The sequence below is a fragment of the Neorhizobium huautlense genome, assembly GCF_002968575.1.
GTDB classification, from domain to species: Bacteria; Pseudomonadota; Alphaproteobacteria; order Rhizobiales; family Rhizobiaceae; genus Neorhizobium; species Neorhizobium huautlense.
The window spans coordinates 57672-113563 of the sequence record NZ_PVBM01000005.1; the positions used below are offsets into that span (position 1 = coordinate 57672).

Here is a 55892-nt window from a genome sequence, read left to right on the forward strand (position 1 = left end):
AGCACCGGACGGAAAGGCAGTCTTGACTGCGCCGATGAGGGCGGCAGTGGCAGTCGTCTTGAGCATGCAGCGGCGTGTGATGCCGGTCGTCAAAATCTTGGTCATGCGCAGGTTCCCTCTGCTGGCCGGTTTTAGGCACAAAAAAACGCCGCTCGGAAATTGCGTCCACGGGATGGGAGGATCCCGGACAGCAAAGACCTTGCGACGTCGGTGTCTTGTGTAAGCGCTTATGCCGCGCCTATCCGCGCCGGTCGCCATTGACCGGTGCAGATAAAGCAATGCAAAGGGCGTGCCAGTTTGCGGGTGGGGATCTAGAGCGCTGAATTTAAAGAAATATTTTCGCTATGAAATTCGCAGCTTAAATATGAAGCTGCGTGCCGTGCTGCAATATTTTTGTGCGATTGCTAAATTGAAGGCGCGCAAACGATGTGCACCGATTGCGGCATTCTCAGATTTCGTGTCGCTCGGCATTGTCTGCCAAAGGGCTGCGGACAGCGAAATTCTCAATATAGGCGGCGATGTTGGACGGGTCGAAGACATGGCCGTCCATGAAGCGATCGCCATCGCGTTCGCCTTCGATACCGATATCGGCATTGGCCGGACCGGTGCCCAAGGCGGCACGGTAAAGGTCGGGTCGGTAGGCGCTTGCCGCCGCGCGAAGTCCCCGTTCGTTGAACTCTGCCTGACCCCAGCGGATCATCTGACTGTAGAGCCAGAGGGCGTGGCTGGGGCGGGGATAATTCGCAAAGCCGCGATGAAACGTGAAATAGTCCTCGATGATCCGGCGGTTTCCCTTGGCGTCGAGGCTGAATTGCCCCGCAAGAACGTGGCGGATGATATCCACCGGCGCGGCGATGAAGCGGGGGCTGGCCAGGGCTTCGGCGAGCGCATCGTGATTTTCAGGCCGGTCGCACCAGCGGGCTGCCTCATCGAGCGCCACGAGGAGCCGCGATACGGTCTCTGGCCGGCTTTCGGCCCAGTCCGGCCGCATGCCGATGACTTTTTCCGGTGCTGACGGCCAGATATCCTGCTTGGCAGCGACGATGCGGCCCACACCACGTTCGGAGGCCACCATATTCCATGGCGCGCCGACGCAGAACCCGTCGATCGCACCCGCTGCGAGGGCGTCCGAGGTCATCGGCGGCGGGACGACGACCAGCTTCACGTCACGATCCGGATCTATTCCTCCTGCTGCAAGCCAGTAGCGAAATTCGTAATTGTGCGAGGAAAAAGGGTAGGTCATGCCGAGCGTCGGCAAAGGCTCTCCCCGTTTTCTCATCACCTCCAGTACCTTTGCCAAAGCTTCCGCGTTTTCGAGAGCGGTGGCGTTTTCGGCAATCCCCGCAATCTCTCGCATGCGTTCGAAAAGGCGGGTGGAAAGGGTGATGGCATTGCCGCCCTGGCCAAGCGAGAACGGCGTGATGGTGGGCGATGGATTCGAGCCGAGCCCCAGCATGGAGGCGACCGGCATCGGCGACAGCATGTGGGCGATTTCGAACTGACGGAAGGCGAGGCGATCGCGCACATTCGCCCAGGATACGTCCTTCACCAGGTCAAGCGTCACGCCCTCCTTGCGCGCAAAGCCGAATTCGGCGGCGGCGATCAGCACGGAGGCGTCCACCAGCGGAATGAAGCCGGCGCGCAAAACTCTCGGACCTTCGCCATTGACGCGCGCGGGCGTGGGGAGGTCGCTTCCGGATTGGCCGATTTTCGTCATCATGTTCACTCCGGCTTTCTCCCGGAAATCTTCCTGGGCGAAAACATCACATCAAAAGTCCGGCGGCGGTCACGACGCTTTGCGCGATCTCCGACATCTTCTTTTTTTCATTCATGGCAGTCTGGCGAAGCAGCGCGAATGCTTCCTCTTCCGAAAGGCCGCGCATCTTCATCAGAATGCCCTTGGCGCGCTCAATGACCTTGCGCTCCTCCAGCGCCGATTTCGCTTCGGCCAGTTCACGCTGAAGGCGGCTGAAGGCGTTGAAACGGCTGACCGCCATGTCGAGGATCGATTTGACGCGCTCCTTCTTCAGCCCGTCAACGACATAAGCTGAGACCCCTGCTTCCATCGCCGCCTCGATAAGTGCCGTATCGGACCGGTCTACGAACATGGCGATCGGTCTGCTCACGGTGCGGGTGAGCTGGAAAAGGTGCTCCATCATGTCGCGATTGGGGTTTTCGATATCGATGACGATGACGTCCGGCTTCAAGGTTTCGATGATCCGGGCGACGCCCTGAACCTCATGGATGACCGTCACATTGCTGTGGCCAGCCTCCCGCAGCCCTTCCTCGATGATGGAAGCGCGGATGGCATTTTCGTCCATGACCAGAATGGTGAGATCGGGAGCCCGCATTCATATAATGTTGCCGCAGTGCAGCAACCTTGGCAAGCGTGATCATCAATTGCCTGAATTGCATCGTCGCGAGGCAGTCTGGAAAGAAGCGGTTAACCTTTATTTTTTACTTAATGAAAGGATGTGCCATCCTCGTATCTCGTCCGGGTCTCATGCAATTTTCACGTCTTAATTTTCCCCAGAGTTCCGACCAATCCGGTGCCGAAGGCGATGCCGCGCAGGAGCGCGCCCATCCCAAGAGTCTCGAGGATTTCAACCAGCCCGTGCTGGAGCAGGCGCCGTGGCAGGCCGCGTTTCGGCTTGCGCCGAACGTGCGCTTCACGCGGACGCCCGAAAGCGTCTTGCACCGGAGGCCGCTCGGTACCGAGCCTTCCGGCCCGTCCGCCGTCACAGAGACGGGCGGCGAGGCGGAAGCCGTTTCCTCGGAGATGTTCATCAACGCCGCCGACCATGATTCGGAAGCCGTCGCTGAACAGGCGATAGTGCCGGTCGAGGAAATAGCGGGCCTGCAGAGGCTCGCCGCGACGATGCGGCGAACCGCGGCCGAAGAGCAAACCATGATCATTTCGTACCGAGAGGCAATTCCCGTGATGGCGGCACCTACCGAAAGCCGGCGGGATATCGCAATTTCCGACTTTGCATTCTGGGATGTGATGCCGTTCGAACTGGAAGGCTCGGCGCCTGTCGAACCACTGGTTGTTCCTCTTCAACCGGAAATGCGGCCAATCGCGGCGCAGCCAGGTCAACCGGTGACCAATCTTTACCGCGAGGTGCCCCGAAAGCCGGCTGCCCGCGCCGTCGTCGTTGCACCGTCTCCGAGGCCGGAGCCGATCAAGGTTCCGGAGCCCGTGGTTCCCGTTCAGGTTGCTCCGCGGCCGGCCGCGAAGGCCCTGGCTCCCGTTCTGGCAGAGCCGCCGCAACCGGTACCTGTTATCACCGCTGCCGCGGTGCCGCAGCCCGAGCTTCCACGTGCGCGGGCTGTTCGTCCGGCCGTGGCGGAATATGAATTCCCACCGATCTCCCTGCTGCAGGAGCCGCAAGGCGAGCGCGGCCAGGCGTTTCAGCCGGATGCCCTGCAGCAGAGTGCCGGCCTGCTCGAAAGCGTTCTTGAGGACTTCGGCATTCGCGGGGAGATCATCGACGTGCGGCCGGGCCCGGTCGTTACGCTTTACGAGTTCGAGCCCGCGCCGGGTGTGAAATCTTCCCGTGTCATCGGCCTCTCGGATGATATCGCCCGGTCGATGTCGGCGCTTTCGGCGCGTGTCGCCGTTGTGCCCGGTCGTAATGTGATCGGCATCGAACTACCGAATGCGACCCGCGAGACAGTCTATTTCCGCGAGCTGATCGAATGCGAGGATTATTGGGAGACCAAGCATCGGCTGGCGCTCTGCCTCGGCAAGACCATCGGCGGCGAACCCGTCATCGCCGAGCTTGCCAAGATGCCGCATCTGCTCGTCGCCGGCACCACCGGCTCGGGCAAATCGGTTGCCATCAACACCATGATCCTGTCGCTCCTCTACCGGCTGCGCCCGGAAGAGTGCCGGCTGATCATGATCGATCCGAAGATGCTCGAGCTTTCCGTCTATGACGGAATCCCGCATCTCCTGACCCCCGTCGTTACCGATCCCAAGAAAGCCGTTCTTGCGCTGAAATGGGCGGTGCGCGAGATGGAGGACCGCTATCGCAAGATGTCGCGCCTCGGTGTCCGCAATATCGATGGCTACAATCAGCGCGCGGCGCTTGCCCGCGACAAGGGTGAGGTGATCACCGTCAGCGTGCAAACCGGGTTTGACCGCAGCACGGGCGAGATCGTCTACGAGGATCAGGAGCTCGATCTGTCGCCGATGCCCTACATCGTCGTCATCGTCGACGAAATGGCCGATCTGATGATGGTGGCCGGGAAAGATATCGAAGGCGCGATCCAGCGGTTGGCGCAGATGGCGCGTGCCGCCGGCATCCATCTCATCATGGCGACCCAGCGCCCTTCGGTCGACGTCATTACCGGCACCATCAAGGCGAACTTCCCGACCCGCATCTCCTTCCAGGTGACCTCGAAGATCGACAGCCGCACGATCCTAGGCGAGCAGGGCGCCGAGCACCTGCTCGGCCAGGGCGACATGCTGCACATGGCAGGCGGCGGTCGGATTTCCCGCGTCCACGGACCTTTCGTGTCGGATGCCGAAGTGGAATCCGTCGTGCGTCATCTCAAGACCCAGGGCCGGCCGGATTATCTCGGCACGGTCACCGAGGATGAGGACGAGGCGGAAGAAGAGGACGTTTCGCAGGAAGCCGTCTTCGATAAGAGCGCCATGGGCGGTGACGACAGCGACGAGCTTTACGAAAAAGCGGTCAAGGTGGTCATGAAGGACAAGAAGTGCTCGACCTCCTATATCCAGCGGCGCCTGTCGATCGGCTATAACCGCGCCGCCTCCCTGGTCGAACGCATGGAGCAGGAAGGTTTGGTCGGGCCTGCGAACCATGTCGGCAAGCGCGAGATCATCGCCGGCGGTCGCCCGAATGTGGCCGTGGCCGAGGATTTCGGCGATTGACGACCCATTTCCCTTCGTGGGGAGGTGGGATTGGTGCAGCTCATTTGGTGGAGAGTGCGACTTATCGGCTACGGATATAGTCGCTCAGCCGGTTCGCCGCATCCTCGATCTGCAGCGGATCGCGCAGATAGCATGCGCGCATGAAACCCTGGCCGCCCGGCCCAAAGGCGGTTCCCGGCGCCATGCCGACGCCCGTCTTGTCGACGATCCTGAACGCCTCTTCGCGGCTGTCGGTGACGCCATCGATCTTCAGGAAGGCGTAGAGAGCGCCATCCGGCTTACGGGTTTCGACGCGGTTGGTGGCGATCAGCGCGTCGCAGAGGATATCGCGGGATATGCGTGCCCGTTCGATATTGGTGCGGACGAAATCGTCCCCTTCGTCGAGTGCAGCAATCGCGCCCTTTTGCATGAACTGAGCAACGCCTGAGGTCGAATACTGGATGAGATTGGTCAGTGTCTGGCCGATCTCGGCAGGTGCTACCATCCAACCGACGCGCCAGCCGGTCATGCACCAGTTCTTCGAGAAGGAATTGGCGAAGATGATCCGGTCTTCCGGCTCGATGACGTCCATGAAGGACGGCGCGCGGGCGCCATTGAAATAATAGAGACCGTAGATTTCGTCGGCGATGATCCAGAGGCCGTGCTGGCGGGCGAGTTCGAGGACCGCCTTTAAATCCTCGCGGGTTGCCGTCCAGCCGGTCGGATTGGATGGCGAGTTGATAAAGAGCGCGCTGGTCTTCGGCGTGATTGCCGCTTTCAGCCGTTCCATGTCGAGCACCCAGCGTCCGTCCTCAAAGCCCAGTTCCACGGCAACCGGCTTCGCTTCCGAAACGCCGATCGCATTCACCACATTCGGCCATGCCGGCGAGAGGTGGATGATCTCGTCGCCGGCAGATGCAACCGTCTGGATCGCAAGCACGATCGACTGCATGCCCGAGCCGGTGACATAGATGTTGTCAAGCGCAAGGGTTACTCCGTAGTGCCGCTGGTAATAGCGGACGATCGCTTCGCGAAGCGCCGGAATGCCTTGGGTCCAGGTATAGAAGGTTTCTCCGGCGAGAAGCGCTTCGCTGGCTGCGCGGGTGATGAAATCGGGCGTTGGAAGGTCGCCTTCGCCGATCCAGAGCGGCATCAGGTTTTCGCGGCCTCGGGCGTAGGTCACGATTTCGCCGATGCCGCTGCGGGGCGCTGCCGCGGCGCGGGCGCTGATGTCCGGTCTGATGATTGTCATGATTGGCCTGTCGGAATTGCGTCTTCCCTGCCTAGGCTCAACTCCGCAGAGAGGTCAACATTTTTCCCGGCTACTGGCTGCCCGCGCTCTCAAAACGTCCGAACATGCCGCGCGAGAAACACAGCGGATCGCCTTCGCGATGGGCGGCACGCAGGACGAGGCCGATGAGCAGCGTGTGGTCTCCGGCGTCGTGCATAGAGGTGAGCCGGCATTCGAACCGGGCGAGTGTGCCGGGAATGACCGGTACACCCTCGCTGTTTTCGCTCCACTCCAGCTCGTCAAACCCAAGTCCGCCGCGCGTGAAGCGGGCGCTTAGGCGATCCTGCTCCGCACTCAGCACATGGATCGCGAAATGATCCGCAGCGGTGAAGGCCGGATGCCGGCTCGAGCTCTTGGCCGGTGACCAGAGGACGAGCGGCGGGTCGAGCGACACGGAGGTGAAGCTGTTCACCGTCATGCCGATCGGCCCTTTCGGCGTCTTTGCCGTCACCACCGTCACTCCCGTCGTGAACGTGCCGAGCGCATTGCGATAATGCCTTGCAGTCGATGCATTGGGGATGAAGAGCTGTTCTTTCAGGCTCTGGATGGTGTCGGCTGAAGGCATCATGGCACCTGCTTTCCAAGGGCTGCGGTGTAGAGTTCGAACCAGGTCTGGCGGTCGATCTTGACCTTCATGGCATCTACGCTCGCCGCGATGCGGGCGATATTGTTGGTGCCGAGAACCGGCAGGATATTGGCCGGATGCGCGAGCAGCCAGGCGAGCGCCACTGCGGTTGCATCGACATCGTGTTCGCCGGCGACCCGCTCCAGAAGCTTCATCAAAGCGGCATTTTCCGGCTTGAAGAGTGAGCCTCCCCCAAGCGGTGACCAGGCCATGGGCGCAATCATCCGCTCCTGAAGGTATGCGAGGTCGCCGTTGGTAAAGGCTTCGGCAGCGAGAAGGCTCATCTCGATCTGGTTGGTGACCAGCGTGTTTTCCATGGACGACTGAAGCAGCGAATAGTCCCACGGCCGGAAATTCGAAACGCCGACGGCGCGAACCTTTCCGGAGGCGACGAGCGCGTCGAGCGCCGGTCCCGTTTCGTCCGGATCCATGAAAGGGTCGGGACGGTGGATCAGCAGCAGGTCGATGTGTTCGGTTGCGAGGTCGCGCAGCGACGCCTCGACCGAAGCATTGATGTGTGCGGCACTGGTATCGTAATGCTTGCCGCGGACTGAGGAATGCCGGCCCGCAGGCGCAACGATGCCGCATTTGGTGACGATTTCGATCTTGTCGCGCAGGGAAGGCGAGGCCTTCAGCGCCGCGCCGAAGATCGCCTCGGCCGTATAGCCTCCGTAGATATCGGCGTGGTCCATGGTGGTGATGCCCTTAGCGAGGCAGGCCTCGATCTTCGCCTGGACATGCTTGGGTGAGGTGTCCGGATCGTCACAGATGCGCCAGGTGCCATAGACGAGGCGGCTCAGTTTCAGTTCGGGCGAAAGTTGAATGCGGTCCATCAGTGGCGTCTTCCTGTACCGAGGGACGTTGCGGGGGTCTCTGCCGGCACGCGACCATAGGCATGCGGCAGGGAGCAGGTCTTTAGCTGCGGCAGCACCTTCTGGCCGAAATGTTCCGCCTCGTCGAGATGAGGGTAACCGGAAAAGATGAAGGCGCGGATACCCATTTTCTGGTAAGCCTCAATCTCCGAAAGTACTTGGTCGACGGATCCTACAAGTGCCGCGCCGCAGCCGGAACGTGCCCGGCCGATGCCGGTCCACAGATGCGGCTCCACATAGCCGAATTTATCCGCGAGTTCGCGGGTGCGGGCCTGATGTGAAACACCGAGGGAAATGCTGTCATGAGCGCGGCTGCGGATCAGCCGGCCGTATTCGTCATCCAGCTTCGAGACCAGATGTTCGGCGTATTCCCGTGCTTCCTGTTCGGTATCGCGAACGATCATATGGACCCGCAGGCCATAATCCAGCGTGCGGCCGTGCGCCTGTGCCCGTTCATTGACAGCCTTCATGCGCTCGGCGATCTGATCCTTGGGTTCCGGCCACATCAGATAGACGTCGCACTGCGCGCCGCAAAGCTCCAGCGCATCCGGCGAATAGCCTCCGAAATAGAGAAGGGGGCCGCCATTCTGTTGGTAAGGTCGCGCGGGTTCGGTCGAAACGCCCTTGAATTGATACACCTCGCCTTCGTGATCGATTGTCTCGCGCGTCCAGGCCTGCCGGAGGATCTGCACCACCTCATGGCTGCGCCGGTAGCGGAAGGCGCTGTCAGCGATCTCGCCCGGAAAATCGGAACTGATGACGTTGAGGGTCAGCCGGCCCTTCAGCATGTGATCGAGGGTGGCCACGGTGCGGGCAAGCATGATCGGCTGCATCTCCCCGCAACGGATCGCGGCCAGAAGATTGATCTTCTCGGTGATCTGCGAACAGGCCGCGACGAAGCTCAGCGTATCCTGGCCGACCTGGTAGGAGGAGGGGCAGAGGATATTGCGGAAGCCTAGTTTTTCCGCTCGTTTGACGATATCCGAGCAATGCTCCCAGCTCGATTTCAGACTGTCCTCGGGTACGCCGAGATAGGCATAGTCGTCCGAACACAGCGCCGAAAACCAGGAGACCTCCGCCGCATCGAGCTCCGGCGATGTAATCGGCACAACACTCATAAACGCTCCTCCGTCCTTGACGATTGTCACTTGCATAACATCCGATTTGATGTAGATCAATGATGTATCAATTTTTCTCGGGGAGGAGAAAAGAGTTCATGGAGAGCCATCCCGGCAGTCTGCCTATCTATCTGCAGATCACCGAGCTGCTCGTGCGCGACATCGCTGCCGGCCGGCTAATCGACGGCGAGAAGCTTGCGCCGGAGCGGGATATGGCCACGCAGCTCGGCATTGCGGTCGGGACGCTGCGCAAGGCGCTGGCGGAGCTTCAGGCGCGGGGGCTCCTCGAGCGGGTGCAGGGATCCGGCAACTACGTCCGGGCGGTGAGCGATCCGAGAAGTGTCTATGCGATGTTCCGGCTGGAGCTCATCCAGGGCGGCGGATTGCCGACGGCGGAAGTGCTGGATGTGACTCGGCTCGACAAACCGGGGATATTGCCGAAATTCGGCTTTTCGCCGGAAGGACATCGCATTCGCCGCATTCGTCGGCTGTCCGGGCAGATGGCGGCCCTGGAAGAGATCTGGCTCGACGGGTCCTATACGCCCTCGATCACGGCCGCAGATCTCTCGGAATCCCTCTACCTCTATTATCGGACCCGGCTCGGTCTTTGGATCTCGAAGGCCGAGGACAGGATCGATCTCGACACGGTGCCCGAATGGGCTCCGCCGACATTCGGGCAAAGACCCGGCGCCCCGATTCCCCACGTATTGCGGCTCAGTCAGGCGCAGGACGGTGCGGTGGCCGAGGTCTCCCGCACCTGGTTCGATCATTCGGTGGCACGTTACGTGTCGCGACTCCGGTAGGGATCTCAATTGATTAGCAGAATGATGAAATTCCACGCGACATCTGAAGGTTTCTCCATCTCTTTGAGCGGCCGCACGGTCCTGCAGCATACGGCCTCGTCCCCGTCCGTCTTCGTCGGGCATGGCCAGGAACGGATGGATATGTATCGCGGCAATTTCGAGGTCGAGGATTATATCGTCGAACGCAGCCCGCTACGGCATGCAGAGGTGGATGGTTCAAAGATTAGCCTGTCGGAGGCTGAGGGCCTGCCGCCGCGTCTGGAGCTGACGATCGAGGGATCCACGATCTTTTTCCGATCGCTGGACGACAGCATCAATCGTTTCTGGATCCGCATCCACGCCGAACATGACGAGCATGTCTGGGGCGGCGGCGAGCAAATGTCCTATTTCGACATGCGTGGGCGCCGTTTTCCGCTCTGGACCTCCGAACCTGGCGTCGGCCGCGACAAGACGAGCGAGATCACGTTCAAATCCGATCTCAAGGACAAGGCCGGGGGAGATTACTACAACACCAACTATCCCCAGCCGACCTATCTCTCCTCTGCCCGATATGCGCTGCATGTCGAGACGACTGCCTATTCCATCTTCGATTTTCGCCGCCGGTCATTTCACGAGCTTGAGGTGTGGGCCGTGCCGGAGCGGATCGAATTTTACTGCGCTCCGACCTTTGCCGAGCTTGTGACCATGCTGTCACTGCGTTTTGGCCGGCAGCCGGAGTTGCCGGACTGGGTCTACAAGGGAGCAATCATCGGTCTCAAGGATGGCTCCAATTCCTTCGAGCGACTGGAGAAGATGCGAAAAGCCGGGGTGCAGGTTTCCGGCCTCTGGTGCGAAGATTGGGTCGGCATCCGCCAGACCTCGTTCGGCTCACGCCTTTTCTGGGACTGGCAGGCCAACGAGGAACGTTATCCCGATCTGCGGCAACGCATTGCTGCCCTGAATGACGAAGGCATCCGGTTCCTGGGTTATGTGAACCCCTATCTCGCTGTCGACGGATCTCTTTTCCCGGAGGCCGAAGCCGCCGGTTATTTCGCCAAGGACCAGCTCGGCCGTACGGCGATCGTCGATTTCGGCGAGTTCGACTGTGGCGTCGTCGACTTCACCAACCCGGAAGCCGCCGACTGGTTTGCCGAGGAAATCATCGGTCGGCGTATGCTGGACTATGGACTGTCCGGATGGATGGCCGACTTCGGCGAATATCTTCCGATCGACGTCGAGCTTGCGAACGGCATAGATGCCAAGCTGATGCATAATGCCTGGCCGACGCTGTGGGCCGAGGTCAATGCCATGGCGGTCGAAAGCCGCGGCAGGGCGGGGGACGCGCTGTTCTTCATGCGGGCCGGCTTCACGGGCGTGCAGAGGCACTGTCCGCTGCTTTGGGGCGGGGATCAGTCCGTGGATTTTTCCCGGCATGATGGACTGGTGACCGTCATTTGTGCGGCGCTGTCGTCGGGGCTGCTGGGGAACGCCTATCATCATTCCGACATAGGCGGTTACACCAGCCTCTTCGGCAATGTCCGCACACCCGAATTGATCATGCGCTGGGCGGAAATGGCCGCGTTCACGCCGGTCATGCGAACGCATGAGGGGAACCGGCCGCGCGACAATGTGCAGGTCGATCAGGACCCTGACGTCCTTGCTCACTTCGCGCGGATGACGCGGATCTATGTTCATCTCGGGAAATATCTGAAGAGCTTGTCGCGGGAGGCGTCCACCTGCGGCCTGCCTGTGCAGCGGCCTCTCTTCCTGCATTTCGAGCACGATCCGAAGACCTATGCGATTCAGGATGCCTACCTCTACGGCTCCGAACTGCTGGTGGCGCCGGTGTGGCACGCTGCGCAGGAAGAGCGCCTGGTTTATCTGCCGGAAGGGGCAGATTGGGTGCATGTGTGGAGTGGCGAGGAGTTTGCCGGTGGGGAAGAAGTGACGGTTGCTTCGCCGATCGGCCATCCACCGGTCTTCTACCGGGCGGATGCCTTGTTCAAGGAAACCTTTGCCGCCTTAAGAGGGATATAGGGGCGACTCCGTCGCCCGTACCTATATCAACGCGCAGCCCAATTCGCACCGCGGCGGAAGATGGTCTTCATCTGCGGCACGTCGAATTCCTTCGCCTGATGGCCGAGCGAGGAATAAAAGACGCGGCCCTTGCCGTATTTACGCTTCCAGACGACCGGCATGACGACGCCGTCGATCCAGTAGGCATGGTCGCCTGTGAAGGTGGTGGTCGCGAGCACCTCATTCGAAGGGTCGATGTGCATGTAATATTGCTCGGATGTGTAGGGGAAATCGGTGATCCCTTCCACCAGCGGATCGTCCGGCTTGGTGATGTTGACCGTGTAGTCGATGATGTTGCCGGGATGGGCGACCCATTGGCCGCCGATAATGAACTGATAGTCGACGGATTCGCGAAAAGCGTCGCCTGCGCCGCCGTGATAGCCGGCGATGCCGACGCCGCTTTCGACTGCGGCCGCAAGGTTCTTGACCTCTTCCTTCTCGATCTTCGACATGGTCATGATCGGGACGATCAGGCTCAGGTCATGGATCGAGGGATCGGCGAAGGCTTCGGTCGAATGTTCGAGATAGACCTTGAACCCGTCCTCTTCGAGCATGTCCTTGATGATGGCTGCGCATTCCTGCGGCTCATGTCCGCTCCATCCGCCCCAGACGATCAATGCTTCTTTCATGTCTTCCTCCTGGAATTTACTTGGCGAGCCGGCCGTCGACGAGGGAGTCGGAGAGCGGCGCCGGGCGCACCACGGCGGTGGTGATTTCGATCGTTCGGGCGGTTTCGGCGGCGGTATGGAACGCTTCCATGACCTCCAGCACATGCAGCGCCAGATCGCCGTTGGCGCGATGTGCCCGGTTGGAGCGGATCGCGTGGGCCATGTCCGCCACCCCGATCGACCGATAGTTGCCGTCCGCATAGGGCATGGTCACGGGTTGATCTTCGAACTGGCCACCCTTCTTGAGGTACTCGACCGGGCCGCCGAAACGGTTCGGGTCCGGAACGATCAACGTACCTTCCGTGCCGTAGACCTCGAGCGGCACATGCTTGTGGCCCGCAACATCGAAGCTCATGCCGATCTGCACGACCGCGCCGTTGGCAAATGCCATGACGCCGGCGACATGCGTGGGCACATGGACGGGAATGCGCTCGCCGTTGCGGGGTTCGCTGGTTACGATGCGCTCCTTGCGGGGCGTGATTGCGAAGCCTGCGACCTGCGCGACCGGGCCTAGAAGGTTGACGAGATCGGTGATGTAATAAGGCCCCATATCGAGCATAGGCCCGCCGCCCACTTCGTAATAAAAGGCAGGGTTCGGGTGCCAGCGCTCGTGGCCGGGGCACATGAAGGTGGCGGTGCCGCCGACTGCGATGCCGATAACACCTTGATCGATCAATGCGCGGGCGGTCTGGTGACCACCGCCCAGGAAGGTATCGGGAGCGGCGCCGATGCGCAGGCATTTCGCCTTCGCCACCTCCGCCAGTTTTTTCCCCTCGGCGAAATTAATCCCGAGCGGCTTTTCCGAATAGGTGTGCTTTCCCGCGTCGAGCGCCTGCAGACCGACCGCCACATGCGCTTTCGGAACAGTCAGATTGACGATGATCTCCACCGTCGGATCGCCAAGCAATTCGTCTACCGTTCTCGCCGGCAGACCGAACTCGGAGGCCTTGGCCTCGGCCAGCTCGCGGTTGAGGTCGGCCAAGCCGCGAATGTCGAGAATGGGAAAGTCAGCGGTCATCGCCTTCAGATAGGCGCCTGAAATATTGCCGCATCCGATGATGCCGATGCCGACCTTGTTCATTATTCCTCCTCCCGATAATTGCATTTTCCGCTCAGAGCGCGGGCCCGGTGGTGCTCCAGGGCGATTCATAAAGTTCGTAAAGGGCAACCGCAGCAGCTCCCTGCGCCCAGAAATCGTCAGTGGAATCGTCGAAAACGAGTTCACTGACACCCTTGAGCGAGGGTGGCACCGCAAGCGCATAGGCGTCGCGAAGGCTGTTCAGGAACGGCTCCCCCAGAGCCAGCGACGAGCCGACCAGAATGACCCGGGGCGGGGCGAACAGGGTGACGATATTGGCTATCGTAATGCCGACGGCTTCGCCGGCACGCACCGCTGCGGCGATCAGCCTGTCATCATCGGCCTGGATCAGCGCCTGGACATGGGTCATGCCTCTTCCAAGCCGCACTGCTTCGGCAAAACGCCCGTCGGCCTGCTTCTCCCCCAGGATCGCGCTTTCCCCGGCCTGGCTGGAAAGCCGGACAATTCCTTGCGCTCCCATGCCAAGCACGAGATCCCCAAGGTTGTGGCTGAGGCCGCCGGCGCCTCGGAAGAGGCGATTGCGGTGCAATACGCCAAGCCCCAGCGTCTGCTCGAGCGAGATCAGCACCATATCCTCCAACTCACGGGCCTTACCGAACCAGTGGTGGGCGAGGGTGATGGCATGCGCGTCGCTTTCGATGATCGTCGGCGTCGAAAGGCGCGCCGTCATTTCTGCGGCAAAATCGATATTGGTTTCGCGAAAGATGGGGCTCGAGCGGATATGGCCGGTGCGATGTTCTATGACGCCCGGCAGCCCGAGGCAGACGCTGTCGACATCCTCCAGCGACAGCCCCGCATCAACGACGCAGCGGCGGACGCCATCTTCGACCAGGTCGGCAATGACGGCGATCGGCTGCCGGTCGATGCGAATCGGGAGTGTCAGCGTCGAGAGCACGTCGCCCCTGAAATTGGCGACGACAAAAACCATGCGGCTCGCCGCGATCTTCGCCCCCACGACGCGGGCAGCATCCGGATTGACCTCCAGCATGACCCGCGGCCTGCCGCGCACGGCTTCATTGCGTATATCGCCTTCGTGGCGGGTGAGGATCAGCCCATCATCGAGAAGCGAGGCCGTGATTGCCGAAACGGTGGTCGTGGAAAGCTCGGTGCGCTCGCTTATTTCCACGCGGGAAATGGCGCCATGGCGGCGGATCGTATCCAGCACGCTCAGGCGATTGATGGCACGCATCAGCTCGGGATCGGCGGTCTTCATCGGCACTCTCAAGGCCTGACGAGTGAATCGCGCCGCGATTTATTTCGTGAGGCAAATTAAATCAGTCATCTTCTAGTACCGATTTTCTGGAAGACGCAACAAAAATTTGCATCTTCCTCGGAGGTTGGCGCGACAATAGGCGTTTTCCCATTCTTCCTATTGACAGTCGACAAGCCTGCGCGCTTTATTTAATCCGGGATCGGAAATAAAGCGCTACGGGAGGAGTGCAAAATGCTGACCATCGGAAAATTCGGAATTCGCTTCGCGTCTGCCACTGCCATCGGCATGCTGGCTTTGTGCACGACGGCTGCCACAGCCTCGGCTGATGCAGTCGTGAAATGGCTGCATCTGGAACTCAATCCGGAATATGTGAAGATCTGGCGCGGTATCGCCGACAAATATCAGGCCGAGCATCCCGGCGTGAAGGTCGAGATGCAGTTTCTTGAGAACGAGGCCTTCAAGGCAAAGCTACCCACGCTTCTGCAATCTGCTGACGCGCCGTCGTTTTTCTACAGCTGGGGCGGAGGCGTGCTGAAGCAGCAACAGGCGACCGGCGCGCTGAAGGACATCAGTGACAAGATGAAGGCGGATGGCGGCGCCTGGGGCAAGAGCTACAATCCTGCTGCCCTCAAGGCGGTCACCTTCGACGGCAAGGTCAGTGCCGTGCCCTACAAGATGGGAACGGTCAGCTTCTTCTATAACAAGGCGTATTTCACGAAAGCCGGGGTTGATGCCGCAAGCATCAAGACCTGGGACGACTTCCTGGGAGCGGTCAAAAAGCTGAAGGATGCCGGGATTGTGCCGATTGCGGGAGGCGGCGGGGAGAAGTGGCCGATCCACTTCTACTGGAGCTATCTCGTCATGCGCAATGCCGGACAGCAGGGCTTCGACGCGATGAAGACCGGCGCGGGCGACGGTTTTGTGGCGCCGGAAGCGGTGAAAGCCGGCGAGCAACTTGCTCAACTCGGCAAGCTCGAGCCGTTCCAGCCAGGTTATCTCGCCACGACCTGGCCGCAGGCGCTTGGGGTCTTCGGCGACGGCAAGGCTGCGATGATCCTCGGCTTCGAGACGACGGAAGCATTCCAACGCAGGAATGCCGGCGACGGCAAGGGGCTTGCGAGCGACAATATCGGCCGGTTTGCCTTCCCGGTCGTAGCCGGGGGAGCCGGCAAGGCCACCGATACGCTGGGCGGCATCAACGCATGGGCCGTGACGGCGAAGGCGCCGCCGGAAACTCTCGATTTCCTGGCCTACCTAACGAATGCTGAGAATGAGCGCATGATGGCGAAAGCCGGGATGATCCTGCCGGCGGCGGTCGGAGCCGAAGATGGCGTCACCAATCCCCTCCTTCGGGAGTCGGCCAAACAGCTGGAAACTTCCACCTGGCACCAGAACTTCTTCGATCAGGAACTCGGTCCTTCCGTCGGCCGGGTCGTGAACGACGCGTCGGTCGCCATCGTGTCGGGTCAGATGTCGCCGGAAGAGGGCGCGCAGGCGATCCAGGACGCGGTGGAGATGGACAAGATGTGATGCGAGGCACCGGCGGGGCCGACGCTCCGCCGGTGCACTCCATGCGACCATGACAGTCGGAACGAAAATGACCAATATTTCTGCAACGACCGCCATAGATCACGCGGCTGGCGCCCCGCGCGTTGCCAGGCGCAAGAGCCCTACGGCGCGCGGCCGGCTTCCGGTTCTGATCCTGTTTCTGCCGCCCGCGCTACTTCTCTTTACGATCTTCGTGATCATGCCGATGGGGGAGGCCGCCTGGTACAGCCTCTATCGGTGGGACGGCTACGGCCTGCCCGAGCAGTTCGTCGGTTTGCGGAATTTCGAGGTGCTTTTCAAGAACAGCGCCTTCCTGACTGCGCTCAAGAACAATTTCCTGATCATAGTCGTTTCACTGTTGCTGCAGATACCGCTGGCGATCTGGCTTGCCACGATGCTGGCGAACCGGATTACTGGGGTGGTCGTCTTCCGGCTGATCTTCTTCCTGCCCTATGTGCTCGCTGACGTGGCGGCGGGGCTCATATGGCGTTTTGTCTATGACGGCGACTACGGGCTTTTCGCGGCCGTTGCCGGGTTCCTCGGGGTCGAGACGCCGTACGTTCTCGCCGACAAGGACCTCGCCATCTACGCGGTTCTGGCCGTGGTGGTCTGGAAATATTTCGGCTTCCACATGATGCTCTTCATCGCCGGGCTTCAGTCGCTCGATAAGAGCGTGCTCGAAGCCGCCGAGATCGACGGGGCGACCGGCTGGCAGAAATTCCGCTTCGTCACGCTGCCGCTGCTCGGTTCGACGCTGCGCCTCTCGGTGTTCTTTGCGGTGGTCGGTTCGCTGCAGCTCTTCGACATGATCATGCCTCTGACCGGCGGCGGACCATTCAATTCCACCCAGACCATGGTGACCTTCCTCTACAATTTCGGGGTGACCCGGATGCAGGTCGGTCTTGGAAGTGCTGTCGGCGTCGTCCTGTTCGTGATCTGCGTCACGCTCGCCTTCAGCTACAAACGGATATTCATGCGCCATGACTGAGACGAGAACCGCCATCCGGATGAGCGCCGGCACGAAAATCTACCTCTACGTCTCGCTCACCATCATCGCGGCCGTGGTCGTCATCCCGCTGCTGACGACAGCTCTCGGAGGTTTCAAGACGCTTGGCGATCTGCGTGTCAATCCGTTCGGCCTGCCAGTGGAATGGCAATGGTCCAATTATACCGACATCCTGTTCGGGGAGCGGTACTGGCGGCAGATGATGAATTCGCTGATCATCGCGACGCTCACCGTGTTCCTCACCGTATCCGTCGCCGCCATGGCCGCTTTTACCTTTGCGCATGTCAAATTCTTCGGCGCGACCTTTCTGCTCAACTATTTTCTGATCGGGCTGATGTTTCCCGCCGCCACGGCGATCCTGCCGCTCTTTATCCGGATCCGCGATCTCGGCCTCCTCAATTCCTATTGGGGGGTGGTGCTGCCACAGGTCGCCTTCGGCCTCGGGATGAGTATCCTTTTGTTCCGAAATTATTTCCGCAACCTTCCGGAGGAATTGTTCCAGGCGGCCTTCGTGGATGGCTGCGGCTATATGCGTTTTTTCTGGCACGTCACCCTGCCGCTCTCCCGCCCGATCATTGCGACCGTCGCGATCGTTTCCTTCGTGGCGAGCTGGAACAGCTATATCCTGCCGCTCATCATGCTCAACTCCGAATCCATCTATCCATGGCCGCTCGGGATCATGGTCTATCGCGGAGAATTCGGGACGGAGTGGCAACTGGTGCTCGCATTCATCACGCTCACCATCCTGCCCACCATCATCGTCTTCTTCCTTGCCCAGAAGCACATCATTGCCGGACTGACCGCCGGCGCCGTCAAGTCCTGACCGGAGATAGCACCCATGGCATCCGTCACACTGTCCAACGTCAAAAAATCCTACGGCTCGCTGGAGATCATCCATGGGGTGCGCCTTTCGATAGAGGACGGCGAGTTCATCGCCCTTGTCGGTCCGTCTGGATGCGGGAAATCCACGCTTCTGAGGATGATCGCCGGCCTTGAGGAGATCACCGATGGCGATGTCCTCATCGGTGGCAAGGTCGTCAACGAATTGACGCCCCGCGAGCGGAACATCGCCATGGTCTTTCAATCCTATGCGCTTTATCCGCATATGACCGTTGCCGAGAACATGGGTTTCAACCTCCGTCTCTCGGGTGCCACGAAGCAGGTGATCGCGGAACGGGTGGGCGAGGCGGCCCGTATGCTTGACCTCGTGCCGCTTCTCGACCGCAAGCCGGCGCAGCTTTCGGGTGGTCAGCGGCAGCGTGTCGCCATGGGGCGGGCGGTCGTCCGCAACCCTGCCGTCTTCCTGTTCGACGAACCGCTCTCCAACCTCGATGCCAAATTACGCGTGCAGATGCGCTCCGAGATCAAGACGCTCCACCAGAAGGTGGGCACGACGTCGATCTACGTCACGCATGACCAGATCGAGGCAATGACCCTGGCTGATCGGATCGTTGTCCTCAATCAGGGGCGGGTCGAGCAGGAGGGCACGCCGCTGGAGCTCTACAAGACACCTGCCAACCTCTTCGTCGCGGCCTTCATCGGCTCGCCCGCGATGAATATCCTCGACGGCACGGTGGAGGGGGAGGGCGGTGAGCCTGCCGCGCGCCTTGGAGACGGGACAGCGATCCGCATCGCGCCGGACCGCAAGGTAAAACGCGGCCAGGCGATCAAGGTGGGCCTTCGACCCGAGCATCTGAGCCCCGGAACCGGCGGAACAGCGCTGGCGGGCCAGACGCTTCTGGTCGAGCCGACCGGCGCCCAGACCCATGTGGTCTTCGATCTCGCGGGCCAACCGGTGACGGCGATTGTCGACGGCGAATATCCGGCCCGCTACGGCGCCCGGTTCGAGGCGAATATCAGCGCCGACCAGGTGCATGTCTTCGATCGCGAAAGCGGCATTGCGCTGTGATTGGAGCTTAGAAGGTGTCCAGCTGGATATCGGCAGGCCGTGAATGCTGCAGGATGTAGCGGCCGTTCGGCAGGTCGTTGCCGTCCAGCTTCCAGTCGATCGCGGCCTCGTCGAGCCCGTAATGGACCCACCGCTGCCTCAAGCGCTCGCGCAGAACATTTTCGCTCGGGCCGACGAAGACGGTAAGGTCGAACAGGTCCGCAAGCCTCGACCAGGGCGCTTCGTCGATCAGCAGATAATTGCCTTCCGCAAGCACGATATGGGTCTGAGGATCGATCGGCCGCGCCGAGGGGATGGCAAGCTCGCGGGATCGGTCGAAGACCGGCACAAGCACCTCCTCTTCGGCGCTGCGGACGGCCCGCAGGACGTCCGAAAAGCCACGCACGTCGAAGGTTTCCGGTGCACCTTTACGGAGCAGCAAGCCGCGCGCCTCCAAAATGGCGTTGTCCATGTGAAAGCCATCCATCGGCAGGATCTCCACGGTTTCGCCTTTGGCCAGCAAGGCTTCGTGCAAGCGCTCGGCAAGCGTCGATTTTCCCGAACCCGGCGGGCCGGCAATCGCCACGATAAAGCGCCTGCTGCCCTTGGCGCGGTCGATCACGGTGCTTGAGATATCGTCCAGTGTCATGGTTCCAGAACCCTGCGGTTAGATCACACCCCGCGGCTTCTATCCTGTTTGCCCGTTCCTGGCACCAGCAGATTCAACGCCTGCCGAATTCCCAGGACCGGTGCCGAACCTGCTGGAGGTCCTCGCTCTACTTTGTCACATCGATGACCACGCGCCCGCGGATCTTGCCGGCGACGATATCTTCTGCGAGCTGAGGAAGGTTGGACATGGGTTCGACGGCCGTCATGCTGTCGAGCTTGCCCTTGTCCAGGTCACGCGCCAGCCGGGCCCAGGCTGCCAGCCGCTGCTCGCGGCTCGCGAAAACGGAGTCCACTCCGATCAACGTTACCGCCCGCAGAATATGCGGCAGCACCGTGCCCGGCAGATCCGCGCCGCCTGCAAGGCCGCAGGCGGCAATTGCACAGCCGCGCACCGTCTGGGAAAGCGCGTTGGCGAGCGTAGTCGAGCCGACAGCGTCGACGCCGCCGGTCCAGCGTTCCTTCTGCAGCGGCCCGCCTTTTTCCTGAAGCACGGCCCGGTCGATGAACTCCGTGGCACCGAGGGAGGCAAGGTAGCCGTGCGTTTCCCGTCGACCTGTGGAGGCCGTGACGCTGTAGCCTCGCGCCGCTAGGAGCGCGATTGCCACCGAACCGACGCCGCCGGCAGCTCCGGTGACCAACACCTCGCCTTCACCAGGTTTGATGGAACCCCATTTTTCAAGCGCGTCGACGCAGAGCGCAGCCGTGTAACCTGCGGTGCCGATTGCCATCGCCTGTTCCATCGAAAAAGCGTCGGGCAGGCGGATCAGCCATTCCGGCCTGACCCGCTGATAGCGGCCGAAGGCGCCCCATTCTGTTTCGGAAAGCCCCCAGCCGTTCAGAACCACCTTATCGCCGGGTTTCCATTCCGGCGACCGAGACTCCACGACGGTTCCGGAGAGATCGATGCCGCCAATCATGGGCATCCGACGGGCGATGCGGCCCTTGCCGGTGATGGCCAGCCCGTCCTTATAGTTCAGCGTCGAATAGGCAATCTCGACCAACACGTCGTGGTCGGGAAGATCGGCAATCGAGATTTGCCTGAAACTGCCTTTTGGCTTGCCGTCCACGGCATCGATCACCATGGCGGTAAAGGTCTCGGTCATGGCGTCTCTCCACTTTTTTTGGGCAATTGATCAGGCGGATGCCTCGGCGGTGTCACGTTTTGCCCGCGCATCGAGGACGGCGGCATAGCTTTCGCGCACATAAGCCAGCAGCCGGGCCAGCGCATCGGTCGCCTTATCATCCTGTCGCTCGCGCACCGCATCCAGGATTTCCTGATGCAGCGATGCGACGTGCCGGCGTTCGCGCACTCGAAAGACGATCATGTTGGTGATCGGAATGAAGGCTTCGATCACCGTGTACATCATCAGCTTCAGCGGCCCATTACCGGTCGCCTCCACCAGTGCCCGATGGAAGCGCACATCGGAAGCACAGAAATCCTCGTCGCTGATTTTCTCGTCGGACTGGACGGCGATCTCCGCCTCCATGGCGGCGAGGTCCATTTCGCTGCGGTTTTCGGCAGCCAGCCGGCAGCAGACAGCCTCCGTTTCCAGCCGGGCGGTGATGATCTCCTCGATGTCGAAAGCGCCCACGCCGACGAGGAGGGTCGCAGCACCGGTAATCGCCTTGGACAACCCCTCCGGATCCGGACGCTTGACAAAGTTGCCGCCAGTCGGCCCCCGCTTGGAATGGATGAGATTCTGAGCGGCGAGGCGCTTCAAAGCCTCGCGCACGGTAGGGCGCGAGATGCCGAAGCTGCGGGCAAGTTCTTCTTCCGTCGGCAAGCGTTCATCGACCTTCAGTCTGCCGTCCATGATCGCGGACCGGATATTTTCGGCCACCTGCTTGGCGATGCCGGTGCGAACCACCTCGTCATATTTGAGGATCATGCCACTCTTCCCCCGACATATTTCTTGCCATGTCTCATGACGCTAGTGATGCCATGACAAAGATGAAAAGGCTACTCCTTTTTAAATATAGGTTTGACAAATAGAGGAATGGGAATAACCTCGCTTCCAAAGCCGAACAGGCAAGGGGAACCGGCATGGGCGAGATCGGATTCAGCCGAGTGCTGAACTGTGGCCGTAAGGCGCGATATCCGGCGGAGGACGCAATTGTCTGACCGTCTGAACCGCCTTCTCGCATGTCTTGAAAACATGCTGGATGCTTCCGGCATCCTCATTGGCGACGGGATTTCAGCGGGCTATGCGGCAGATGCGACCGCTGCCGGCCATCATCCTCTCGCCGTGCTTCGCCCCCGCGATACCGCCCAGGTCTCCGCAATCCTTGCCGCCGCCAATGAACTCGGCCAGCCGGTCGTCGTGCAGGGCGGCCGGACCGGGCTTTCGGGCGCCTCGCGGCCTCTTGCCGGAGAGGTGTCAATCTCTCTCGAACGCATGAATGGTGTGGACGGCATCGACGTTGCCGCCCAAACCCTCATCGCCGGCGCCGGCACGCCTTTGCAGGCGGTCCAGCAGGCGGCGAGCGACAACGAACTCTTCTTCGGCGTGGATATCGGTTCACGCGGCACGGCGACGGTCGGCGGCAACATCGCCACCAATGCCGGCGGCATCCGCGTCCTGCGTTATGGCATGTACCGGGCGCAGGTGATGGGGCTTGAAGCGGTGCTGGCCGACGGCACCATCCTTTCATCGCTCAAGGGCTTGCCGAAGGACAATTCGGGTTATGATCTCAACCCGTTGTTCATAGGGACCGAAGGGACGCTCGGCATCGTCACGCGCGCCTGCCTCAAATTGCACCCCAAGCCGAAGATCGAGCGCAATGCGTTTCTGGCGCTGCCGTCCCTGAAAGCGGCGCAGGGGCTGCTGGCGAAGCTGCGGGTCGAACTTTCCGGGCTGTTATCGGCGTTCGAGGTGATTTTCCCGAATGTCTACGATGAGACCATCGCTCATATGGGGATCCGCCCGCCTGTCGAAACGGGGGCCGGCATGTATGCGATGGTCGAAATCCAGGGGCAGGCACCGGAATACGACAACGAACGTTTCCAAGCTGCGCTGGCCACGGCGCTGGAGGAGGGGTTTGCGAGCGACATCGTGCTCTCCAACTCACTCCGTGAGTTCAATGCCTTATGGGCAATCCGGGACGGCATCAACGATTATCTCTTCAGCCTGGGCAAAATGGCCGGTTACGACATTTCCGTACCGCTCTCTCGCATGCAGGAGTTCCTTGATACCGCTGCGCACGCCATAGCGGGGATTGACCCCGATGCGGTGTCCTTCATCTTCGGCCATCTCGGCGACGGCAACCTGCACTACTGCGTGCTGACACGACACGAGAAGAGGATCGCCGAAGCGGTATTTTCAGGCATTGCTGCAGTTGGCGGCGGCGTTTCCGCCGAGCATGGCATCGGTACGGATAAGCTCAAATATCTCCGGTTCGCACGAAGTGAAGCCGAGATAGCCACCATGCGGCGGCTGAAAGCTGCATTCGATCCGAACTACATCCTCAACCGCGGTCGGGTCTTTGAAGCCCCGGTTTCGGTGCTGCAGGCGGAGCGGGCTTAGATGTCGATCCACGCGGCGCCGGACACGAACCCGATGGATCGCCAGGTCAGCCTCGACGATCGCTATACGCTGGAAAAGGGCCGGATCCTGGTATCAGGCACCCAGGCGCTGGTGCGCCTGCCGATGATCCAGCGGCAACGGGATATCGCGCAGGGGCTCAACACGGCCGGTTATGTTTCCGGCTATCGTGGCTCTCCGCTTGCCGGTTTCGATCGCGAAATGGCGCGGGCCCGGAAATATCTGGAGGCGGCGCATGTCAAATTCCAGCCGGGCCTGAACGAGGATATGGCAGCAACCGCGGTCTGGGGCACCCAGCAGACCGGCATGTTCGAAGGCTCACGTTATGACGGCGTCTTTGCCATGTGGTATGGCAAGGGTCCGGGCGTCGATCGCAGTATGGACGTGATCCGCCATGCCAATGCCGTCGGTACTAATCCGAACGGCGGCGTGCTGCTGTTGGTCGGCGACGACCATGGCGCGGTCTCCTCCACCCTGCCGCATCAGAGCGAGCATAATCTCATCTCCGCCATGGTGCCGATGCTCTCGCCCGCGGGGGTCGGCGAATATATCGAATATGGCCTTCTTGGTTTTGCCATGAGCCGCTATTGCGGTGCCTGGATCGGCTTCAAGTGCCAGACTGAGGTCGTGGAATGTTCGGCGACGGTCGATCTCGATCCGGACAGGCCGGTGATCGTCATCCCCAACGAGATTTTCGCCCCGGATGGCCTGTCCTTGCGCTGGCCGGACGGGCCGCATGCGATGGAACTCCGGCTGGAGCGCAAGATGCTCGCCGCTCAGGCCTTTGCCCGAGCCAACAGGATCGACCGCACGGTATGGGGCGGCGCCGAACGAGCAAGACTCGGCATCGTCTCGACCGGCAAATCCTGGCTTAACCTTTTGGGTGCCCTGGCGCTTCTCGGTATCGACGAGGCCCGCGCCGCCGAACTGGGTATCCGGCTTTACAAGGTTGGCTTGGTCTGGCCGCTGGAGCCGCAAGGCATCGCAGGCTTTGCCTCGGGCGTCGACGACCTGCTGGTAGTCGAGGAAAAGCGCTCGATCCTCGAAGACCAGATCAAGGCGCTGCTCTTCAACCTGCCTGACGGCCAGCGACCGCGGGTGTTTGGCAAAGTGGGTGCGAGCGGCGGCACGCTTCTTCAGGCAATCGGTGAGATCGGCACCTTGTCGGTGGCGAAGGCAATTCTTTCCCGTCTCGGCGTGCTGGACGAAGCTTTGCGGGCCAAGACGCGGTTTGTGGACGAGATGACGGCTGCGCTCGGTATCGAAGCGACGGCGCTGAAACGCGAAGCCTATTTCTGTTCCGGCTGCCCGCACAGCGTCTCGACCCGTCTCCCGGAGGGAAGCCGTGCCTCGACGGGCATCGGTTGCCACATGATGATCATCGGCAATGAGGACCGGAATACCTCGACCTTTACCCAGATGGGGGGAGAGGGCGGTTCGTGGATCGGTCTTTCGCCTTTTACCGACGAGAAGCATATCTTCGTCAACATGGGCGACGGCACCTATTTTCACTCAGGTGTGCTCGCCATCCGGGCCGCGATTGCGGCGCGAGTCAACGCCACGTACAAGATCCTCTATAACGACGCCGTCGCCATGACCGGCGGCCAGAAACATGACGGTGACGTCACGGTGCCTGGCATTGTCGCGCAGATGCAGGCCGAAGGCGCTGCGCGCGTCGTCGTGGTCGCCGAGAGGCCGGAGGTCTGGCAGGGCAATCTGCCACGCGAGGTCTCCGTCCATCACCGCGACGAGCTCGATGCGGTACAGCGGGAGCTGCGGGATATCCCCGGCGTCACGGTTCTCGTCTATGATCAAGTCTGCGCGGCGGAAAAGCGCCGCCGGCGCAAGCGCGGCGCCTATCCTGTTTCGACCAAGCGCGCCTTCATCAACGAACTAGTCTGCGAGGGCTGCGGCGACTGTTCCGCCGTCTCCAACTGCATCTCGATCGAACCGCAAGAGACGGAATTCGGCCGCAAGCGACGCATCAACCAGTCGAGCTGCAATACCGACCTTTCCTGCATCAAGGGCTTCTGTCCCAGCTTCGTAACCGTGGAGGGCGGCAGCCTCCGCAAGCCTAGGGTTAAGTCGAAATCGATCAGGACCGACGATCTGCCGCTGCCGGTCTTTACCGCGACCTTCGAGACAACCTACAGCATGCTGCTCGCCGGCATCGGCGGAACCGGCGTCATAACCGTGAGCGCCATTCTTGCCCAGGCGGCACTTGTCGATGGGTTGGCTTTGGTGACGCTCGACCAGACCGGTCTTGCCCAGAAGAACGGCTCGGTCATCTCGCATATTCGGCTGGCGAAGGATCCAAGCCAGATTAACGCGGTGCGGATCGGGCCTGGCGAAAGTGACCTCGTGCTCGGTTTCGATGTCGTCGTGGCGGCGCAGAAGAATTCGCTCGCCTCGTTTGCGAAGAACAAGACGCGGGCGATCATCGACGACCATTTCGCGCCGACTGCTTCTTTCGTGAAAGATACCACGATCGATTTCAGGCAAGAGGCGACGCTGAAATCACTGCGCCGGGCGGCCGGGGACCAAGCCGTCGAGACGGTGGCCGCGACCGATCTTGCGGTCGCACTCCTGGGCGATGCCATCGCCTCCAATATGTTCCTGCTCGGCTACGCATGGCAACGGGGCCTCGTGCCGATCAGCCTTACTGCCATCGACAAAGCTATCGAGCTCAACGGCACCGGGGTTGTCATGAACCGTGCCGCCTTCGGCTGGGGACGCCGTGCCGCAGTCGATCTGGAGGCTGTCGCCCGCGAGGCCGGATCGGCGAAGACGGAACTGAAGGCAGAGACGTTGGAGGAGATCGTCGCCCGTCGCGTGGCCTTCCTTACCGATTATCAGAATTCCGCTTATGCGGCGCGTTATGCCGGTGTCGTTGATATCGCGAAATCGGCCGAAGCACGGGTGCGGGGCGTAGGCGGTTTTGCCGAGGCGGTGGCGAAAAACGCCTTCAAGCTGATGGCCTACAAGGACGAATACGAGGTCGCGCGCCTGCATCGAGACCGTAGCTTTGAAAAGAGGCTTGCCGAGCAGTTCGAAGGCGATTTCAAGATCAGGCATCACCTCGCACCGCCGATGATCACGAAGATCGACCAGCGTACCGGTCATCCCGCCAAGATCGCCTTCGGCGGATGGATTCGCCCCCTATTCGCGGTGCTCGAAAAACTGAAATTCCTCCGCGGTACGGTCCTTGATCCCTTCGGCCGCACCGAGGAGCGCCGCCTGGAGCGGCAGCTCGTGGAAGATTATTTTTCCCTCGTGCGAGAAATCGCCGCCGGCATGGATGCCGACAACCATGCCTTGGCGGTGGAGCTTGCCGGCCTGCCGGACATGGTGCGGGGTTTCGGCCACATCAAGCGGGCTTCCATCGAACGTTTCGAAAAGCGCAAGGCCGATCTCATGGCGATGTGGCGGGCGAGGGAGCCGCTCACCCATGTCGCGTAACCGTCATCGTATCCGAGAGTGACCAGAATGGCAGAAAAGATCATCATAGACTCAGATCCCGGTCAGGACGATGCACTCGCCATTCTGCTTGCGCTGGCGAGTCCTGAAATCGAGGTTCTCGGCATCGTCGCTGCGGCCGGCAACGTGCCGTTGTCGTTGACCGAAAGGAATATCCGCAAGATTTGCGAACTGGCCGGCCGTTCCGACATCAAGGTTTTTGCCGGCTGCAATCAGCCGATGACCGGGCCGCTGGTGACGGCCGAGCACGTGCATGGCGCAACCGGACTCGACGGTGCGGAGCTGCCCGAGCCGACCATGCCGCTTCAGGAAATGCATGGAGTGGATTTCATCGTCGAGACGTTGATGGACGAGCCCGCAGGCTCGGTGACACTCTGCATGCTCGGACCGCTCACCAACCTCGGCAAGGCGCTGACCAAGGCGCCGGAGATAGCGGGGCGCATCAAGAAGATAGTGCTGATGGGCGGGGGCTGTTTCGAGGGCGGCAATATCACGCCTGCCGCCGAGTTCAATATCTATGTCGATCCGCCGGCGGCGGCCGTCGTGTTCGGCTCCGGCGTTCCGATCGTGATGATGCCGCTCGACGTCACGCACAAGACATTGACGACCAGAGCCCGCGTGAATGCGATCCGCGATATCGGAACGCCGCTTGCCTATGCCGTGGTCGGCTGGCTCGACTATTTCGAGCGCTTCGACGTCGCAAAATATGGAAGCGAAGGTGGGCCGCTGCACGATCCGAACGTCATTGCCTACCTGTTGAAACCGGAGCTTTATTGCGGCCGCCAGTGCAATGTGGAAATCGAGACGGAATCCGAGCTGACCAAGGGCATGACGGTGGCCGACTGGTGGGGTGTTTCCGGTCGCCCGAAGAACGCACTGTTCATAGGGGACGTGGATGCAGACGGTTTTTATGCTCTGCTGACGGAGCGGCTTTCCTGGCTTGGCCGCGAGGAACTGGCGCGGCAGCCGATGCTTCGGCTCGTCTGATCATTTGCCTCTGCGCGGGATGATCAGCGCGTCGAGGATGCGCACTCCCCGTCCTTCCGGCAGGACCGCGACCGGGTTGAGATCAATCGCCTCGATATCGTCGCCGTAAACAGCCGCGAATTCGGAGAGTTTGACGAGCAGTTCGGCGAGCGCCTTGCGGTCTGCTTTCGGCGCGCCCCGATAACCGTCGAGGAGAGTGGCAAGCTTCGTCTCACCGATCAATGTTTCCGCCCGAGCCTGATCGATCGGCAGCAGGTCGAAACTGCTGTCCTTTACCAGCTCAACCAAAACACCGCCGCAGCCGACCACGAGACCGAAGCCGAACGGTTCGTGGCGGACGAGGCCGACCAATGCTTCGACGCCGCCCGTCACCATTTCCTGTACCGAGACGCCGCGCAGCTCCGCCTCCGGAGCATAAGCACGGGCGTTTGCCATGATTGCCGCAAATGCGGTTCTGGCCTCCGCTTCGGAGGCGATGCCGAGTTTTACGCCGCCGGCCTCGGTCTTGTGGAGGATGTCGGGCGATTCGATTTTCATGACGACGGGGAAGCCTTGTGCGCTGGCTGCTTCGGCCGCGGCATCGGCGCTGGTGACAAGCCTTTCCCTCGGGACCGGCAGGCCTTCGGCGGCAAACAGAGCCTTGGCTTGGCTTTCGGTAAGTACCTTGGCAGGAAGCGGCTTTTTCCCGGCAGATATGTTGCCCGGCCAAGAGACGGCGTCGGTCTGAGCCATCAGGCTGGCGATCGCCGTCAGCGCGCTTCTTGTGCCGCGTAAAACCGGCACCTCCGGCAGTCTTGCCTCCACGGCCGGGTGGTGCCCGGAGGAGAGATTGCTCATGAAGACGACGGGTGCTTGGCCGGTTTCGGCATAGTCAGATACGGCCTCTGCAATGCCAAGATATTCGGAAGCGCCGAAGTCGTCGAGACCCTGAGGGGCGTCCTGCGCTGCGACGATCATACCGATCGATGGATCTGCGGCGAGGCTGTGCAGCACATCGCGGTAAATATCGCCGTTGGCAAAAACCATGCCGGTTGTGTCGAGCGGGTTCTGGGGCGTCGCGAAGGGCGGCAGCAGGGTTCTGATTCTTGCGATGGTTTTCGGCTGCAGTTCTGGCAGCGAAAGGCCAACTTCGTCGGCGATATCGGACACATGCGCCACACCGCCTCCGGAGACGCCGATGATCGCGACACCCGGCTTGGTCGGCCTCTGCTTTAATGTCAGGCAAAGCGTCGCCGTTTCCATGAAGCTGTCCATATCCGGCACTTCGATGATGCCGACGCGGCGGAAGAAGGCGTGATAGGCTTCGTTGCTGCCGGCGAGCGAGCCCGTATGGGCGGCCGTGGCCTGGGCGCCGCGTTCGGAGCGGCCGACCCGAAGCGCTATGACGGGTTTTCCAGCGACATGCATCTTCTCCATCGCGGCAGCCAGCTTTTCCGGCTCGCGGATCGCCTCGATGACGATGCCGACGGCGCGGGTGTCGTAATCCGTGGCGAGGAAATCGAGGTAATCGGGAATGTCGGTCGCCGCACTGTTGCCGGAGGATACGATGTGGCTGAGGCCAAATCTGCCGGTATTGCTGAGCGCGATGGCGCTGGCGCCGGAATGGGAGAGGATCGCGAAGCGGCCCTTTTTCAAATTGGTGGAAAGGCTGGAGGAATAAAGGGCCGCGCCGGTGTTGAGATTGAAGAGGCCGAGGCAGTTCGGCCCGCACATCGCCATGCCGTAACGCTCGGCGATCTCGACCAACTGCCGCTGCCGCTCGCGGCCGGTTTCGTCCAGTTCCGCGAAACCGGAGGCCAGAACGACCGCCGCCTTGATCCCCGCCTCACCCGCTTCCTCCAGCGCGCCGATCACCTTTTCGGCCGCAATGCCGATGACGGCGACGTCTGCCGCGGCGTTGAGCGCAGAAAGGGAAGGGGACACGCGGTAACCAAAGACCCACTCCGCCGTCGGGTGCACCGGGATGATCTGCCCCTGATAACCGAAGCGCATCAGGTTCTTCATCACGAAGCTGGACGAGGCGTCGGCGCGTTCGGTCGCGCCAACGACCGCGACACATCGCGGCGCCATCAAGGCCCGCATTGCTTCAGGCGTGTTCGCCGCCATGACCAAAGCCTCAGTCGAGGCCCTTGAACGGATTGTCGCGGAAAGCGAGGTATTCCTTAAGCGACATCTTGGCGAGGTTGGCCATCCACTCGCGGCCCTGCTTCGTCACGTGGAGTGCGGCGATGGCCTCGATATTGTACTGGAAGGAGGGCAGCAGGCCGGCAACCATCTGCTGGTTGTTGATCGAAGCCTTCGTGTATTTCAGCGCCGGAACCGGCATGCGTGCGAGCTTGCGGGCGAGGTTTTCGGTCTTTTCCTTCAGCTGATCGGCCGGCACCACCTTGTTGATCAGGTGCATGCGCAGCGCCTCTTCCGCATCCACCATGTCGCCGGTGAACATCAGCCACCTTACGTCGCGGGTTGCGAGCAGCCACGGCATCATCAGTGCGGGAGGACCGGAATTGTGTCGCACTTCCGGCTCGCCGAACTTGGCGGTGTCGGCGGCGATCGCCAGATCGCAGCACATCATCAGTTCCAGCGCACCGGCAAGCGCATAACCGTTGACCGAAGCAATGACCGGGATCGGCGCCCGCCATATATTAAGGAGCGCCTCGGCGTTCTCGGTCATGTCGGCACGCCAGAAGTCGACATCCACATCGAAATCGTCGCCCTTCAGGTCGTAGCCGGCCGAAAAGGCTCGACCGGCGCCGGTGATGACGAGCGCGTTGACGTCCGGATCTTCGATCGCGGCCTTCAGGGCCGCATTGATTTCGCGGATCACCGTCTTGTCCATCGCGTTCATCTTCTCGGGGCGATTGATGGTGATCGTCGCGAACTTGTCGGTCTTGTCCTTTTCATAAAGGATGGTCTCATAGCTCATGGCAGTTCCCCTTGTTATGACTCACTTGCCGTGATTGACCGTATTCTTGAGCCGATCTATCGGCCGCTCTTCTTGAGCGCCGCGTAGGCGACGGCCATCTTCGAAGCCAGGCGGGCATTGTTCTTCACCAGTTCGATATTGGCTTTCAGGCTTTCGCCCCTGGAGAGCTCGTTGATCCGCGCCAACAGAAAGGGGGTCAATTCCTTACGGCCGATGCCGCGTTCGTCCGCTTCGCGTACGGCATCGGCAATCGTCCCGTCGATGAATTCCGGTGTGAGCGCCGCGTCTTCCGGGATTGGATTGGCGATCATGAGGCCGGTGCCGGTACCGAGCTTATGGTGTAGCCACATGGCTTCGGCAATTTCTTCAGGGGTATCGAGCCGATGGTCGGCTCTGAAGCCGCTTTTGCGGGTAAAGAAGGCGGGAAAATCCTCGGTGCCGTAGGCGATCACCGGTACGCGCTGGGTTTCGAGATATTCGAGCGTCTTGGCTATGTCGAGGATCGACTTGACACCGGCGCAGACGACGGCCGTCTTGGTCCGGCCGAGCTCCGTCAAATCCGCAGAAATATCAAACGTCTGCTCGGCGCCGCGATGCACGCCGCCGACGCCGCCGGTGGCGAAGATGTCGATGCCGGCGAGATCCGCCAGCAGCATCGTGGCGGATACCGTGGTGCCGGCCGATTGCTTGTGCACCATGGCGACCGCAAGGTCCCGGCCGGAGGCCTTCACGACGCTCTTTGCCTGGGCGAGAGCTTCCAGTTCGTCTCTTTCGAGGCCGGCGCGAAGCACTCCGTCGATGACGGCGACGGTTGCTGGCACGGCGCCGTTCGCACGTACGACATCTTCTACGGCGAGTGCCGTTTCAAGATTGGCAGGGTAGGGCATGCCGTGGGTGATGATGGTCGATTCCAGCGCCACCACCGGACCGCCTTCGGCGATGGTTTCAGCCACTTCGCGGCTCAGCTTCGGTTTCAGAAGGGTCATTTCGGGTATTCCTCGGATGTTTTTCGGCCGCGGATCTATCCGGCAAGCCGGTGCATGTTGGCTTCCAGGAAGCGTTCGGAGAGTTCGGTATGGACGCTGGCGGGGCTTTCCGTCGTCAGCGTGCCGAGAAGGGCGCCGGTGCGCGCTGCGGTATAGGTGTCCTCGCCGTGAAGGATCCGGTGCAACGTGCCGGCGATCATTGCGTCGCCGGCGCCGGTGATGTCGATAGGAGTGGCGCGCACGGCGGGGAAGGTGCGGGCGCCCTCGACGCCGGCCACGGCGATACCGCGGGACCCCATGGTGACGATCGCCTCGCGGGCGCCCGCTGCCTGCAGGGCAACGGCTGCCTCCTTTGCGTCGCCGATCGTTTCGTGCGCCTTGCGGTGCAGGACGGCGTTTGCCTCGTCGATGTTCATGAACAGAAGGTCGATGCCCGAAAGATCTTTCGGCAGACGTGCGGCCTTGGGTGTCGAGACCGCATCGACCGCCAGTTTGAAGCGCGCTCCCTGTCTCTTCGCGATCAGCGCGGCGAGCGTCTCGGCCGGCAGGTTGCAATCGCAGAAGACCCAGCTGGCGGCGGCCAGATGCGGCCAGATGCGTTCAAAATGGGCGGGTAGAAGCAGATCAAAAATGCCCATGTCGGCAATGCCGAGCACGAGATCGCCCTTGGTATCGAGGATCGCAGCGTATTCCGCCGTCGGCCGTTCCGCTGTGGTAACCATCTGGCTTACGTCGATGCCACGGTCGCGCATATGCTTCAGCAGCGCCCGGCCACCTTCGTCGTCGCCAACGATCGATACGAAGCTTGTCGTCGTGCCGAGAAGCGCCAGATTTTCCGCGACGTTGCGGGCGACGCCGCCCATGGAGCGGATGCCGTCGACCGGATTGGAGGTCTCGAACACGAGATCATGTTTGGCGCGGTATTTCCGGTCCAGCACCGCGCCGCCGATGCAGACAGCGCGGGTTTCCGCCGGCATGACATAACCGCGGCCGAGGATATAGCCCTTCTGCATGAGCTGAACGATGTGCGCGGCAACCGTGGAGCGGGCCAAGCCCAACTGGGTGGCGATCTCCTGCTGTCCCGCAAAGGGGTTGTCCTTGATGATCGCCAGAACTGCCGCTTCCTGCGGAGCGAGGTCATCCATCTGATGCACGTCCTTGCGGCGAGAGCCGCGCTCAATTTCGTTAATTTGGATATGGACAACAACAGATGTTTTTGTCAACATCTGTTTGTCAAATGCAGATGGAGGTTAGGCCATGCCCGTTTCGAGCGCCAATCCCGTGTCATCCGGCCAGGCCGTTCCCGGCATACCGGTCATTGATGTCGGACCCTTCGTTCGAAAGGAGGCAGGCGCCGCTGCAGTGGTCAAAGCGATCGAAACAGCATGTCGCGATACCGGCTTCTTCCTCGTTACCGGCCACGGCGTTTCGCCGGACATCACATTGAGGCTCTACAATCTGGCCCGCGCCTTTTTCGACTATCCGCAGGACTGGAAAAAGACGATAGGGCGCGGCGCTGGCGTGATGGGCGGCGTATCGTTCTCGCCGATCGCGGAGGAAGCGCTTGCCGCCACGCTCGGCATAAAGACCCCCGGCGATTACAAGGAGAGTCTGAATTTCGGCAAGAATCTGCCGGGCGATACATGGCCCGAGAGGCCGGAAGGCCTCGAGCAGGCTTTCCGCGACTACTTCGGGGAGATGGAAGTGCTCGCAAAGCATATGCGCCGAATATTCTGCCAGGCCATCGGACTTGATCAGGACTATTTCGAGCCGTCTTTCGAGAACCATCTCTCGGCGCTGCGGGTCATCAACTACCCCGAACAGGCGGAATCGCCGCTGCCGGGCCAGTTGCGCGCCGGCGTCCACACCGACTACGGTTTCATGACGATCCTCCGTTCGGAGGCTTCTCCGGGCGGGCTGCAGGTCCGCAATCGCAACGGGGAGTGGCTGGATGCGCCCTCCATCGAAAGGGCCTATGTGATCAACATTGCCGACGCTTTCATGCGCTGGACCAATGACGAATGGGTTTCGACGCCCCACCGTGTCGCCAATCCGCCGAGCGGCTTCAAGGGCACGGCGCGCCGCCAGTCGATCCCGTTCTTCCTCAATCCTTCCAAGGATACCGTGATCGAGTGCTTGCCGCCCTTCATCAAGGGTGGCGCGAAATATGAGCCGATCACCTACGGCGAATACATAGATCTGAAGACGAAACAGGCTTTCTCGAAAGGCTGACGGACGACTGAACCTGTGCGCAGAAGCGAAAATACGCCGGCACACGAATGATCTCGATAGATCGCAACAAGGGGAACTGCACATGACGAGTTTGACAAGACGGCAGGCGCTTGCCGGAATGAGTGCTCTAGCTGCCGCAGGCCTGACCGGGCTACCCGCGCGGGCACAGCAGAAAACACTGATCGTACCCACGCTCGGGGGCGTCTGGGAGCAATACTGGCGTTCGGCGGTGGCGCCGGAATTCGCCAAACAGAGCGGTGCGACGGTGACCCTCGATGTCGGCAACGGTCGCGTCTGGGGCGCGAACCTGCGTGCGGCGGGCGTTGCAAAGCCGCCCTATTCGATCGTTATGACCAACGAGGTTTTCGCCTCCGGCCTGCGCAAGGAAGGCTTTTTCGAAAAGCTCGACCTGACGAAGCTGCCGAACTACGGCGATCTTTATCCGCTCGCCAAGAAGACCGACGGCTGGGGCGCCATCGGGGCTGTCTCCCCGATCGGTCTCGGCTACCGGACCGATCTCGTGAAAACGCCGCCGAAGAGCTGGAAGGACCTCTGGAACAATCCGGAATTCAAGGGCCGGATCGGTCTCTACAACTTCGCCAACAGCGCTGGCAAGATGGAGCTGCTGCTGTTCTCCAAGATCTTCGGCAAGGACCAGTATGACGTCGATGCGGGATTCGCCGCGCTCGAAAAGCTGGGTTCCGTCATCCAGGTGGACTTCAACATGTCGACCGGCCTTGCGTCCGGCGAGATCGTCGTGGCGCCCTTCGATTTCGGCGAAATCGCGCGGCTGCGCCGCCAGGGCCTCCCCGTCGATTGCATCATCCCGGAAGAGGGTATGATCATGTTCGACCAGACCATCAATATCCTCGCGAACGCCCCGGAAAAGGAATTGGCATACCAATATGCAAACTTCCTGCTCTCGCCGGAAGTTCAGTCGATGATGATGAAGCAGTTCTTCATCTCGCCGACCAATGCCAAGGTCAAGGTTCCAGACGATCTCAAGGCGGATGTACCGGTCTCCGGTCCCGATATGGACAAGATCCTCACCTGGGACTGGAATTTCGTCAACGAGAAGCAGGGCGAACTCGCCGAGCGCTGGGCGAAAACCGTCAGGTGATTTTCCCCGCTGCGATCATGGTCTGCCTGGGGCAGACCATGATCGCCTTTTTTGAGCATTCAATTCCGAAAGTGAAATTTCATGACAGAGGTTAGCATCGAACAGCTGACCAAGGACTATGGGCAAGGGCCTGCAGTCGACGGTATCTCGGTCAGGATCGCCGAAGGGGAATTTATTTCCCTGCTTGGTCCTTCCGGATGCGGCAAGACGACGACGCTCAAGATGATCGCCGGCTTCGAGGACGCAACGCGAGGCGCGATCCGCTTCGATGGCCGGGACGTCGTGCATGTGCCGGTCGAAAAACGCGATATCGGAATGGTCTTTCAGAACTACGCACTGTTTCCGCACATGACCGTCGAACGAAACCTCGCCTTCGGTCTGGAAATGCGGAAAATCCCGAAGACGGAGATCCGCGACCGCATCGCCAAGGTCCTGGATATGGTGCAGCTTACGGGTTATGCGGAGCGTTATCCGCGGCAGCTCTCCGGCGGCCAGCAGCAGCGCGTGGCGCTCGCCCGTGCTCTCGTTATCGAACCGAAGATATTGCTGCTCGATGAGCCGCTCGCCAATCTCGATGCGAAGCTGCGCGAGGAAATGCGGGTCTTCATTCGGGACCTGCAGCGGCGCGTCGGCATCACCACCGTTTACGTGACCCATGACCAGGCGGAAGCCATGACCATGTCCGACCGGGTGGTCGTGATGTTCGGCGGCCGCATCGCCCAGATCGGCGCTCCCTCCGATATCTACGAGCGGCCCGCCAATCTCGAGGTGGCGGAATTTGTCGGACAGGTCAACATCGTGCGCGGCAAGGTGGTCAACAGTATCGTCTCCACCCCGCTCGGGGATGTGCCGGTGGTCGGCCACTATGCTGACGGCGCCGATATAACGCTGGCGCTGAGGCCGGAAGCGGTGGAGCTTTTGCCCGTCACGGCGGGTGTTGCCGGCGTTCCTGCAAAAGTGCTTTCCAGCTATTATTCCGGCAGTCTCGTGGATTATCGTCTGGAGCTTGCCAACGGTACCATTGTCAACGTTCAGACCTTTCCGCGAACCCGGTTCCGCGATGGCGAGACCGTGCTGGTTCATGCGCCGGCAGACCGTTTCTGGCCGCTTGGGAGCGTCGCATGAGCGCTGTTGCCGGAAAACGCCTCGGGCCGCTGCTTTTGATCGCGCCGGCTGCGATCCTGCTCACGGCTTTCCTCGTGCTGCCCTATCTCAACATCGTGCTGATGAGTTTCCGCATGCCGGGGCAGGGAACGCCTTATGGGCCGGGATTGACGCTTGCGAATTACGGCAAGTTCTTCTCTGATATCTTCTACATCCAACAAGTGGTGAACACTCTTTGGATCGGTTTCGTGACCACTTTTGCCTGTCTTGTGCTCGGTTACCCCGTCGCCTGGCAGCTTGCCCGCGGAACCTCCTCCCTCCGGGCGCTCGGTTACGGCCTCGTGCTCTCCCCGCTTCTCGTCGGCATCGTCATCCGCAGCTATGGCTGGACAATCCTGCTCGGCAACAACGGCCTGATCAACCGGACGCTGATGGGCTGGGGTCTCATCGATGGCCCCTTGCCGCTGATGTACAATGCGCTCGGCATCATCATCGCGCTCGTGCATGTCTTCCTGCCCTTCATGATCCTGCCGATCATGAGCGCCATCCAGGGCATCGATCCGTCCCTTGAAGCCGCCGCCCGTTCCCTCGGCGCCTCAAAACTAACCGCCTTCCGTCGCATTACCCTGCCGCTGTCGCTGCCCGGCATCCAGGCCGGATGCATTCTCGTTTTCGTATTGTCGCTGAGTGCATATGTAACGCCCTCGTTGATCGGTGGTCTGAGGGTCAAGACCATGGCTGTAACGGTCGTCGACGCCTTGATCGACACGTTCCAATGGCCTTTCGGTTCCGCCATGGCGCTGGTGCTATCGGTCACGGGGGCGATTTTCGTCGTGCTTTTCGGAAGGCTCACCGTCATGAAATGGAAGGCATGAGCATTACGATGTCGAAACCGTTCTTCACCGTCTACTGCCTTGTCATCTACGCCTTTCTGCTGGCGCCGATCCTCGTTGTCGTTGGTGCCTCCTTCAATGCCGGCGCTTTCCTGACCTTTCCGCCGCAAGGCCTGTCCTTCCGCTGGTACGGAGTCTTCTTCAACAACGAAGTCTTCATGCGAGCAATCCGGACGTCGCTGTGGATTGCGGCCGTCACCACCGTGATCTCCGGCATCATCGGCACCATGGCGGCGATTTTCTACGTGCAGCATTCTGGCAAGCTGAAGGAGACAGTGCGGATCGCCATGCTGGCGCCGCTGCTGCTGCCGGAAGTTCTGACGGCCATTTCTTTGCTTTTTTTCGTCTATTCGATCGGTGTCGGTACCCAAACCATGGTCGGCATGATCGTCGGTCACGTGCTAATCACGCTGCCTTTCGTCTTCATAAACGTATCGGCTTCGATGGAAAGCTACGATCCCGCCTGGAGCATGGCCGCCCAGAGCCTTGGCGCCGGACGCTTCACGCGCTTCCGTCGCATCATGCTGCCGCTCATCAAGCCGGGCGTGATCGGAGGCTGCCTTTTTGCGTTCATCATCTCCTTCGACATCTTCACGATCTCCTTCATGCTGAAGAATGTCGGGACGTCCACCTTGCCGATCCAGTTGTTCGACTACCTGCGGACCAATTTCACGCCTGAGGCCGCCGCTGTCTCGACCTGCTCGATCGTGCTGACGCTTGTCGTGGTGGTCGTCTCGGAAAAGGTGCTCGGTCTGCGTATCCACCGCTTCTGATCGGGGCCGGGAGCTGCCGCCTGCAATTTCATTCAAGATCGGTTTCGATCCGGTCGTTAGCCTCAGGCGAAACCTTGAAAGGATCGCCTGATGACACCTGAATTCCTCCTCACCTCTTTCATCGTCGTCGCATCGCCGGGTACGGGCGTGCTGATCACCCTCGCTGCGGGTCTTTCGCGTGGGACAAAGGCGAGCATTGTCGCGGCATTCGGCTGCACGCTCGGCATAGTCCCGCATATGGCGGCGGCCGTTTCAGGTCTGGCGGCGCTCTTGCATGCCAGTGCGCTGGCCTTCGAGACGGTCAAATATCTTGGGGTGGCCTATCTCCTTTTCATGGCCTGGCAGGTGCTGAAGGAGAAGGGCGCGCTGACTGTAGAGCCCGAAACCACGTCCCGCTCGGCCCGCCAAGTCATCGTTTCGGCCATCCTTGCCAATGCGCTCAATCCGAAGCTTTCCATCTTCTTTTTCGCCTTCCTGCCGCAGTTCGTGAGGCCTGATGACGCCTCTCCCGTCCTGCGCATGACGGAACTCGGCCTCGTCTTCATGCTGATGACTTTCGCGATTTTCGCGATCTACGGGGTATTTGCCGCTTCGGTCCGCAACCACGTCATCTCTCGGCCGTCTATTTTGGGCTGGATGCGCCGCACATTTGCAGGCGCGTTCGTCCTACTCGGCGCCAGGCTTGCGCTTTCGGAGCGATAGTTATTACCTGCCGCGTAATTGAGACGATGCCGGTGCTCCCGCATGATCGCCCTGCCTGGAACGAGCCGGGCGATAAAAAGGAGAAGAAAATGACTGATGCAGCCACACATGCCGAACGTTACCTCGCTATCTGGAACGAGACGAACGCCGCTCGCCGTCGCGCTATGATCGCCGAAGCCTGGGCAACCGACGCTCTTTATGTCGACCCGCTGATGCGCGGAGAAGGGCATGAGGACATCAACGGATTGGTCGAGGCGGTCCAGGCCCGGTTCCCCGGCTTCCGTTTCGAACTGCTCGGCACGGCTGATGGTCACGCGGACAACCTTCGCTTCTCGTGGGGACTTGGGCCGCAGGGCGGCGAGCCGATCATCAAGGGAACGGATTTCGCCCTGCTTGAAAATGGCCGTCTGAAGGCCGTTTATGGTTTTCTCGATCAGGTTCCGGCTGCCGCATGAATACGATCGCGACCGCCCGTCCTCTCGGCGATTTCCTGCGCGACTGGCGCCGCCGCCGGCGCATGAGCCAGCTCGATCTGGCGCTGGAGGCTGAGATTTCGCAACGCCATCTCAGTTTCATCGAGAGCGGGCGGTCACTTCCAAGCCGCGACATGCTCCTGCATCTCGCCGAACGGCTGGAGGTGCCGCTCCGCGAGCGGAACCCCATGCTGCTCGCTGCGGGTTTCGCGCCGGTCTATGCCGAACGCACGCTGGACGATCCCGCTTTGGCCGCGGCGCGCAAGGCGATCGACATGGTACTCAAGGGACACGAGCCTTTTCCAGCGCTTGCCATCGATCGGCACTGGACCCTTATGGCGGCAAATGCCGCCGTGGCACCGCTGCTTGCCGACGTGGCCGACCGGTCGCTTCTGGAGGGACCGGTCAATGTCCTGCGGCTGAGCCTTCATCCGCAGGGGCTTGCGCCTCAGATCGCCAATCTTGCGGTGTGGCGGAATCACCTGCTGGAACGGCTGCACCAGCAGGTCGCCGCCACAGGCGACCGCATTCTCCAAGGGCTGCTGGAGGAGTTGTCGGGCTATCCGGCACCTGAAAGCTCTTCAAAGCAACCAGGCGACTACGCCGGGATCGTTGTGCCCCTGGAGCTGCGGACGGCGGCTGGATTGCTTTCATTTATCTCGACAACGACGGTGTTCGGTACCCCGGTGGATGTCACCTTGTCGGAGCTTGCCATCGAATCCTTCTTCCCCGCTAATGACGAGACGGCGGAGCTTCTGCGGCGGATGGCAGAAGGCGTCTGACGGATTTATTTGCGCGCCTTCAGACCGTCCATGAGAAGCCCGATCAGGCGGTGCGATCGCTCGCGCCAGTCGGGAGAATCCGTCATTGAGTAGATGCTGGAAAGTGCCTGCAACAGGTCCGCCGTGTCGATGTCGGTCCGGATCAGGCCATTCTCTCCAGCCGCGCGGACGAGGCGCTCGAAGGCGCTTCGTATATTGCTAAAACCTTCCGCAAACAGCGTGGAGTTGGAATTCATCAAGGTCTTCAGGCTGTTGGACATGCCGCGCTTGGTCGCGATATAACTCACAAAGCGCCGCATCCATTCCTCCAGCGCCACGTCCGGCGGGTATTTTTCTGCAAGTTCCGTCGCCGCGTCTGCAAGGCTTTCCAGTTCCCGGCGGTAGACCACCTCCACGAGATGTTCCCGGGTGGGAAAATGGCGGTAGAGTGTGCCGATGCCGACGCCAGCCTGTCGCGCTATATCTTCGAGCGACGTCTCGACGCCCTTTTCCGCAAACGCTACGGCGGCCACTTCCACCAGTCTATCGCGGTTGCGGCGAGCGTCGGCGCGAAGCTTCGTCGATTCCGGCGATGGTGTATTTGGTTCGGCCGGGGCCAAAATGCATGCTCCCAGACAATGAGGACTTGACGAAAGTCAGGATGCCAACTAGTTAAACGGAGGCGCCTCCGTTTGTGCGGAGTGTCATCTACCTCATAATCCAGGAAGGGGTCGGGTGTCATGCGCAAAGATGCGCCCAAGCGCCCCCGCGATTTTATTTAGCGCGAGCCGGTCGTCCGGCTAGCGGCTTCGATCCAAAAAATTCAATTCGTGACGATAGCAGGAGCTTATCATGACACGAACCATACATCTTTCACTCGACATCAACGCGAGCCGGTACGAGCTTGACGTTGAGACACGCGTCACGCTGCTTGATGCCTTGCGCGAAAATCTTGGTCTTACAGGCACCAAGAAGGGCTGCGATCAAGGCCAGTGCGGCGCCTGCACCTGCCATGTCGACGGAAAGCGCGTGCTCTCCTGCCTGACGCTCGCTGCTCAGGTGGAAGGAAAGCAGGTCATCACGATCGAGGGGATCGCGGCCGAGAACGGCGACCTGCATCCCGTGCAGGCGGCGTTCATCGAGAACGATGCCTTCCAGTGCGGCTATTGCACGCCCGGCCAGATCATGTCGGCGGTGGCGTGTATCCGGGAAGGGCATGCCGGTTCGGAAGAAGAAATCCGCGAATACATGTCCGGCAATCTCTGTCGGTGCGGAGCCTATAACAGCATCGTCGCGGCCGTCCGCGAAGCGGCGAGCGCGGTTACGACTGGTGTAGCGGCCAAGGACAAGGCGGAGGTGGCCTGATGCGCGATTTCTCCTATTTCCGCGCCGCTTCCACCGAAGAGGCCAGTCGTGCGACCCTTGACGCCGGCACTATGCTGCTGGCCGGCGGTACGACCTTGCTCGATCTCGCCAAATGTGGCGTGTTCGAACCGGATACCCTCGTCGATATCACTCATCTTGCCGGCCTCGGCGATATTACCGTCGATGCAAACGGAGCGACGATCGGTGCTCTCGCCAAGATGGAAGAGGTAGCCGATCATCCGGGAGTGAAGGCAGCATTTCCAGCCGTTGCCCAATCCCTGTCGCTCGCGGCCTCCCCTCAGCTACGCAACATGGCGACCGTCGGTGGCAATCTTCTGCAGCGGACCCGCTGTCCTTATTTCCGCGACCCCGGCGCCTTTCCTGCCTGCAACAAGCGTAATCCCGGTTCCGGCTGTTCGGCGATCGGCGGCGTAACCCGCAACCACGCGGTTCTCGGCACGAGCAGAGCCTGCATCGCGGTCAATCCGGGCGATCTTGCGGTGGCGCTGGTCGCCTTCGATGCATACGTGGAAATGGGCCGCCGCAGGGTTGCGATCGAAGACTTCTATATGCTGCCGGGGGAAACACCCGACTGGGAGACCGTGCTGAAGAAGGGTGAGATCATCACCGGCATCAGCATTCCCGCCTCCATGGCAGCGAAGAACTCGACCTATCTGAAGGTCCGCGACCGGCAGTCCTACGAGTTTGCCGCGGCGAGCGCTGCGGTCGGAATCGAGTTCGAGGCCGACGGGCAGACCGTGCGGGACATCCGCGTCGCGCTCGGCGGTGTGGCGACCAAACCATGGAGAGCCCGGACCGTCGAGCAGGCGCTGGTCGGTACCGTGCTGAACGTCGACGCCGTGGAAAAGGCGAGCCGCCTTTCCATGGAGGATGCCGTTTCACATGGCGGCAACCGCTACAAGATCGAACTTGCGCCGCGCGTCGTCGCACGCGCCATCCTGACAATGGGAGGTCTGGCATGACCATTATGGAAACCCGCAAACACGGCGATGCCGCCGACGGCATGGTGGGCGGCCGCTTTTCACGGCTCGACGGCAGATTGAAGACCACCGGCGGCGCGACCTATGCCCTCGAGCAGCCCGTGAAGAACGTCGTTCACGCGGTGCTGGTGCAGAGCACCATTGCCGCCGGCCGTGTGGTTGCGGTCGATACCGAAGCTGCAAAGGCTGCGCCCGGCATACTCTCGATCTTCACGCCGGAAGACGATCTCGGCCTCCTGGTGGCGTCCGACTGGCACGGCAATCGCCCTGAGAACGAACCTTTCCGCCCGTTGCCGCGTCAGATCAGCTTCAACGGTCAGGCGATCACCGCCGTCGTGGCGGAGACGCTGGAGCAGGCGACGGAGGCGGCCAAGCTGGTGAAGGTCTCCTACGAGGAGGCGCAGCCCGTGACGAGCCTTGACGATCCAAACGCCGGCGAGGGCAGGCTGGTGGATATGCTCACCGTTGGCTGGGGTGATGCCGAGGCGGCCTATGCCGCCGCGGATGTCAGGATCGAGGCGGAATACCGGACGCCGCGGGAATATCATGTGCCGATCGAACCTCACGGGCTGACGGCAAAATGGGAGGGCGAGTTCCTGACGGTCTGGGAGCCGAGCCAATGGACGCATGGCATGGCACGCACCTATGCGGAATGGTTCGGCATTCCCTATGAGAATGTGAGGATCGTATCACCCTTCATCGGCGGCGGCTTCGGCTCGAAGGCCATGGGATATACCTATGGTGCGGTGGCTGCCGCAGCCGCCCGCAAGCTCGGTCGGCCTGTCAAGCTGGCGGTTACCCGTCCTCAGACCTTCACCGCCTATGGCGGCCGGGCGGCGACCAAGCAGACCATCAGGATCGGCGCTACGAAGGATGGTGTTCTCCAGGCGATCGTTCATCGCGGTGCAAGCGAAACCTCCGTCTTTGCCGACTTTCCGGAGCAGACGGGCGCTGCGACGCCCTTGCTTTATGCCGTGCCCAATCTGAGCACGCAACACCGTCTGGTTCCGGTCAATACCGTGACGCCGGGAGCCTTGCGCGCTCCGGGCAAGAACCCGAGCGCCTTCGGTATCGAGAGTGCAATCGAGGAACTCGCTTATGCGGTTGGAATAGACCCACTGGAACTGCGGCTGCGGAATTATGCCGATCACGACTACCAGTCCGGCAAGCCATGGTCGACGCGCCAACTTCGCGAGGCGCTGACGGTTGGAGCCGACGTCTTCGGCTGGTCCGGGCGCAGCCATGAGCCGCGTTCGATGCGGGATGGCCGGCAACTGGTCGGCTGGGGTATCGGTTGCGGCACCTTTCCGGTGCTCAAGGCCGCGAGCGAGGCGCTCATCCGCATTCTCGGCGACGGCAGCGTCGAGGTCGTCAGCGGCGCGATCGACATGGGGCAAGGCACCTACACCATCCTCGCACAGACGGCGGCGGAGGTGCTCGGCGTTCCGGCGGAACGGGTGGACGTCAAGCTCGGCGATTCATCGCTGCCCGGTGCGACGGTGGCTGGCGGGTCGATGCTTGCCGGAGCTCTTACCGGCGCCGTCCACAAGGCCGCCACGGCAGCGCGCGACGAGCTGATCGGTCTGGCTCTCAACGACAGCAACTCGCCGTTCCGGGATACCGGCGCCAATACCCTTGTCATCTCCGGGGGCCGGATTTCCGTGCCCCGTGGCGAAGGTCCTTCCTTGACCCTCGCCGAACTGATGTCGGCAATCGGTCGGGACCGTATCGAAACGCAGCGCAATACCTTGCCGGAAGGTGCCAACGGACCGGAGGACCACAAACGGTCGTGGACGACCATGGCCAATATCCAAGGGCCGACCGCCGGTGATCTTTCCATGCACAGCTGGTGCGCCCATTTCGTCGAGGTGAAGGTGGACGAGGATTTCGGAACCGTGCGGGTGTCGCACGTCGTCTCGGCCTTCGACTGCGGCCGGATCTATAATCCGAAGCTCGCCGAAAGCCAGTGGCGTGGCGGTATCATCATGGGCATTGGTCAGGCGCTGCTCGAGGAAGGGTTGGTCGACGAGCGCTTCGGCCGTGTCATCAACAACAATATGGGTGATTATCTGGTGCCGACCAATGCGGACATACCGCATATCCAGGTGATCTCGGTCGGCGTGCCGGATTACGACGCTTCGGTGCTGGGCGGCAAGGGCGTGGGCGAGGTCGGCATCGTGGGGGTCGCCCCTGCGATTGCCAACGCCGTCTTCCATGCCACCGGCAAACGCGTGCGCGATCTTCCGATCACGCTGGAAAAGCTGATCTAGCTGCCTCCCCTCATCCGCCTGCCGGTGGGTGAGGGGCTTCCCATCCAGGTCTCAATCCTCCGAATACCGCTCTTCCGCCCAAGGGTCGCCCCGCATGTGGTAACCGTTCTTTTCCCAGAAGCCTGCCTGGTCCCGGGCAAGGAACTCGATCCGGTTCAGCCACTTGGCGCTTTTCCAGAAATAGAGATGCGGCACCACGAGCCGAACCGGCCCCCCGTGCTCTTCCGTCAGCGGTCGCCCTTCCCATTCGGTCACGATGATCGCATCCGGGGAGGCGAAGTCGGAGAGAAGCAGGTTGGTGGTATAGCCATCGTAGCTCGTCAGCATCACCGCCACGGCCTCGTCCTTCGGATCGACGGCATCGAGGAAGTCGTGGGTGGAGACGCCCTTCCAGTTGTTGTCGTAGCGCGACCAGGTCGTCACGCAATGGATGTCGGAGCGCATTTCGCTCTGCGGCAGGGCCTGAAATGCGGCCCAGTCGAAGGTCCTCCGGTTGTTGATGAGGCCGCGAACGTCGAGCTTCCATTGGGATGCGGCAACCCGCGGCTGCTGTCCGAGATCGAGCACCGGCCAGTTCTTGACGAGGTGCTGGCCGGGCGGCAGGCGATCGGTTTCCGGACGGGTGATACGCCCGGTGAGGAACTTGCCCTGTTCGGCCCATTTCCGTTTGGTGACGGTGAGCTTCGAATCCTCGGGCTGAATGTCGTCGGGCATGACCGGTTCTCCTTGCGTCCCTCGATAATCTGATAAACAAGGGGACCAAATCAATTGCCCGTTCTGGAAAATCATGCCTGCCTTCAATCCGCTCGTCGAAAAGCTCTCACCGCCGCCCGTGCCCTCCGTTTTTGCCTGGGGACGCGCTTACGACGGCTCCAAGGGGCCATTGATTGACCTGTCGCAGGCCGTGCCCGGCTATCCCGCTCATCCCGAAATGCTGAAGCTTCTCGGTGAAACGGCATCCTCCACCGCGTTTACCGGTTACGGACCGATCGAGGGCGAAGCGGAGCTTCGTCGCGTTTATGCCGAGCATGCATCGGAGGTCTATGGCGCGTCTCTTGGCACTGACAACATCCACGTCACTTCCGGCTGCAACCAGGCTTTCGTCTGTGCCGCGATGACCGTCGCGGGGCCCGGCAACACGGTCCTGATGACCGAGCCGTTTTATTTCAACCACGAGACGACGCTCGCGATGATGGGCGTGAAGACGGCGTTCGTGGCCTGCGCGGCGGAAAACGGCTTTCTTCCCGATCTGGTCAGCCTCGAGCGCGCGATCACGCCGGACGTCCGCGCACTGGCGCTGGTCTCGCCTAACAATCCGACAGGGGCGATTTATCCGCCGTCGTTGCTCGAAGCGATCTTCCGGCTCTGCCGTGAAAAGGGCATCTGGCTGATCCTCGACGAGACCTATCGCGACTTCATGCCGGTGGCGGGCCAGGCGCCGCATAACCTTTTCAGCCTGGCAGGCTGGGAGGAAACGCTGATCAGCCTCTACAGCTTCTCCAAGTCCTTCTGCATCCCCGGCCATCGGCTTGGCGCCATCACGGCCGGTTCACGGGCGGTGGAGCAGATCGCCAAGATCATGGACAACCTGCAGATCTGCGCGCCTCGCGCCGCTCAGGCGGCTGTTGCTAAAGCGCTACCGCTGCTTGCAGATTGGCGGGAGGAAAACCGGCAGGAAATCGGCCGTCGCGCCGATGCCTTGCGATCCGTGATGCGGGGCTTGACCGGTTGGAAACTCGACGCGATCGGGGCCTACTTCGCCTTTGTGCGCCATCCTTTTGCTGGTGTCGGCTCGGCGCAGGTTGCGGAGCAACTGGCGAGGCGAGCCGGGGTCATCTGCATTCCCGGCGCGTATTTCGGGGATGGTCAGCAGAATTATCTGCGCTTTGCCTTCGCCAATGCGGACGTGGCGACAATCGGCCGCCTGAAGGAACGTTTGCAGAACTTTTCTCTGTCTTGATGCCGCCTGTCCGTATATAAGCGGATCATGGTTCAAAGAGCAGGAAGTGCCGATCTCCCGCTTCACGGCGGCCGTGTTCCCCCCTGGCTGGGCGAGCGGATGACGAAACTCGGGGCGGTCATCGCGCAGGCGATCGTCATCCATTATGGGCGCGACGAGTTCATGCGGCGGCTGGCGCATCCCTTCTGGTTCCAGTCCTTCGGCTCGGTCATGGGCATGGACTGGCACTCTTCGGGCATCACCACCAGCGTCATCGGCGCCTTGAAGCGCGGCCTGACGCCGCTTTCCGGCGAGCTTGGCATCCATGTCTGCGGCGGGCGCGGCCAGAATTCCCGCAAGACGCCGGACGAACTGATCGCCGTCGGCAACCGGGTCGGCATCGACGGCTGCGGGCTTGCGACGACCAGCCGGCTGGTCGCCAAGGTGGATAGCGCCGCCGTGCAGGATGGTTTCGACCTCTACCTGCACGGCTTCATCGTTACCGACGACGGCAAATGGGTTGTGGTGCAGCAAGGCATGAACGGCGACAGACGCCAGGCGCGGCGCTACCACTGGCTGTCAGAAGGCATTACGAGTTTCGTGGATTCACCGCACGCGGCGATCGAAGGCCGCAGGCAGGGCGAGATCGTCAACCTCGCCGACCACCGGGCCGATGCTTCGCGAAAGGGCCAGTTGGATCTTCTTTCCTCATTGGGGCCGGACCGCATCGTTCGCGAGGTGATTGCGCTCGATCCGGCGCGCAAAGCAAAAGATCTGGCGCAGCCGATGCTGCCGCATCTCGTCATGCCGGCGCATCACGACGTCCGGGAGGACGACGTCAACATGAAGCGGCTGCATGGCACGCTCGCCGCCGCAGCCGACCGAGGACCGGAAGATTTCGAGCAGCTGCTTCTGACGCCCGGTGTCGGCGCGCGTACGGTTCAGGCGCTTGCCATGGTGGCAGAGGTCGTGCACGGCGCGCCTTGCCGATTTTCCGATCCGGCCCGTTTTTCGCTCGCTCATGGCGGCAAGGACCGGCATCCTTTTCCTGTGCCGATCAAGGTCTATGACGAGACCATCAAGGTGATGAAATCGGCCGTCGGCCAGGCGAAGCTTGGCCGGGAGGAGGAACTGCAGGCTCTGAAGCGGCTCGACGATCAAGCCCGGCAGCTCGAGCGCTATGTCACAGGTCCAGACTTGAAGGAGATCGTCGCCGGCGAATTTCGAAAATCCCATGAATGGGGAGGCCGCAGCGTCTTCGGTTTCGAACCGGCGCCCGAAGAATCGGCCGAAAAGCGCGGCGCTAAGGGGGAACGATGATGTCTCCCGATGGTTCTCGATAGAACCAAAAGGAGGATCATCATGGAACGCAATGATGCCAACCGGGAAGCCGCCCGTTTCGGCAATAGCCGTCCGAACATCGCCAAAAGCTCCGGTACCGGCGAGGAAACTTCGAAGAAGTACCCCGATCCATCGACCGCTGATCTCAACAAGGCCCGAAAGGTCTGGGATGCGGAAGGTCCCGGCAATCCGGCGGGCCGTGTTGCTGACGCGGGCGACGCCGGTCAGACAGTGCCTTACGATATCGAGACGCAGGCAGATGCGGTCGCCGAGCAGAGCGGACGCAAGGACAAGCACTGACAGTTCAGGCAGTCGCGCCGACCGTTTTCGTCTGATGGATTTCGATCAGCGACGGGCCTTCAAGCCGGCGGAAATTCTCAAGAGCCGCCGGCAATTCTTTGATGTCCCCAAGGCGCACCGAGGGCAGACCGTAAGCCTCGGCGATCTTCAGGAAATCGGGCGGAGAAGGTTTTACGCCTTCCGGCTCGATGCCGTTTTCGACCATGTAGGTCTCGATCTCCTGATAACCGTCGTTGTTCCAGACGAGGAAGATGACGTTTGACCCGGCATCCTTCGCCGAGCCCATCTCCGCCAGGGTAAACTGAAACCCACCATCGCCCGTCACGCAGACGACCGGCGTTTCCGGTTCGGCAATCGCTGCGCCCACGGCGGCCGGAGGACCGTAGCCAAGCGCGCCGTAACCGGTCGCGGCATTAAACCAGCCATGCGGCCGGCCCGCTTCATAATAGAGGTTCCCCGCATAAACAGCCTGCGTACTGTCGCCGACGATGATCGCGCCGGGCAGGGTATCGCGGACGATGTTCAGGATGCTGATCTCGACGCGCATCTTCGGTGTCAGTTCTGCCCGTGCGGCCAGCCGGGTCTCGTTTGCCCGCCCCGCTCCGTCAGACTGCCGGCGGTTGCCGGATCCGATTGCAGCCAGGAGGTCGGATGCGGCGTTTTCCGCGGAAGAGAGGATCGAAAGCGCCGCCTGCGGGCCGCGAGCCAGCTGGGCGGCGTCGATATCCACGCGGATCAGGTTCTTCAGCTCCGGAAAACCGCCGTTCCCATACATATCGTAGTCTGTCTGTCCCATCTGAGTGCCGAAGGCGAGAACCAGATCGGCATCCGCAATCAATTTCCGCACGGATTTCACGCTGGGGCTCGCCGGTACGGACAGCGGGTGATGCGCGAAAGCGCCGCGGGCATTGGTGGTTGTCACCAGCGGTGCGTCCAGCCGTTCGGCGAGCGTCAGAATGTCCTTCGCCGCCGGTACAGCGCCGCCGCCCACCAGGATCACAGGCCGGTGGGCTGCAAGGCAACGGCGAGCGGCTTCATCGATCGTCACGGCCTCGGCGCGTGGGCGGCTCGCCGCAACGTTACGCAGGCGTGGCGCCTTGATGCGCGCCGCCATCACATCGGTCGGGATTTCGATATGCACCGGCCCCGGCCTTCCCGAACGGAGGATCGCGAAAGCCCGTTCCATTACGTCGCCCAGGTCTTCAGGGTTGTGCAGCGTATGCGACATCAGCGCCAGCGTCGCCATCATGCCGCGCTGGTCCGGCAGTTCGTGAAGCCGGCCGCGGCCATGACCGAGCGTGGCGCGCGCGTTGACGCCCGAGATCACCAGCATGGGCACGGAATCCTGATAGGCCTGCGCCATGGGCGTGATGATGTTGGTCAGCCCCGGCCCGGTGATGACGAGGCACACGCCCGGCTTGCCGCTGACGCGGGCATAACCGTCCGCCATGAAGCCCGCGCCCTGTTCGTGGCGCGGCGTCACGTGACGGATTTTCGAGGCGGCGAGCCCGCGATAGAGTTCGACGGTGTGGACGCCGGGAATACCGAAGACGACATCCACGCCATTGGCTTCCAGAAGATCGATCAGCGTCTCGCCGACGGTCTTCAGGTTGCCGCTCATGCGCGCTTTTCCTTGCGTGACACCAGGCGGCTTGCGAGGTCGCCGATGCGCCCCATCGCCGTTTCGAGCACGTCATCGGGCATGGTCAGCGAAATGCGCAGGAAGCCGGCGGCCTGATCTCCGAACGAGGAACCGGGCATGACCGCGACCTTTTCTTGATGCAGCAGTTCCCAGGCAAATTCCTCGCCGCCGAGGCCGGTCGACGTCACGTCGAGAAGGATGAACATGCCGCCTTCCGGAGGCATCGGCTTGACCAGATTGCTGCCGGCAAACATCTTCGCGACGATCTCGGCACGTCGACGATAGTTTTCGCGCATGATGTCGGCGGTGTCGAAGTGCTGCGAGAGAGCCATGGCCGTCATGTCGGAGATGAAAGGTTGCACACCGAACAGCATGGTCTCCGAAACAGGCAGAAGCTTTTCGCAAAATTCCTCCGGACCCGCCGCCCAGCCGCTGCGGAAGCCCGGGGCGGCATGAGATTTGGAGATCGAGGAAACCACAATCGTCCGCTCCGCAAGCTCCGGCAGGTCGAACGGAGAGGCGAAGGGCGTGCCTTCGAAAATCAGTTGCTCGTAGACCTCGTCGCAGACGATCCAGAGATCGTGGCGCCGGCAGACTTCGCCGATCTTTACGATTTCCGCAGCCGTCAGAACTGCGCCGGTCGGATTGTGCGGCGTATTGAGCAGCAGTACGCGGGCTTCCGGAGTCACTGCCCGTTCGAGATCTTCTGCCTGCAGGTGGAACTTCTTCTCCGGCCGAAGCGGCACGGGGATCATATGCGCGCCGGTGGAGGCAATGACGCCTTCATAGGTCGCGTAAAGCGGGTCGCCGACCAGCACGCCGTCGCCGGCTTCGACAAGACCGGTCATGACGCCGTAAAGCGCCGTCTGGGTGCCGGGGAAGCAGAGAAAATTGCGTTCTGTGACGCCGGGCCGGCGCTTCGCGTATTTCTCGACCAGCGCTTCGAGCACCGGAGGTTCGCCGCGGCCGTTGGAATAACGGGTCCGGCCTGCATACATGGCGCGGGCAGCCTCGTCTAGCAGCGCCTTGTCGGGCGCGAGGTCCGGTTCGCCGATCGTGAGCTCGATAATCTCCTCGCCGGAGGCCTTCATGCGCCGGGCAGCGAGATGGAGCGCCCAACGGCCGGAACCGAGATGGGCGAGACGGTCGGTGATCGAGGCATAGCGCATCGGTTTTTCCTTTTGTTATCGTTCGTCCGCAGAAAGTTCGCCGGGTTCGAGACGCAGCAGCGCTTCCACGGATATCAGGGCATTCCCAGCCAGTTCCTTCTCGGCGAACATGTCGGCAGCCAGCGTTCCTTCAAGCCAGAGGCCGTCCACCAGCGCGTTGAGTGCAATGGCATGCGCGCGGCATTCCTTCGAGCTGACCTCCCGGTTCTGCTCCGCAAAGAAGGCGGTCAGTAGGGTCTCCAGCGCTTCCAGAAAGGCGAAGTAGTTTTCGCGGTGAATGGCGGCAAAACTCGGATCGATCTGGATATGGCTGATGAAGGCCGCCCAGAGCGAGAGGGTGCGCGGGTCCGTGACCGGTGGCGTGACGTTGGCGACGATGAAGCGGCGCAGTCGAGCCTTGGCGGTCTCGCCTTCGATCGCTGCAGTGATCGCGGTTTCCGTCATGCCCGTCATCACCTTGCGGTAGGCGGCCTGCAGCATCTGGTCCTTGCCGGCGAAATAATGCCGGATCAGCCCCCCGGTAACGCCGGCGCGCGTGGCGATCTGGCGCACCGTCGCGCCCTGGATGCCGAACTCGGCTATGCAGTCGAGCGTGGCAAGGATCAGGTCCTCACGTCGCTCGGCCTCGCTCGCCCGGTGGTAGCTGCGTCTGCTCGACGTCATTTCTGGACCTCAAGCGGCCATCCGTTTCTATCACGCATCAAAGACGTGGAGATTGCTCGAGAGCCGTAAGCGGTCATGGTGTCCATTACCTGGGAAGTCGAGTCGGACGGTGCCGCTCTTTTTCGATTTCGGTGTTATTATACAGTTGAATAATTTCCGCACAAGTGCCAGACTTCTTTCCACAAGGCCGCGTTACCAGCGCCGCGAGCCCAAAATCATAAGCTGGGGGAACAGTGCGAAATCGTGTGACCGGCCGGTTCTTGGCCGGCGGTTAAGGCTATCCATGACGGATTCGGCGCAGGCCATAGAAGTCGCGAACCTGCATAAACGTTTCGGTCCGTTGGAAGTGCTGAAGGGCGTCTCGCTGACTGCCCGTCAGGGAGACGTGATCGCCATCATCGGCGGCAGCGGTTCAGGAAAGTCCACCTTTCTGCGCTGCATCAACATGCTGGAGCTGCCGAGCGCGGGGACGATCACAATTCATGGTGAAACCATCGCGATGAAGAAGGATGGCCATGGCGGGCTGGCGCCGTCCGACCGTCGGCAGGTGCAGCGGATCCGCTCCCGGCTCGGTATGGTCTTCCAGAGCTTCAATCTGTGGCAGCACATGACGGTGCTGCAGAATGTCATCGAAGTGCCGGTACATGTGCTGGGGCAGCCGAAGGACAAGGCAATCGAGATCGCCGAGACGTTGCTGCGCCGGGTCGGGCTTTACGAGAAGCGTGACGCCTATCCCGCCTTCCTCTCCGGTGGCCAGCAGCAGCGGGCCGCGATTGCCCGGGCGCTCGCCATCCAGCCGCTGGTTATGCTGTTCGACGAGCCGACCTCGGCACTCGATCCGGAACTGGTCGGCGAAGTGCTGTCGGTCATCGGCGATCTGGCCCGCGAGAAACGGACGATGATCCTCGTCACCCATGAGATGAAATTCGCCCGCGAGGTCTCGAACCACGTCGTTTTCCTAGACAACGGCCTCATCGAGGAACAGGGGCCGCCCGAGGTCATGTTCGGTGCTCCCAAGTCGGAGCGGCTCAAGAAATTCATCAGCTCCATTCATTGACCAAAACAAGAAAAGGGGAAAATCATGAAGAAGATCATTAAGATGGTTGCCTTGGCGATTGCTGTCGGTGCCGCGGCCCTGGGCGCTGCCCAGGCGCAGGAAGTCAAGGTGGGCTTTGCGGCTGAGCCTTATCCGCCGTTCACCTCGCCGGATGCGAGCGGCAAATGGGTCGGGTGGGAAATCGATTTCATGGAGGCGATGTGCGCCGAGGCAAAACTTAAATGCATTCCGACGCCGATCGCCTGGGACGGCATCATCCCGGCGCTTACCACCAAGAAGATCGACATGATCGTCGGCTCCATGTCGATCACGGAGGAGCGCCAGAAGACGATCGATTTCTCCGACAAATACTATAACACGCCGACTGGTATCGTTGGGCCCAAGACCGAAAAGTTCGACGCCACGCCGGACGGTCTCAAAGGCAAGATCATCGGCGTTCAGGTTTCGACCGTCCATCAGGAATATGCGAACAAATATTTCGCCGCAGGGGCCACCGAGATCAAGGAATACCAGACGCAGGATGAGGCGAACCAGGATCTCGCGGCCGGACGGCTGGATGCGGTTCAGGCCGATGCCATTGCGCTCGACGCCTTCCTTGCCTCCGATGCCGGCAAGTGCTGCGACCTCAAGGGCAATGTAAAGGACGATCCGGCTATCCTCGGTGCCGGCGTCGGTGTCGGTCTGCGTAAGGGCGAGACGGAACTCAAGACGAAGATCAATGCGGCGATCAAGGCGATCCGCGCCAACGGCACCTACGACAAGTTCTCGAAGAAGTACTTCGATTTCGACATTTATGGCGGCTGAGCGGTAGCGACGGCCCATGCCGTTCAACCTCGACATCCTCGCTCTCTCGCCGCCCGGCTGGGGCGGCGTCCTTCTCGGCGGGCTGCTGGCCTCTCTTGAACTTGCCGCAGGCGGCTATCTGCTCGGCCTCGTCATCGGGGTCGGCGGCGCTTTCGGCAAGCTTTATGGCGGGCCGATCCTGCGTGATCTGCTCGAAATCTACACGACCCTCACCCGCGCCGTGCCGGAACTGGTGCTGATCCTGCTGCTCTATTATGCGGGGACGGATGCCGTGAACCAGCTCTTTCTGTTGATCGGCCTGCCGGCGGTGGATATCAGCGGGCTTGCGGCCGGCATCTTCGTCATCGGCGTCGTGCAGGGCGCCTATTCGACCGAGGTGCTGCGTGGCGCGATCAAGGCTGTGCCGTCAGGCCAGATCGAGGCGGCGTGCGCCTATGGCATGTCGCCGTTCCAGGCGCTCCGGCGCGTCACGCTGCCCGCCATGCTGCCTTACGCCATTCCAGGCCTTTCCAATCTCTGGATGATCGCTACCAAGGATACTGCGCTGCTGGCGGTCGTCGGCTTCAGCGAACTGACGCTGGTTACCCGGCAGGCCGCCGGTTCTACCAAAGCCTATATGACCTTCTACCTTGCGGCTGGCGTCCTCTATCTCCTGGTGACGCTCTTTTCGAACATCATCATCGGCTTCATCGAAAGGCATGCGCGGCGCGGCATGCCACGCACGGTCTGACGGCATGAGTGAAGAAACGTCTATTCTGCCGATTTACATTCCGCCAAAGGCGCGCAGCCTGCTCGAGCCGCACCGGCTGTTCCTGGCGGCGGTATTCCTGATGATCGTCCTCTGCGCCGCCTGGCTTCTGCGCTGGGACTGGCTGCCGAAATACGGGCCACGGCTGGTGTACGGCGTCTGGCAGACGTTGGTCATGCTGTTCTGGACCTCCGTCATCGGTTTCCTGCTGGCGCTGCCGATCGGACTGGTGCAGGTGACGGGACCGCGTCCGCTTGCCTGGCTTGCCAAAGGCTTTTGTACGATCATCCGCGGCACGCCGCTGCTGCTGCAGCTCTGGCTCCTCTATTACGGCCTCGGTTCGCTCTTTGCGCAATATCCGGAAATCCGCTCGTCTTTCCTTTGGCCTTATCTGCGACAGGCCTGGCCTTACGGCTTCACCGCGCTGATGCTGTCGTTCGCGGCCTATGAGGGCGAAGTGATGCGGGGTGCCTTTGCCGGTGTGCCGCGCGGAGAACTGGAGGCCGCGCGGGCCTTCGGCATGAGCCGGTGGACGGTGTTTCGTCGCATCTGGCTGCCGCGTGCGATCCACCGGGCGCTGCCGACGCTTGCGGGGGAAACGGTCCTGCAACTCAAGTCGACGCCACTCGTTGCAACCATCACCGTGGTCGACGTTTATGCGGTGATATCGAAAGTTCGGCAGGATACCTTTCTCACCTATGAGCCGTTGCTTTTGCTTGCGCTGATTTATCTTTGTCTGACGGGCGCTCTCGTTGGAGGGTTTCATCTTCTAGAGCGTCGCATACCGACCCGCGGCGCCTGATCAGCGCCTTCCGCCGGCGAGCCGCAGGGAGTCGGGTCTGCGCCGCAAGACCAGCATCGAGACCGTGCCGAATATCGGTCCGACCGCAAGGACGACAAAGGCCCACCGCCAGCCGCCAAAAAAGTCCGCCACATGCGGCATCAGCCAGATCATGAAGATCGTAAGTGCAAAACCCATACCCATCTGCAGCGACAGCGCGGTACCAATGTAGCTGCGGTCGGCAAGCTCGGTGACCGCGGTCGAAAACTGCGCGGAATCTCCGATGATCGAGATGCCCCAGATGACAACCACCAGCGTCAGCAGCCAGAAGGGGCCGTCGAAGACGAGGCCGATCAGGAGCGCGCAGGAGCCGGAGACGATCATCATTCCCGCCGTCGTTGCGGTGCGGCCGAAACGGTCGGAAAGCGCTCCTCCGGCGAAGCAGCCTACGACGCCTGAGGCTACGGCTGCAAAAGTCAGTAGTGAGGCTTCGCTGTTGATCCCGCTGCCGCCGTTGCCGAATGCTGCTGTCAGATAGGCGAGAAGCCAGGCCCACATCGCATAAAGTTCCCACATATGCCCAAGATAGCCGCCGTTCACCAGAAGCAGGTTGCGGTCCTTCAACACCCGGCCGATCTGGCGCGGATCGAACAGCGCCTTGCCGAAGGGATAGGGGCCTTCTCGGGTGAAGAAGAGAAAAACGGCTGCACCGACCAGCGTGGCGCTGCTCGAAAGAACTACGACATTCTGCCAATCGACGGCCGAAGACACACCGCGGAAGAGATGCGGCAGGGAAGATCCAGCGGTGATCGCTCCGATGACACCGGCAAGCGCCAGGCCGCGGCCCGAGACGAACCAGGTCGCCACCAGCTTCAGCGCTGGCGGATAGACGCCGGCGAGCGCAAAGCCGGTCACTATCCTGCAGAAGACTGCGCCTGCAGGGCCTGGTTCCAGAAGCACGGCAGCGTTGGAGAGCGCCGCGAGAAGGGCGGATGCGGCCATCAGCCGGTTCATGCGGATGAGGTCCGGCAGGTTGAAGAAACTCGCCGAGAGGGCGCCGATGACGAACCCGATCTGGACGCCGTTTGTAAGCCATGCGGCA

51 protein-coding genes (2 of these 51 cut by a window edge) are annotated in these 55892 nt (G+C 61.4%); 28 read left to right on the plus strand and 23 right to left on the minus strand.

Annotation, left to right across the window (positions count from 1 at the left end; translation table 11 throughout):
• The 3 genes from C5L12_RS07310 to C5L12_RS07320 form a co-directional block, all read right to left on the minus strand.
• Positions 1–105: the start of a CmpA/NrtA family ABC transporter substrate-binding protein gene (locus C5L12_RS07310; RefSeq protein WP_105371380.1), read on the minus strand. It extends 1194 nt beyond the left edge of the window; the window shows 105 of its 1299 coding nt (coding positions 1–105); the start codon lies at positions 103–105; its stop codon lies off the left edge, out of view.
• Positions 106–448: 343 nt separating this feature from the next.
• Positions 449–1726, minus strand: a complete 1278-nt coding sequence (locus tag C5L12_RS07315; protein ID WP_205839316.1) for a CmpA/NrtA family ABC transporter substrate-binding protein — start codon at positions 1724–1726, stop codon at positions 449–451.
• 37 nt (positions 1727–1763) lie between these two features.
• The gene (locus tag C5L12_RS07320; protein WP_105371382.1) at positions 1764–2351 is read right to left on the minus strand and encodes an ANTAR domain-containing response regulator; all 588 of its coding nucleotides are present in this window, start codon (positions 2349–2351) and stop codon (positions 1764–1766) included.
• 152 nt (positions 2352–2503) lie between these two features.
• Here C5L12_RS07320 and C5L12_RS07325 point away from each other — a divergent pair, with 152 nt between their 5' ends.
• Positions 2504–4900, plus strand: a complete 2397-nt coding sequence (locus C5L12_RS07325; RefSeq protein ID WP_105371383.1) for a DNA translocase FtsK — start codon at positions 2504–2506, stop codon at positions 4898–4900.
• A 61-nt stretch (positions 4901–4961) separates the two neighbouring features.
• On the opposite strand, the gene C5L12_RS07330 is transcribed toward C5L12_RS07325, so the two are convergent.
• The 4 genes from C5L12_RS07330 to C5L12_RS07345 form a co-directional block, all read right to left on the minus strand.
• Positions 4962–6131, minus strand: a complete 1170-nt coding sequence (locus C5L12_RS07330; RefSeq protein WP_105371384.1) for a pyridoxal phosphate-dependent aminotransferase — start codon at positions 6129–6131, stop codon at positions 4962–4964.
• Between the two features lie 70 nt (positions 6132–6201).
• Positions 6202–6738, minus strand: a complete 537-nt coding sequence (gene smoA / locus C5L12_RS07335; protein ID WP_425350750.1) for an NADH-dependent FMN reductase SmoA — start codon at positions 6736–6738, stop codon at positions 6202–6204.
• Positions 6735–7628 (minus strand): aldo/keto reductase, encoded by an 894-nt coding sequence (locus C5L12_RS07340; protein WP_105371385.1) that lies wholly within the window; start codon positions 7626–7628, stop codon positions 6735–6737. The genes smoA and C5L12_RS07340 overlap by 4 nt, the downstream gene beginning before the upstream one ends.
• Positions 7628–8785, minus strand: a complete 1158-nt coding sequence (locus tag C5L12_RS07345; protein WP_105371386.1) for an LLM class flavin-dependent oxidoreductase — start codon at positions 8783–8785, stop codon at positions 7628–7630. The genes C5L12_RS07340 and C5L12_RS07345 overlap by 1 nt, the downstream gene beginning before the upstream one ends.
• A gap of 98 nt (positions 8786–8883) precedes the next feature.
• On the opposite strand from C5L12_RS07345, the gene C5L12_RS07350 reads away from it, so the two are divergent.
• Positions 8884–9588 carry a GntR family transcriptional regulator gene (locus C5L12_RS07350; protein ID WP_105371387.1) on the plus strand — a complete coding sequence of 235 codons (705 nt, stop codon included), beginning with the start codon at positions 8884–8886 and terminating at the stop codon, positions 9586–9588.
• A gap of 24 nt (positions 9589–9612) precedes the next feature.
• Complete coding sequence (locus C5L12_RS07355; RefSeq protein ID WP_105371388.1) at positions 9613–11604, plus strand: alpha-glucosidase; 1992 nt, start codon at positions 9613–9615, stop codon at positions 11602–11604.
• 26 nt (positions 11605–11630) lie between these two features.
• Here C5L12_RS07355 and C5L12_RS07360 read toward each other — a convergent pair whose 3' ends face one another.
• From C5L12_RS07360 to C5L12_RS07370, 3 genes are read right to left on the minus strand one after another with little or no spacing between them, the layout of a single operon-like run.
• Positions 11631–12272: a ThuA domain-containing protein gene (locus tag C5L12_RS07360; protein WP_105371389.1), complete on the minus strand. Its 642-nt coding sequence runs from the start codon at positions 12270–12272 to the stop codon at positions 11631–11633.
• 16 nt (positions 12273–12288) lie between these two features.
• A complete protein-coding gene (locus C5L12_RS07365; protein WP_105371390.1) occupies positions 12289–13392 on the minus strand; it encodes a Gfo/Idh/MocA family protein in 1104 nt (367 codons plus the stop codon).
• Positions 13393–13423: 31 nt separating this feature from the next.
• Complete coding sequence (locus C5L12_RS07370; RefSeq protein ID WP_105371391.1) at positions 13424–14623, minus strand: ROK family transcriptional regulator; 1200 nt, start codon at positions 14621–14623, stop codon at positions 13424–13426.
• 285 nt (positions 14624–14908) lie between these two features.
• Between C5L12_RS07370 and C5L12_RS07375 the strand changes: the two genes are divergently transcribed.
• The 4 genes from C5L12_RS07375 to C5L12_RS07390 all read left to right on the plus strand — a co-directional run bounded on the left by C5L12_RS07375 (position 14909) and on the right by C5L12_RS07390 (position 19086).
• A complete protein-coding gene (locus tag C5L12_RS07375; protein ID WP_425350756.1) occupies positions 14909–16153 on the plus strand; it encodes an extracellular solute-binding protein in 1245 nt (414 codons plus the stop codon).
• A 67-nt stretch (positions 16154–16220) separates the two neighbouring features.
• The gene (locus tag C5L12_RS07380; protein WP_105371393.1) at positions 16221–17159 is read left to right on the plus strand and encodes a carbohydrate ABC transporter permease; all 939 of its coding nucleotides are present in this window, start codon (positions 16221–16223) and stop codon (positions 17157–17159) included.
• Positions 17152–18000 (plus strand): carbohydrate ABC transporter permease, encoded by an 849-nt coding sequence (locus tag C5L12_RS07385; RefSeq protein WP_105371394.1) that lies wholly within the window; start codon positions 17152–17154, stop codon positions 17998–18000. The genes C5L12_RS07380 and C5L12_RS07385 overlap by 8 nt, the downstream gene beginning before the upstream one ends.
• A 15-nt stretch (positions 18001–18015) precedes the next feature.
• Complete coding sequence (locus C5L12_RS07390) at positions 18016–19086, plus strand: ABC transporter ATP-binding protein (protein WP_105371395.1); 1071 nt, start codon at positions 18016–18018, stop codon at positions 19084–19086.
• Positions 19087–19093: 7 nt separating this feature from the next.
• On the opposite strand, the gene C5L12_RS07395 is transcribed toward C5L12_RS07390, so the two are convergent.
• The 3 genes from C5L12_RS07395 to C5L12_RS07405 all read right to left on the minus strand — a co-directional run bounded on the left by C5L12_RS07395 (position 19094) and on the right by C5L12_RS07405 (position 21623).
• A complete protein-coding gene (locus C5L12_RS07395) occupies positions 19094–19714 on the minus strand; it encodes a nucleoside triphosphate hydrolase (protein ID WP_105371396.1) in 621 nt (206 codons plus the stop codon).
• A 127-nt stretch (positions 19715–19841) separates the two neighbouring features.
• Positions 19842–20837, minus strand: a complete 996-nt coding sequence (locus C5L12_RS07400; protein WP_105371397.1) for an MDR family oxidoreductase — start codon at positions 20835–20837, stop codon at positions 19842–19844.
• A gap of 30 nt (positions 20838–20867) precedes the next feature.
• Positions 20868–21623, minus strand: coding sequence for a FadR/GntR family transcriptional regulator (locus C5L12_RS07405; protein WP_105371398.1), 756 nt, complete (start codon positions 21621–21623; stop codon positions 20868–20870).
• A gap of 225 nt (positions 21624–21848) precedes the next feature.
• Between C5L12_RS07405 and C5L12_RS07410 the strand changes: the two genes are divergently transcribed.
• The 3 genes from C5L12_RS07410 to C5L12_RS07420 are packed head-to-tail and all read left to right on the plus strand — an operon-like array spanning position 21849 to position 27740.
• On the plus strand, positions 21849–23258 hold the full coding sequence (locus tag C5L12_RS07410) for an FAD-binding oxidoreductase (RefSeq protein WP_425350751.1): 1410 nt from the start codon (positions 21849–21851) through the stop codon (positions 23256–23258).
• On the plus strand, positions 23259–26735 hold the full coding sequence (locus tag C5L12_RS07415) for an indolepyruvate ferredoxin oxidoreductase family protein (RefSeq protein ID WP_105371399.1): 3477 nt from the start codon (positions 23259–23261) through the stop codon (positions 26733–26735). It begins immediately after the preceding gene.
• Positions 26736–26762: 27 nt separating this feature from the next.
• Positions 26763–27740: a nucleoside hydrolase gene (locus C5L12_RS07420; RefSeq protein WP_105371400.1), complete on the plus strand. Its 978-nt coding sequence runs from the start codon at positions 26763–26765 to the stop codon at positions 27738–27740.
• On the opposite strand, the gene C5L12_RS07425 is transcribed toward C5L12_RS07420, so the two are convergent.
• Genes C5L12_RS07425 through C5L12_RS07440 form a run of 4 tightly spaced genes read right to left on the minus strand, consistent with a single transcriptional unit; the run spans position 27741 to position 32797 of the window.
• Complete coding sequence (locus C5L12_RS07425) at positions 27741–29846, minus strand: acetate--CoA ligase family protein (protein WP_105371401.1); 2106 nt, start codon at positions 29844–29846, stop codon at positions 27741–27743.
• A 10-nt stretch (positions 29847–29856) separates the two neighbouring features.
• Entirely contained in the window at positions 29857–30666 is an 810-nt protein-coding gene (locus C5L12_RS07430; RefSeq protein ID WP_105371402.1) for an enoyl-CoA hydratase/isomerase family protein, read from the minus strand.
• A 56-nt stretch (positions 30667–30722) separates the two neighbouring features.
• A complete protein-coding gene (locus C5L12_RS07435) occupies positions 30723–31652 on the minus strand; it encodes a pseudouridine-5'-phosphate glycosidase (protein ID WP_105371403.1) in 930 nt (309 codons plus the stop codon).
• Positions 31653–31687: 35 nt separating this feature from the next.
• Positions 31688–32797: a carbohydrate kinase gene (locus tag C5L12_RS07440; RefSeq protein WP_105371571.1), complete on the minus strand. Its 1110-nt coding sequence runs from the start codon at positions 32795–32797 to the stop codon at positions 31688–31690.
• 112 nt (positions 32798–32909) lie between these two features.
• Here C5L12_RS07440 and C5L12_RS07445 point away from each other — a divergent pair, with 112 nt between their 5' ends.
• The 8 genes from C5L12_RS07445 to C5L12_RS07480 all read left to right on the plus strand — a co-directional run bounded on the left by C5L12_RS07445 (position 32910) and on the right by C5L12_RS07480 (position 39731).
• Positions 32910–33884 carry an isopenicillin N synthase family dioxygenase gene (locus tag C5L12_RS07445; protein WP_105371404.1) on the plus strand — a complete coding sequence of 325 codons (975 nt, stop codon included), beginning with the start codon at positions 32910–32912 and terminating at the stop codon, positions 33882–33884.
• Between the two features lie 82 nt (positions 33885–33966).
• Positions 33967–35004, plus strand: a complete 1038-nt coding sequence (locus C5L12_RS07450; protein ID WP_105371405.1) for an ABC transporter substrate-binding protein — start codon at positions 33967–33969, stop codon at positions 35002–35004.
• Positions 35005–35085: 81 nt separating this feature from the next.
• The gene (locus C5L12_RS07455) at positions 35086–36129 is read left to right on the plus strand and encodes an ABC transporter ATP-binding protein (RefSeq protein WP_105371406.1); all 1044 of its coding nucleotides are present in this window, start codon (positions 35086–35088) and stop codon (positions 36127–36129) included.
• Positions 36126–36983 carry an ABC transporter permease gene (locus C5L12_RS07460; protein ID WP_105371407.1) on the plus strand — a complete coding sequence of 286 codons (858 nt, stop codon included), beginning with the start codon at positions 36126–36128 and terminating at the stop codon, positions 36981–36983. Before C5L12_RS07455 ends, C5L12_RS07460 begins: the two co-directional genes overlap by 4 nt.
• Positions 36971–37774 carry an ABC transporter permease subunit gene (locus tag C5L12_RS07465; RefSeq protein WP_205839317.1) on the plus strand — a complete coding sequence of 268 codons (804 nt, stop codon included), beginning with the start codon at positions 36971–36973 and terminating at the stop codon, positions 37772–37774. The genes C5L12_RS07460 and C5L12_RS07465 overlap by 13 nt, the downstream gene beginning before the upstream one ends.
• 90 nt (positions 37775–37864) lie before the next feature.
• Complete coding sequence (locus C5L12_RS07470; protein WP_105371408.1) at positions 37865–38476, plus strand: LysE family translocator; 612 nt, start codon at positions 37865–37867, stop codon at positions 38474–38476.
• A gap of 89 nt (positions 38477–38565) precedes the next feature.
• Positions 38566–38931: a nuclear transport factor 2 family protein gene (locus tag C5L12_RS07475; protein WP_105371573.1), complete on the plus strand. Its 366-nt coding sequence runs from the start codon at positions 38566–38568 to the stop codon at positions 38929–38931.
• Complete coding sequence (locus tag C5L12_RS07480) at positions 38928–39731, plus strand: helix-turn-helix domain-containing protein (protein WP_105371409.1); 804 nt, start codon at positions 38928–38930, stop codon at positions 39729–39731. Before C5L12_RS07475 ends, C5L12_RS07480 begins: the two co-directional genes overlap by 4 nt.
• 5 nt (positions 39732–39736) lie before the next feature.
• On the opposite strand, the gene C5L12_RS07485 is transcribed toward C5L12_RS07480, so the two are convergent.
• Positions 39737–40330: a TetR/AcrR family transcriptional regulator gene (locus tag C5L12_RS07485; RefSeq protein ID WP_105371410.1), complete on the minus strand. Its 594-nt coding sequence runs from the start codon at positions 40328–40330 to the stop codon at positions 39737–39739.
• Positions 40331–40562: 232 nt separating this feature from the next.
• Here C5L12_RS07485 and C5L12_RS07490 point away from each other — a divergent pair, with 232 nt between their 5' ends.
• From C5L12_RS07490 to C5L12_RS07500, 3 genes are read left to right on the plus strand one after another with little or no spacing between them, the layout of a single operon-like run.
• Entirely contained in the window at positions 40563–41075 is a 513-nt protein-coding gene (locus tag C5L12_RS07490) for a (2Fe-2S)-binding protein (protein ID WP_105371411.1), read from the plus strand.
• Entirely contained in the window at positions 41075–42058 is a 984-nt protein-coding gene (locus C5L12_RS07495; RefSeq protein WP_105371412.1) for an FAD binding domain-containing protein, read from the plus strand. The genes C5L12_RS07490 and C5L12_RS07495 overlap by 1 nt, the downstream gene beginning before the upstream one ends.
• Positions 42055–44346 (plus strand): xanthine dehydrogenase family protein molybdopterin-binding subunit, encoded by a 2292-nt coding sequence (locus C5L12_RS07500; protein ID WP_105371413.1) that lies wholly within the window; start codon positions 42055–42057, stop codon positions 44344–44346. Before C5L12_RS07495 ends, C5L12_RS07500 begins: the two co-directional genes overlap by 4 nt.
• 51 nt (positions 44347–44397) lie before the next feature.
• Here C5L12_RS07500 and C5L12_RS07505 read toward each other — a convergent pair whose 3' ends face one another.
• Positions 44398–45060 (minus strand): sulfite oxidase-like oxidoreductase, encoded by a 663-nt coding sequence (locus C5L12_RS07505; protein WP_105371414.1) that lies wholly within the window; start codon positions 45058–45060, stop codon positions 44398–44400.
• Positions 45061–45133: 73 nt separating this feature from the next.
• Between C5L12_RS07505 and C5L12_RS07510 the strand changes: the two genes are divergently transcribed.
• The 3 genes from C5L12_RS07510 to C5L12_RS07520 are packed head-to-tail and all read left to right on the plus strand — an operon-like array spanning position 45134 to position 47926.
• A complete protein-coding gene (locus C5L12_RS07510; RefSeq protein WP_105371415.1) occupies positions 45134–46306 on the plus strand; it encodes an aminotransferase in 1173 nt (390 codons plus the stop codon).
• 27 nt (positions 46307–46333) lie between these two features.
• Positions 46334–47605, plus strand: a complete 1272-nt coding sequence (locus C5L12_RS07515) for a DUF763 domain-containing protein (protein ID WP_105371416.1) — start codon at positions 46334–46336, stop codon at positions 47603–47605.
• 42 nt (positions 47606–47647) lie between these two features.
• A complete protein-coding gene (locus tag C5L12_RS07520) occupies positions 47648–47926 on the plus strand; it encodes a hypothetical protein (RefSeq protein ID WP_105371417.1) in 279 nt (92 codons plus the stop codon).
• Between the two features lie 4 nt (positions 47927–47930).
• On the opposite strand, the gene C5L12_RS07525 is transcribed toward C5L12_RS07520, so the two are convergent.
• From C5L12_RS07525 to C5L12_RS07535, 3 genes are read right to left on the minus strand one after another with little or no spacing between them, the layout of a single operon-like run.
• Positions 47931–49547: a 5-guanidino-2-oxopentanoate decarboxylase gene (locus tag C5L12_RS07525; protein ID WP_105371418.1), complete on the minus strand. Its 1617-nt coding sequence runs from the start codon at positions 49545–49547 to the stop codon at positions 47931–47933.
• Positions 49544–50737: a pyridoxal phosphate-dependent aminotransferase gene (locus tag C5L12_RS07530; RefSeq protein WP_105371419.1), complete on the minus strand. Its 1194-nt coding sequence runs from the start codon at positions 50735–50737 to the stop codon at positions 49544–49546. Before C5L12_RS07530 ends, C5L12_RS07525 begins: the two co-directional genes overlap by 4 nt.
• Before the next feature lie 15 nt (positions 50738–50752).
• Complete coding sequence (locus C5L12_RS07535; RefSeq protein ID WP_105371420.1) at positions 50753–51400, minus strand: TetR family transcriptional regulator C-terminal domain-containing protein; 648 nt, start codon at positions 51398–51400, stop codon at positions 50753–50755.
• 283 nt (positions 51401–51683) lie between these two features.
• Here C5L12_RS07535 and C5L12_RS07540 point away from each other — a divergent pair, with 283 nt between their 5' ends.
• The 4 genes from C5L12_RS07540 to C5L12_RS07555 are packed head-to-tail and all read left to right on the plus strand — an operon-like array spanning position 51684 to position 54811.
• Complete coding sequence (locus tag C5L12_RS07540; protein WP_105371421.1) at positions 51684–52457, plus strand: ABC transporter ATP-binding protein; 774 nt, start codon at positions 51684–51686, stop codon at positions 52455–52457.
• 24 nt (positions 52458–52481) lie between these two features.
• Positions 52482–53261, plus strand: a complete 780-nt coding sequence (locus C5L12_RS07545; RefSeq protein WP_105371422.1) for a transporter substrate-binding domain-containing protein — start codon at positions 52482–52484, stop codon at positions 53259–53261.
• 16 nt (positions 53262–53277) lie between these two features.
• Positions 53278–53991 carry an ABC transporter permease gene (locus C5L12_RS07550; RefSeq protein WP_105371423.1) on the plus strand — a complete coding sequence of 238 codons (714 nt, stop codon included), beginning with the start codon at positions 53278–53280 and terminating at the stop codon, positions 53989–53991.
• 4 nt (positions 53992–53995) lie between these two features.
• Positions 53996–54811: an ABC transporter permease gene (locus C5L12_RS07555; protein WP_105371574.1), complete on the plus strand. Its 816-nt coding sequence runs from the start codon at positions 53996–53998 to the stop codon at positions 54809–54811.
• Here the strand turns inward: C5L12_RS07555 and C5L12_RS07560 are convergent, their stop codons facing one another.
• On the minus strand, positions 54812–55892 hold the 3' portion of the coding sequence (locus C5L12_RS07560) for an MFS transporter (RefSeq protein WP_105371424.1). The gene runs 155 nt beyond the window's last position; 1081 of the gene's 1236 nt are visible here — the last part of the coding sequence; its start codon lies off the right edge, out of view; the stop codon is at positions 54812–54814.

What these genes read in the sequence shown, in the direction of transcription:
- C5L12_RS07320 (WP_105371382.1), bottom strand. Translation starts at nt 2,351, where the DNA reads ATGCGGGCTCCCGATCTCACCATTCTGGTCATGGACGAAAATGCCATC.
- C5L12_RS07325 (WP_105371383.1), top strand. Translation starts at nt 2,504, where the DNA reads ATGCAATTTTCACGTCTTAATTTTCCCCAGAGTTCCGACCAATCCGGT.
- C5L12_RS07330 (WP_105371384.1), bottom strand. Translation starts at nt 6,131, where the DNA reads ATGACAATCATCAGACCGGACATCAGCGCCCGCGCCGCGGCAGCGCCC.
- smoA (WP_425350750.1), bottom strand. Translation starts at nt 6,738, where the DNA reads ATGATGCCTTCAGCCGACACCATCCAGAGCCTGAAAGAACAGCTCTTC.
- C5L12_RS07340 (WP_105371385.1), bottom strand. Translation starts at nt 7,628, where the DNA reads ATGGACCGCATTCAACTTTCGCCCGAACTGAAACTGAGCCGCCTCGTC.
- C5L12_RS07345 (WP_105371386.1), bottom strand. Translation starts at nt 8,785, where the DNA reads ATGAGTGTTGTGCCGATTACATCGCCGGAGCTCGATGCGGCGGAGGTC.
- C5L12_RS07350 (WP_105371387.1), top strand. Translation starts at nt 8,884, where the DNA reads ATGGAGAGCCATCCCGGCAGTCTGCCTATCTATCTGCAGATCACCGAG.
- C5L12_RS07355 (WP_105371388.1), top strand. Translation starts at nt 9,613, where the DNA reads ATGAAATTCCACGCGACATCTGAAGGTTTCTCCATCTCTTTGAGCGGC.
- C5L12_RS07360 (WP_105371389.1), bottom strand. Translation starts at nt 12,272, where the DNA reads ATGAAAGAAGCATTGATCGTCTGGGGCGGATGGAGCGGACATGAGCCG.
- C5L12_RS07365 (WP_105371390.1), bottom strand. Translation starts at nt 13,392, where the DNA reads ATGAACAAGGTCGGCATCGGCATCATCGGATGCGGCAATATTTCAGGC.
- C5L12_RS07370 (WP_105371391.1), bottom strand. Translation starts at nt 14,623, where the DNA reads ATGAAGACCGCCGATCCCGAGCTGATGCGTGCCATCAATCGCCTGAGC.
- C5L12_RS07375 (WP_425350756.1), top strand. Translation starts at nt 14,909, where the DNA reads ATGCTGGCTTTGTGCACGACGGCTGCCACAGCCTCGGCTGATGCAGTC.
- C5L12_RS07380 (WP_105371393.1), top strand. Translation starts at nt 16,221, where the DNA reads ATGACCAATATTTCTGCAACGACCGCCATAGATCACGCGGCTGGCGCC.
- C5L12_RS07385 (WP_105371394.1), top strand. Translation starts at nt 17,152, where the DNA reads ATGACTGAGACGAGAACCGCCATCCGGATGAGCGCCGGCACGAAAATC.
- C5L12_RS07390 (WP_105371395.1), top strand. Translation starts at nt 18,016, where the DNA reads ATGGCATCCGTCACACTGTCCAACGTCAAAAAATCCTACGGCTCGCTG.
- C5L12_RS07395 (WP_105371396.1), bottom strand. Translation starts at nt 19,714, where the DNA reads ATGACACTGGACGATATCTCAAGCACCGTGATCGACCGCGCCAAGGGC.
- C5L12_RS07400 (WP_105371397.1), bottom strand. Translation starts at nt 20,837, where the DNA reads ATGACCGAGACCTTTACCGCCATGGTGATCGATGCCGTGGACGGCAAG.
- C5L12_RS07405 (WP_105371398.1), bottom strand. Translation starts at nt 21,623, where the DNA reads ATGATCCTCAAATATGACGAGGTGGTTCGCACCGGCATCGCCAAGCAG.
- C5L12_RS07415 (WP_105371399.1), top strand. Translation starts at nt 23,259, where the DNA reads ATGTCGATCCACGCGGCGCCGGACACGAACCCGATGGATCGCCAGGTC.
- C5L12_RS07420 (WP_105371400.1), top strand. Translation starts at nt 26,763, where the DNA reads ATGGCAGAAAAGATCATCATAGACTCAGATCCCGGTCAGGACGATGCA.
- C5L12_RS07425 (WP_105371401.1), bottom strand. Translation starts at nt 29,846, where the DNA reads ATGGCGGCGAACACGCCTGAAGCAATGCGGGCCTTGATGGCGCCGCGA.
- C5L12_RS07430 (WP_105371402.1), bottom strand. Translation starts at nt 30,666, where the DNA reads ATGAGCTATGAGACCATCCTTTATGAAAAGGACAAGACCGACAAGTTC.
- C5L12_RS07435 (WP_105371403.1), bottom strand. Translation starts at nt 31,652, where the DNA reads ATGACCCTTCTGAAACCGAAGCTGAGCCGCGAAGTGGCTGAAACCATC.
- C5L12_RS07440 (WP_105371571.1), bottom strand. Translation starts at nt 32,797, where the DNA reads ATGGATGACCTCGCTCCGCAGGAAGCGGCAGTTCTGGCGATCATCAAG.
- C5L12_RS07445 (WP_105371404.1), top strand. Translation starts at nt 32,910, where the DNA reads ATGCCCGTTTCGAGCGCCAATCCCGTGTCATCCGGCCAGGCCGTTCCC.
- C5L12_RS07450 (WP_105371405.1), top strand. Translation starts at nt 33,967, where the DNA reads ATGACGAGTTTGACAAGACGGCAGGCGCTTGCCGGAATGAGTGCTCTA.
- C5L12_RS07455 (WP_105371406.1), top strand. Translation starts at nt 35,086, where the DNA reads ATGACAGAGGTTAGCATCGAACAGCTGACCAAGGACTATGGGCAAGGG.
- C5L12_RS07460 (WP_105371407.1), top strand. Translation starts at nt 36,126, where the DNA reads ATGAGCGCTGTTGCCGGAAAACGCCTCGGGCCGCTGCTTTTGATCGCG.
- C5L12_RS07465 (WP_205839317.1), top strand. Translation starts at nt 36,971, where the DNA reads ATGGAAGGCATGAGCATTACGATGTCGAAACCGTTCTTCACCGTCTAC.
- C5L12_RS07470 (WP_105371408.1), top strand. Translation starts at nt 37,865, where the DNA reads ATGACACCTGAATTCCTCCTCACCTCTTTCATCGTCGTCGCATCGCCG.
- C5L12_RS07475 (WP_105371573.1), top strand. Translation starts at nt 38,566, where the DNA reads ATGACTGATGCAGCCACACATGCCGAACGTTACCTCGCTATCTGGAAC.
- C5L12_RS07480 (WP_105371409.1), top strand. Translation starts at nt 38,928, where the DNA reads ATGAATACGATCGCGACCGCCCGTCCTCTCGGCGATTTCCTGCGCGAC.
- C5L12_RS07490 (WP_105371411.1), top strand. Translation starts at nt 40,563, where the DNA reads ATGACACGAACCATACATCTTTCACTCGACATCAACGCGAGCCGGTAC.
- C5L12_RS07495 (WP_105371412.1), top strand. Translation starts at nt 41,075, where the DNA reads ATGCGCGATTTCTCCTATTTCCGCGCCGCTTCCACCGAAGAGGCCAGT.
- C5L12_RS07500 (WP_105371413.1), top strand. Translation starts at nt 42,055, where the DNA reads ATGACCATTATGGAAACCCGCAAACACGGCGATGCCGCCGACGGCATG.
- C5L12_RS07505 (WP_105371414.1), bottom strand. Translation starts at nt 45,060, where the DNA reads ATGCCCGACGACATTCAGCCCGAGGATTCGAAGCTCACCGTCACCAAA.
- C5L12_RS07510 (WP_105371415.1), top strand. Translation starts at nt 45,134, where the DNA reads ATGCCTGCCTTCAATCCGCTCGTCGAAAAGCTCTCACCGCCGCCCGTG.
- C5L12_RS07515 (WP_105371416.1), top strand. Translation starts at nt 46,334, where the DNA reads ATGGTTCAAAGAGCAGGAAGTGCCGATCTCCCGCTTCACGGCGGCCGT.
- C5L12_RS07520 (WP_105371417.1), top strand. Translation starts at nt 47,648, where the DNA reads ATGGAACGCAATGATGCCAACCGGGAAGCCGCCCGTTTCGGCAATAGC.
- C5L12_RS07525 (WP_105371418.1), bottom strand. Translation starts at nt 49,547, where the DNA reads ATGAGCGGCAACCTGAAGACCGTCGGCGAGACGCTGATCGATCTTCTG.
- C5L12_RS07530 (WP_105371419.1), bottom strand. Translation starts at nt 50,737, where the DNA reads ATGCGCTATGCCTCGATCACCGACCGTCTCGCCCATCTCGGTTCCGGC.
- C5L12_RS07535 (WP_105371420.1), bottom strand. Translation starts at nt 51,400, where the DNA reads ATGACGTCGAGCAGACGCAGCTACCACCGGGCGAGCGAGGCCGAGCGA.
- C5L12_RS07540 (WP_105371421.1), top strand. Translation starts at nt 51,684, where the DNA reads ATGACGGATTCGGCGCAGGCCATAGAAGTCGCGAACCTGCATAAACGT.
- C5L12_RS07545 (WP_105371422.1), top strand. Translation starts at nt 52,482, where the DNA reads ATGAAGAAGATCATTAAGATGGTTGCCTTGGCGATTGCTGTCGGTGCC.
- C5L12_RS07550 (WP_105371423.1), top strand. Translation starts at nt 53,278, where the DNA reads ATGCCGTTCAACCTCGACATCCTCGCTCTCTCGCCGCCCGGCTGGGGC.
- C5L12_RS07555 (WP_105371574.1), top strand. Translation starts at nt 53,996, where the DNA reads ATGAGTGAAGAAACGTCTATTCTGCCGATTTACATTCCGCCAAAGGCG.